50 protein-coding genes (2 of these 50 cut by a window edge) are annotated in these 57671 nt (G+C 63.0%); 22 read left to right on the top strand and 28 right to left on the bottom strand.

The features are described 5' to 3' along the window. The 6 genes from FNZ07_RS19355 to purT form a co-directional block, all read right to left on the bottom strand. On the bottom strand, positions 1-42 hold the 5' end (the start) of the coding sequence (locus tag FNZ07_RS19355; RefSeq protein ID WP_091018480.1) for a DEAD/DEAH box helicase. Its footprint begins 1431 nt before the window's first position; the window shows 42 of its 1473 coding nt (coding positions 1-42); its start codon is at positions 40-42; the stop codon falls past the left edge of the window. A gap of 463 nt (positions 43-505) precedes the next feature. After that, entirely contained in the window at positions 506-1942 is a 1437-nt protein-coding gene (locus FNZ07_RS19345; RefSeq protein WP_091018486.1) for an aldehyde dehydrogenase family protein, read from the bottom strand. Between the two features lie 166 nt (positions 1943-2108). Beyond that, positions 2109-3761 (bottom strand): acetolactate synthase large subunit, encoded by a 1653-nt coding sequence (locus tag FNZ07_RS19340; RefSeq protein WP_091018488.1) that lies wholly within the window; start codon positions 3759-3761, stop codon positions 2109-2111. A gap of 258 nt (positions 3762-4019) precedes the next feature. After that, positions 4020-4388 carry an MliC family protein gene (locus FNZ07_RS19335; protein ID WP_091018490.1) on the bottom strand — a complete coding sequence of 123 codons (369 nt, stop codon included), beginning with the start codon at positions 4386-4388 and terminating at the stop codon, positions 4020-4022. 80 nt (positions 4389-4468) lie between these two features. Next, complete coding sequence (locus tag FNZ07_RS19330) at positions 4469-4651, bottom strand: DUF6726 family protein (RefSeq protein WP_091018704.1); 183 nt, start codon at positions 4649-4651, stop codon at positions 4469-4471. Positions 4652-4747: 96 nt separating this feature from the next. Beyond that, positions 4748-5971, bottom strand: coding sequence for a formate-dependent phosphoribosylglycinamide formyltransferase (gene purT, locus FNZ07_RS19325; protein WP_091018492.1), 1224 nt, complete (start codon positions 5969-5971; stop codon positions 4748-4750). 259 nt (positions 5972-6230) lie between these two features. On the opposite strand from purT, the gene FNZ07_RS19320 reads away from it, so the two are divergent. After that, positions 6231-6758, top strand: a complete 528-nt coding sequence (locus tag FNZ07_RS19320) for an META domain-containing protein (protein ID WP_091018495.1) — start codon at positions 6231-6233, stop codon at positions 6756-6758. A 143-nt stretch (positions 6759-6901) separates the two neighbouring features. Continuing rightward, a complete protein-coding gene (locus FNZ07_RS19315; protein ID WP_407670706.1) occupies positions 6902-10537 on the top strand; it encodes a DNA translocase FtsK in 3636 nt (1211 codons plus the stop codon). A 59-nt stretch (positions 10538-10596) separates the two neighbouring features. Here the strand turns inward: FNZ07_RS19315 and FNZ07_RS19310 are convergent, their stop codons facing one another. Continuing rightward, positions 10597-11760: a lactonase family protein gene (locus FNZ07_RS19310; RefSeq protein ID WP_091018500.1), complete on the bottom strand. Its 1164-nt coding sequence runs from the start codon at positions 11758-11760 to the stop codon at positions 10597-10599. A 333-nt stretch (positions 11761-12093) separates the two neighbouring features. Between FNZ07_RS19310 and FNZ07_RS19305 the strand changes: the two genes are divergently transcribed. Continuing rightward, on the top strand, positions 12094-12252 hold the full coding sequence (locus FNZ07_RS19305) for a DUF3096 domain-containing protein (protein WP_091018502.1): 159 nt from the start codon (positions 12094-12096) through the stop codon (positions 12250-12252). 101 nt (positions 12253-12353) lie between these two features. Here FNZ07_RS19305 and FNZ07_RS19300 read toward each other — a convergent pair whose 3' ends face one another. After that, positions 12354-12599, bottom strand: coding sequence for a hypothetical protein (locus tag FNZ07_RS19300; protein ID WP_091018706.1), 246 nt, complete (start codon positions 12597-12599; stop codon positions 12354-12356). A 157-nt stretch (positions 12600-12756) separates the two neighbouring features. On the opposite strand from FNZ07_RS19300, the gene FNZ07_RS19295 reads away from it, so the two are divergent. Next, positions 12757-14634, top strand: a complete 1878-nt coding sequence (locus FNZ07_RS19295) for a glycoside hydrolase family 15 protein (RefSeq protein ID WP_091018504.1) — start codon at positions 12757-12759, stop codon at positions 14632-14634. A gap of 192 nt (positions 14635-14826) precedes the next feature. Further along, on the top strand, positions 14827-16113 hold the full coding sequence (locus FNZ07_RS19290; protein ID WP_091018506.1) for a polyhydroxyalkanoate depolymerase: 1287 nt from the start codon (positions 14827-14829) through the stop codon (positions 16111-16113). Positions 16114-16183: 70 nt separating this feature from the next. Here the strand turns inward: FNZ07_RS19290 and FNZ07_RS19285 are convergent, their stop codons facing one another. After that, entirely contained in the window at positions 16184-16816 is a 633-nt protein-coding gene (locus FNZ07_RS19285; RefSeq protein ID WP_091018508.1) for a TetR family transcriptional regulator, read from the bottom strand. Between the two features lie 293 nt (positions 16817-17109). On the opposite strand from FNZ07_RS19285, the gene rsxB reads away from it, so the two are divergent. From rsxB to FNZ07_RS19270, 3 genes are all read left to right on the top strand, one after another. Beyond that, positions 17110-18000, top strand: a complete 891-nt coding sequence (gene rsxB, locus FNZ07_RS19280; protein ID WP_091018709.1) for an electron transport complex subunit RsxB — start codon at positions 17110-17112, stop codon at positions 17998-18000. A 9-nt stretch (positions 18001-18009) separates the two neighbouring features. Then, positions 18010-18654, top strand: a complete 645-nt coding sequence (gene nth / locus FNZ07_RS19275; protein ID WP_091018511.1) for an endonuclease III — start codon at positions 18010-18012, stop codon at positions 18652-18654. Between the two features lie 107 nt (positions 18655-18761). Next, positions 18762-19196: a DUF1841 family protein gene (locus FNZ07_RS19270; protein ID WP_091018514.1), complete on the top strand. Its 435-nt coding sequence runs from the start codon at positions 18762-18764 to the stop codon at positions 19194-19196. A gap of 212 nt (positions 19197-19408) precedes the next feature. On the opposite strand, the gene FNZ07_RS19265 is transcribed toward FNZ07_RS19270, so the two are convergent. Then, positions 19409-19789, bottom strand: a complete 381-nt coding sequence (locus tag FNZ07_RS19265; protein WP_091018516.1) for a c-type cytochrome — start codon at positions 19787-19789, stop codon at positions 19409-19411. A 60-nt stretch (positions 19790-19849) separates the two neighbouring features. After that, on the bottom strand, positions 19850-20218 hold the full coding sequence (locus tag FNZ07_RS19260) for a c-type cytochrome (protein ID WP_091018518.1): 369 nt from the start codon (positions 20216-20218) through the stop codon (positions 19850-19852). A 319-nt stretch (positions 20219-20537) separates the two neighbouring features. Here FNZ07_RS19260 and FNZ07_RS19255 point away from each other — a divergent pair, with 319 nt between their 5' ends. The 5 genes from FNZ07_RS19255 (at position 20538) to FNZ07_RS19235 (ending at position 25743) form a co-directional block, all read left to right on the top strand. Next, positions 20538-21380: an AAA family ATPase gene (locus FNZ07_RS19255; protein ID WP_091018519.1), complete on the top strand. Its 843-nt coding sequence runs from the start codon at positions 20538-20540 to the stop codon at positions 21378-21380. 21 nt (positions 21381-21401) lie between these two features. Next, positions 21402-22577: a vWA domain-containing protein gene (locus tag FNZ07_RS19250; RefSeq protein WP_091018521.1), complete on the top strand. Its 1176-nt coding sequence runs from the start codon at positions 21402-21404 to the stop codon at positions 22575-22577. An 83-nt stretch (positions 22578-22660) separates the two neighbouring features. Further along, on the top strand, positions 22661-23881 hold the full coding sequence (locus tag FNZ07_RS19245) for a benzoate/H(+) symporter BenE family transporter (protein WP_091018523.1): 1221 nt from the start codon (positions 22661-22663) through the stop codon (positions 23879-23881). 255 nt (positions 23882-24136) lie between these two features. After that, entirely contained in the window at positions 24137-25087 is a 951-nt protein-coding gene (gene tal, locus FNZ07_RS19240) for a transaldolase (RefSeq protein WP_091018525.1), read from the top strand. A 236-nt stretch (positions 25088-25323) separates the two neighbouring features. Then, positions 25324-25743, top strand: coding sequence for a VOC family protein (locus FNZ07_RS19235; protein ID WP_091018711.1), 420 nt, complete (start codon positions 25324-25326; stop codon positions 25741-25743). A gap of 12 nt (positions 25744-25755) precedes the next feature. On the opposite strand, the gene FNZ07_RS19230 is transcribed toward FNZ07_RS19235, so the two are convergent. The 5 genes from FNZ07_RS19230 to FNZ07_RS19210 all read right to left on the bottom strand — a co-directional run bounded on the left by FNZ07_RS19230 (position 25756) and on the right by FNZ07_RS19210 (position 31281). Next, positions 25756-26982: an FUSC family protein gene (locus FNZ07_RS19230; RefSeq protein WP_091018527.1), complete on the bottom strand. Its 1227-nt coding sequence runs from the start codon at positions 26980-26982 to the stop codon at positions 25756-25758. Positions 26983-27107: 125 nt separating this feature from the next. Continuing rightward, complete coding sequence (mctP, locus tag FNZ07_RS19225; RefSeq protein ID WP_091018713.1) at positions 27108-28658, bottom strand: monocarboxylate uptake permease MctP; 1551 nt, start codon at positions 28656-28658, stop codon at positions 27108-27110. Then, positions 28658-28897: a DUF3311 domain-containing protein gene (locus tag FNZ07_RS19220; protein ID WP_091018530.1), complete on the bottom strand. Its 240-nt coding sequence runs from the start codon at positions 28895-28897 to the stop codon at positions 28658-28660. Before FNZ07_RS19220 ends, mctP begins: the two co-directional genes overlap by 1 nt. 243 nt (positions 28898-29140) lie before the next feature. Then, positions 29141-30064: a class I SAM-dependent methyltransferase gene (locus FNZ07_RS19215; RefSeq protein ID WP_091018532.1), complete on the bottom strand. Its 924-nt coding sequence runs from the start codon at positions 30062-30064 to the stop codon at positions 29141-29143. 122 nt (positions 30065-30186) lie between these two features. Further along, the gene (locus FNZ07_RS19210; RefSeq protein ID WP_091018534.1) at positions 30187-31281 is read right to left on the bottom strand and encodes a porin; all 1095 of its coding nucleotides are present in this window, start codon (positions 31279-31281) and stop codon (positions 30187-30189) included. A 300-nt stretch (positions 31282-31581) separates the two neighbouring features. Between FNZ07_RS19210 and FNZ07_RS19205 the strand changes: the two genes are divergently transcribed. Both FNZ07_RS19205 and FNZ07_RS19200 read left to right on the top strand, forming a co-directional pair. Next, complete coding sequence (locus FNZ07_RS19205; protein WP_091018536.1) at positions 31582-31872, top strand: DUF1330 domain-containing protein; 291 nt, start codon at positions 31582-31584, stop codon at positions 31870-31872. A gap of 31 nt (positions 31873-31903) precedes the next feature. Further along, positions 31904-32599 (top strand): P-loop NTPase family protein, encoded by a 696-nt coding sequence (locus FNZ07_RS19200; RefSeq protein ID WP_091018538.1) that lies wholly within the window; start codon positions 31904-31906, stop codon positions 32597-32599. 187 nt (positions 32600-32786) lie between these two features. Here the strand turns inward: FNZ07_RS19200 and FNZ07_RS19195 are convergent, their stop codons facing one another. From FNZ07_RS19195 to FNZ07_RS19175, 5 genes are all read right to left on the bottom strand, one after another. After that, positions 32787-33578: a toll/interleukin-1 receptor domain-containing protein gene (locus tag FNZ07_RS19195; protein WP_091018540.1), complete on the bottom strand. Its 792-nt coding sequence runs from the start codon at positions 33576-33578 to the stop codon at positions 32787-32789. After that, positions 33575-34066 carry a DNA-deoxyinosine glycosylase gene (locus FNZ07_RS19190; RefSeq protein ID WP_091018542.1) on the bottom strand — a complete coding sequence of 164 codons (492 nt, stop codon included), beginning with the start codon at positions 34064-34066 and terminating at the stop codon, positions 33575-33577. The genes FNZ07_RS19195 and FNZ07_RS19190 overlap by 4 nt, the downstream gene beginning before the upstream one ends. Further along, the gene (locus tag FNZ07_RS19185) at positions 34066-34749 is read right to left on the bottom strand and encodes a chorismate--pyruvate lyase family protein (protein ID WP_091018715.1); all 684 of its coding nucleotides are present in this window, start codon (positions 34747-34749) and stop codon (positions 34066-34068) included. The genes FNZ07_RS19190 and FNZ07_RS19185 overlap by 1 nt, the downstream gene beginning before the upstream one ends. A gap of 182 nt (positions 34750-34931) precedes the next feature. Continuing rightward, complete coding sequence (htpG, locus tag FNZ07_RS19180; protein WP_091018544.1) at positions 34932-36830, bottom strand: molecular chaperone HtpG; 1899 nt, start codon at positions 36828-36830, stop codon at positions 34932-34934. 88 nt (positions 36831-36918) lie between these two features. Further along, positions 36919-38385 carry an aminotransferase-like domain-containing protein gene (locus FNZ07_RS19175; protein WP_091018546.1) on the bottom strand — a complete coding sequence of 489 codons (1467 nt, stop codon included), beginning with the start codon at positions 38383-38385 and terminating at the stop codon, positions 36919-36921. Between the two features lie 292 nt (positions 38386-38677). Between FNZ07_RS19175 and FNZ07_RS19170 the strand changes: the two genes are divergently transcribed. The 6 genes from FNZ07_RS19170 to FNZ07_RS19145 all read left to right on the top strand — a co-directional run bounded on the left by FNZ07_RS19170 (position 38678) and on the right by FNZ07_RS19145 (position 46240). Continuing rightward, a complete protein-coding gene (locus tag FNZ07_RS19170; protein ID WP_091018550.1) occupies positions 38678-39367 on the top strand; it encodes a VOC family protein in 690 nt (229 codons plus the stop codon). Between the two features lie 85 nt (positions 39368-39452). After that, a complete protein-coding gene (locus FNZ07_RS19165) occupies positions 39453-40649 on the top strand; it encodes an aminotransferase-like domain-containing protein (RefSeq protein WP_091018553.1) in 1197 nt (398 codons plus the stop codon). Between the two features lie 38 nt (positions 40650-40687). Then, entirely contained in the window at positions 40688-41161 is a 474-nt protein-coding gene (locus FNZ07_RS19160; RefSeq protein WP_091018555.1) for a RidA family protein, read from the top strand. A gap of 23 nt (positions 41162-41184) precedes the next feature. Then, positions 41185-42084, top strand: a complete 900-nt coding sequence (locus tag FNZ07_RS19155) for a PhzF family phenazine biosynthesis protein (RefSeq protein WP_091018717.1) — start codon at positions 41185-41187, stop codon at positions 42082-42084. 408 nt (positions 42085-42492) lie between these two features. After that, positions 42493-44862 (top strand): bifunctional diguanylate cyclase/phosphodiesterase, encoded by a 2370-nt coding sequence (locus FNZ07_RS19150; RefSeq protein ID WP_091018557.1) that lies wholly within the window; start codon positions 42493-42495, stop codon positions 44860-44862. 166 nt (positions 44863-45028) lie between these two features. After that, complete coding sequence (locus FNZ07_RS19145; RefSeq protein WP_091018559.1) at positions 45029-46240, top strand: chromate transporter; 1212 nt, start codon at positions 45029-45031, stop codon at positions 46238-46240. Positions 46241-46303: 63 nt separating this feature from the next. On the opposite strand, the gene FNZ07_RS19140 is transcribed toward FNZ07_RS19145, so the two are convergent. The 3 genes from FNZ07_RS19140 to FNZ07_RS19130 form a co-directional block, all read right to left on the bottom strand. Then, positions 46304-47332 carry a histone deacetylase family protein gene (locus FNZ07_RS19140; RefSeq protein ID WP_091018563.1) on the bottom strand — a complete coding sequence of 343 codons (1029 nt, stop codon included), beginning with the start codon at positions 47330-47332 and terminating at the stop codon, positions 46304-46306. A 68-nt stretch (positions 47333-47400) separates the two neighbouring features. After that, positions 47401-48660 (bottom strand): Zn-dependent hydrolase, encoded by a 1260-nt coding sequence (locus FNZ07_RS19135; RefSeq protein ID WP_091018565.1) that lies wholly within the window; start codon positions 48658-48660, stop codon positions 47401-47403. Between the two features lie 29 nt (positions 48661-48689). Next, entirely contained in the window at positions 48690-50012 is a 1323-nt protein-coding gene (locus tag FNZ07_RS19130; protein WP_091018568.1) for an MFS transporter, read from the bottom strand. 168 nt (positions 50013-50180) lie between these two features. On the opposite strand from FNZ07_RS19130, the gene FNZ07_RS19125 reads away from it, so the two are divergent. Further along, positions 50181-51143, top strand: coding sequence for a LysR family transcriptional regulator (locus FNZ07_RS19125; RefSeq protein ID WP_091018570.1), 963 nt, complete (start codon positions 50181-50183; stop codon positions 51141-51143). 31 nt (positions 51144-51174) lie between these two features. Here the strand turns inward: FNZ07_RS19125 and FNZ07_RS19120 are convergent, their stop codons facing one another. The 4 genes from FNZ07_RS19120 to FNZ07_RS19105 form a co-directional block, all read right to left on the bottom strand. Then, positions 51175-51633: a CopD family protein gene (locus tag FNZ07_RS19120; RefSeq protein ID WP_091018572.1), complete on the bottom strand. Its 459-nt coding sequence runs from the start codon at positions 51631-51633 to the stop codon at positions 51175-51177. A 518-nt stretch (positions 51634-52151) separates the two neighbouring features. Further along, positions 52152-54473, bottom strand: a complete 2322-nt coding sequence (gene parC, locus FNZ07_RS19115; protein WP_091018574.1) for a DNA topoisomerase IV subunit A — start codon at positions 54471-54473, stop codon at positions 52152-52154. A gap of 76 nt (positions 54474-54549) precedes the next feature. Next, entirely contained in the window at positions 54550-56535 is a 1986-nt protein-coding gene (locus FNZ07_RS19110; protein ID WP_091018719.1) for a DNA topoisomerase IV subunit B, read from the bottom strand. A gap of 186 nt (positions 56536-56721) precedes the next feature. After that, on the bottom strand, positions 56722-57671 hold the 3' end of the coding sequence (locus FNZ07_RS19105; RefSeq protein WP_091018576.1) for an ATP-binding cassette domain-containing protein. It continues 985 nt past the right edge of the window; only the last 950 of its 1935 coding nucleotides appear in the window; its start codon lies off the right edge, out of view — the gene reads right to left on this strand; it ends in the stop codon at positions 56722-56724.

The following is a 57671-nucleotide window of genomic DNA, read 5'->3' as shown; positions in this document are numbered from 1 at the left end:
GTCGAAAGTCGCGTTGCTGGGCGTGACTGCTGTGTCGGACATGGTGGCTTTCGCTAAAAATGCGCGCGGCGCGTGGCGTGCGGCTGCGGCCGGAAGACCGCGGAGGGCAATGATGAAGGCGGAGCCCGGTGTGCAAAAAGAACCCTGCACGCGCCATACGCGCCGCCTGGGCCGGGTCGAGACTGCTGCGCGAGTCGCGCGGACAAGTACGAATACTGCGGGCAAAACGATCGACCGACCCCGGCCGGCGGAAACACCCGCCGGAAAGGCCGGTATTGTAGCACCCCAGCGTAAACACTCATGACATGGGCTGCGGGCCGCCCCGGGCGGTAGCCTCGGCCGGATGGCCCCAGGCGGGTAGGCCCGGACAGGTACTCCCGCATGCCCCCGGGAGGGCGCAGCCCCGGGGCTGCAGCCACCCGCAGCCAGTTGGCCCACCCAGCCACCAGTCCTCCAGCACGGCACGAGGTCCCGCCGTACCGGACGGGGCTACCCTACACAAGCCCTACCAGGTTTCCCGCATCACCATCAGACGCAGCTCCGTCATGTCCTCGATTGCATAACGTATGCCCTCGCGGCCCAGGCCCGAATCCTTCACGCCGCCATACGGCATGTTGTCGACACGGAACGACGGCACATCGTTGATCACGACGCCGCCCACTTCGAGCTCGTCCCATGCCTGGTGCGCATGTGCCAGCGAATCGGTGAACACGCCGGCCTGCAGGCCGAAGTCGCTGTTGTTGACGGTGGCGAGCGCAGCGGCAAAGTCGTCGAAGCGCTCGAGGATCGCAACCGGTCCGAACGCTTCCTTGCGATACAGGTCGGTATCGCGCCCCACGCCTTCGAGCAGCGTCGCCTCGAACATCGCACCATCCACAGTGCCGCCCGCGACGATCTTCGCACCCGCCTGCACCGCGCTGTCCATCCAGCCGGCCAGACGCTTCGACTCCGATTCGGAGATCATCGGCCCGACGAAAGTCTTTTCGTCCTTCGGATCGCCCATCTTCAGCGATTTCGTTTTGGCGATCAGCTTCTCGCGCAGCGCGTCGTAGATCGACGCATGCACGAGGATGCGTTGCACGCCGATACAGCTCTGGCCCGACTGGTAGAACGCACCGAACGCAAGCCGGTCGACCACGTAATCGAGCTTGCCGCCCTGATCGCCGTCGACGATCGCCGCCGCGTTACCGCCCAGTTCGAGGATCACCTTCTTCTTGCCGGCCTTCTTCTTCAGATCCCAGCCCACCGCCGGCGAGCCTGTGAACGACAGCAGCTTGAAGCGTTCGTCGGTGGTGAACAGATCGGCGCCGTCGCGATGCGCGGGCAGCACCGAAAATGCGCCCTTCGGCAGATCGGTCTCGGCCAGAATCTCGCCGATGATCAACGCGCCGACCGGCGTGCGACTCGCCGGCTTCAGCACGAACGGCACACCGGCCGCCAGCGCGGGCGCGACCTTGTGCGCAGCAAGATTGAGCGGAAAGTTGAACGGCGAGATGAACGAGCACGGCCCGATCGGCACGCGCTTCACATACGCGTGGTAGCCCTTCGCGCGCGGCGAGATTTCGAGGTTGACGATTTCGCCATTGATACGCACCGACTCTTCCGCCGCGATCTTGAACGTATCGATCAACCGAGTGACTTCGCCACGCGAATCGTTGATCGGCTTGCCGGCTTCGATGCACAGCGCCATCGCCAGTTCATCGTAACGCTCGCGAAAGCGCTTCACACAATGTTCGAGCACGGCCTGCCGTTTGAACGGCGGGTAAGCACGCAGCGCAGGCATGGCGTCGACCGCGGCGGCGATCGCCTTGTCGATCGTGGCCGCATCGGCGAGCGCGACGCGCGTGGCCACTTCGCCGCTGAACTTGTCGGTGACTTCGAGATCGGTGTTCGCCGCGACCGGCTCGTTCGCGAGGTAGTACGGGTAAGTCTTCTGCAACATGACACGTTCTCCTTGGGGCGATCCATCCAGTCCGGCGAGGCTACGCAACTACGCACGCATACGCGCTCGCCTTCTCTTAGCGTGGCTTTAACACGGCCGGGTGACGTTCGGATGACGGGCGCCGCGCAAGCGGCGCGTCAACAGACCGCGCAACCGGCCGGCCCGCTTATAGCTGCGCGCTCAGCCGCTTGATCTCGCGGTTCAGCACACGCTCGTTGTCCGAGTAGTCGATCGGCAGGTCGATCACATGCACGCCCGGCGTCGCGAAGCAGTCGCGCAACAGCGGCGCGAATTCGTCCGCCGATGCAATGCGATGACCGTGCGCCCCGTAACTCTCCGCGTAGGCCACGAAATCGGGGTTCTGCAAGGTCATGCCGTAGTCGGGGAAATTCATGTTCTCCTGCTTCCAGCGAATCATCCCGAACGCGTCGTCGCGCAAAATCAGCACGACCAGATCGAGCTTGAGCCGCACCGCCGTTTCCACTTCCTGCGAATTCATCATGAAGCCGCCGTCGCCGCACACGGCCATCACCTTGCGATCCGGATGGACGATCTTCGTCGCGATCGCCGACGGTAAACCGGCGCCCATCGAAGCGAGCGCGTTGTCGAGCAGCAGCGAGTTCGGTTCATGTGCGCGGTAGTAGCGCGCAAACCAGATCTTGTACATGCCGTTGTCGAGACAAACGATGCCGTCCACCGGTGTCGTGTCGTACACATCCTTGACGATGCGCACCGGGTACATCGGAAACCGTGCGTCGTGCTGGCCCTTCGCGAGATGCTCTTCGAAGTGCTGCTTGATCTCGGTGAAGCGCGTGAAATCCCAGTGTCGCTCCTGATCTTTCAGACTTTCCTTCAGTTGCCAGACCGCATTCGCAATATCGCCGACCACTTCGATCTGCGGGAAATACACGGGGTCGACTTCGGCGCCGAGAAAGTTCACGTGGATCACGGTCTTGTCGCCCGTGTCGGCGCTGCGCATGAAGAACGGCGGTTTTTCGATCACGTCGTGGCCGACGTTGATGATGCAGTCCGCGTGATCGATCGCGCGATGCACGAAGTCGCCGTCCGACAGCGTCGCATTGCCGAGCCACAGCGGATGCGATTCGTCGATTACACCCTTGCCCATCTGCGTCGTGAAGAACGGAATACCGATCTGGTCGACGAATTCGCGCAGCATCTTGGTCGTGGTCTTGCGATTGCCGCCTGCGCCGATCATCAAGAGCGGATGCTTCGCGCCGGCGATCGCCGCGACCGCATTCGCGACCGCCTTTTCTTCGGCGACCGGGCGACGGCTATAGCTCTTCGGGATCGGCTTGCCGTCGCCTTCTTCGTCAGCCACGTCTTCGGGCAGTTCGAGGTGAGCCGCGCCCGGTCGCTCTTCTTCGGCCTGGCGGAACGCTTCGCGCACGAGCGCCGGGATATTGCCGATCGAGACGATCTGCCGCGTGTATTTGGTAAGCGGCTCCATCATCCGCACCACATCGACGATCTGGAAGTGGCCTTGCTTGCTGGTCTTGATCGGCTTCTGGCCGGTGACCATCAGCATCGGCATCGCGCCTAGCTGCGCATAGGCAGCTGCCGTAACGAAGTTCGTCGCGCCCGGGCCGAGGGTCGACAGGCACACGCCGGTGCGGCCAGTCAAACGCCCGTAGGTCGCAGCCATGAAACCAGCGGCCTGTTCGTGACGCGTGAGGATCAGCTTGATTTTCGAGCGCCGCAGCGACTCGAGGAGGTCGAGATTTTCTTCGCCGGGGATGCCGAAAATATACTCGACACCTTCAGCTTCCAGCGATTTGACGAATAGATCCGATGCTTTCATGGAGAATCTCGCTTGACGGACAGACGCAGGCAGGTTGCCTGCGCGAGGGGTTCCGGGAAAGAACGTGCGATGACGATGAAGACCCTGGCGCCGCATCCTGCGTAGCCGGCGGCGGACGCGCCAGACAGCTTACTACCTGGCGAGAAAAGATGCGCGTAACTATGCACGCGCAACAGCGCGTGCGGCATGGCTATGGGATGACGACGAGATGATGGCGGTGCTTCAGGCAGCGTCTCTGGCAGCGCTGCCCGAGGCGGCCTAGCGGATCATGGTGACGCAGTCGGACATCACAGGCGGTGCATCGGCGCCGCCCATCGCATCGTATAGATCGGCGCGCGGCCCCTTGGTCCACCACGTATAGCTGCCGGCCTGATATTTCACGCCCGATGCAGCGATGGTGCTGACGAACAGCAGCGTCTGACCTTTGACCGGCACAAGCGCGAAGCTTTGTCCGTTGGCGGCGTTCAGGTAGGTGACCTGCAGGATCTTGCCGGTTGCACAGGTGTACTTCTGGGTCTGGCGTTGTTTCGGCTGAATATCCGCGAGCGGCTGCGGCGCGGCCCACGCCGCACTACCCGCCGACAGCAGAACCAGCACGCCCGTTGCTGCGACCAGCCATGTCCTCATCGTCTTCCCCGCGAACTCATGCGCAATTTCATATGCAACTGGTTGTTGATGTATCGAGCGGCAACGCATGTGACGAACGCTCAAGGATCGATCACGCCCGCACACGCATCGGTCGGCGCGGCAGCGACGTGGCCGACCACCGGCACGATCTTCAGCCCCGCCGATGCAATGCGGCACGGTGCAGCAGCCAGCCCGCACCCGCTTAGCGCAACGCACAACGTGCCGAGCGCGGCCCGTCTGCCCCATCGCACACGTCGTGTCATTGCGACGATGTCCAACCCAACCTGCTGATTCATGGTGTGCCTCTCTACACCCGCACGCCGGCCTGATTGTCGTCGCGCGGTGATGCCTGGTGATACTCAGCCGGCGGAACCCGTGGAAACCGGACGCACTGCCGCAGCCGCCTGCTTCGCGCGGGACCGCGCTTCGTCGGTGCTCGCGCCCGTAGCAAGCGCCACGCCCATGCGGCGCTTCGCGAAACTTTCCGGTTTGCCGAACAGCCGCAAGTCCGTATCGGGCAACGCCAGCGCCTGCGCGACGCCTTCGAATGCGATAGCGGTTTCGTCGAGGCCGCCGTAAATCACCGCCGATGCCCCCGGTGTCCGTAACGACGTATCGACCGGCAAGCCCAGAATCGCCCGCGCGTGCAGTTCAAATTCCGACAGACGCTGCGTGCACAGTGTGACGAGCCCCGTATCGTGCGGACGCGGACTCACTTCCGAAAACCATACGTCATCGCCACGCACGAAAAGTTCCACGCCGAAGAGTCCACGGCCGCCGAGTGCAGCGGTTACCTTGTGCGCAACTTCGCGCGAACGTTCGAGTGCGAGCGCGCTCATCGGTTGCGGTTGCCACGACTCGACGTAATCTCCGGCTACCTGCACATGACCGATCGGATCGCAGAAATACGTGCGTGTCTCGCCATTCGCGGGATCGATCGCGCGCACGGTGAGTTGCGTGATTTCGTAGTCGAAATCGATAAACCCTTCCACAATCACGCGGCCGCGATTCACCCGTCCGCCCGCCAGCGCGTACTGCCAGGCGGGTTCGACGTCGGCATCGCTCTTCAATACCGATTGCCCCTTGCCCGATGACGACATCACCGGTTTCACGACACACGGATAACCGACCTTCGCGATGCCGGCGCGCAATTCGTCGAGCGAATCGGCAAAGGCGTAAGGAGAAGTAGGCAGGCCGAGTTCTTCGGCGGCGAGGCGGCGGATGCCTTCGCGGTTCATCGTCAGTTGAGTGGCGCGCGCGGTCGGAATCACCTCCGCGAGACCGTCGGCTTCGATGCCGGCAAGCGCATCGGTGGCGATCGCTTCGATCTCGGGAACGATCAGGTGTGGGCGCTCTGCCTCGACCAGCGCGCGCAGTGCGGCAGCATCGGTCATGTCGATCACGTGCGCGCGATGCGCGACCTGGTGACCCGGCGCATCGGCATAACGGTCGACGGCGATCACTTCGATGCCGAGCCGCTGCAACGCGATGATCACTTCCTTACCGAGTTCGCCGGCACCGAGCAGCATGACGCGCGTCGCCGATGCCGAGAGCGGGGTGCCGATCCGTTGGCCGATCTGCATGAGGTCTCCAGAAAATTCAAGTCGGATGAGAATGGACAGGCAATGTTAACACGCTGACCTTGCCCGCGATTTCGCCGTTTTTGCCGGCGTCGGTGGGTTGTATCGGGCTCGCGTCGAGTGCCACGCGTAGCGAACGTCCGTGCTGAGCCGTGCGGCGTCTGAAACACTGCATCGCGCATCGCAAGCACGACGGCGCTCGCGTGCGGCACACGGAGTGCGTTACCCTTACGCCTTCGCCAGTTTGAAGAGGAACGACGCCATGCCTTCAACGTCTTCTGCACGACGCGTTGTGCGTTTCGTTGCACCGCTCGCCGCGCTGACCGTTGCCGTGCTGCTCGCCGCGTGCTCGATGCCGGTTCACACCGATGCCTCCGCCGCGCCGCCCGATCCGTTCAACCCGGCGGCCACCCAGTTGCTCGACGACACCGCGTGGCACCTCAGTAGCTGGACCGATGCGGGCGGTACCGCCCGCAACGTCCCGCAAGCGGGCGGCGATGCGCCGATCACACTGACGCTTTCGACGGCAACCGGTCAACGACGCGCCAGCGGCTTCTCGGGTTGCAACCGCTACATGGGCACCTATGGGTTGAAGGACGGCAAGCTGTCGTTCGGGATGCTGGCCGGTACGCGCAAGGCGTGTCAAACGGCGGGCGGGCAACTGGAACCTGCCTATCTCGACGCGCTGGAACATATCGCGCGAACCGGCGTGCAGATGCGCACGCCGCAGGAACTCCAGTTGACGCTCGAGAACGGCGACAAACTGGTGTTTGCGCGCAGCAATCCGTGATCGCGCCAGTGCGGAGCGCGTCCAGCGCGCGGCCCGCTCGCGCCGCGTAACACCTGTGACATCTTTAACACTCGTCTTCGAAGCATCTTGCTTTGCCGGTTTAAACTCGACGGGTTGCGCGTCCGCGCGTCTGTCTTTCATCGATGTCTAGCATGCACACGGTAGTTTTCGGCTGGTTCGGCGCGTCGGCCGTCTGGTTCATTCCTCTGTTCTGGCGTCTCATTAAAGCCGCGTTGCCCGGCGGCGCCGGCCTGCGCGGCCCCGGCACGATCCGGCTATGGCTCGGCTTCGTCTGCGTACTGGTGGCAAGTTGCGCGCTGGAGGCGTCGGTTATCGATATCGACGGTGTCGACCGGTTCGGCCACGCGCTGGCGGGTCGCTTCGCGCGGCTGCTCGGACACATCGGTACGCCGCTTGTCATGCTGGCGCTGTTCCTCGTGAGCCTGCCGTGGCTGATCGGCTTTCGCTGGAGCCAGGTCGCGCACTGGGCCGATGCGGCGTTCGGGCTCGGTCTGTCGCGCGGGGGCAAACGCGATAGCGACGACGCGCGCGGACGGCGCGGTACCGACGAGGGTATGGCTGCTTCGTACGAGGTCGGTTCCGGCAGTGCGGGCGTGAATCCGATGGCGCCGAAAACGCAGGGGCGTTATGCACGACCGACTGTCTGGCGGCCGCCTGTCACGCGCCTCGCGAAGAAAACCGCGGCAAGCGATGGCGTGAGCCAGGCGGCGCCGGCTACCGTCATCTCGCCGGTACTGCGCAGTACCGCGGCCGGCACCGGTCGACGTACCTCCATGCCATCCGCGCCGGGTCGCCCCACGCCGTGGGCACCCGCGGAACCCGTCGCCCCCGCCGGCTGGCTCGGCAGTGAGACGGGCACGGGCGGTGGCGTAACGCGCGGATTGCAGTCGGCGGCCGGCAGCGGTAGCGCCAGTGCCGCGGGTACCGTGGCTGCGGCCGGTGCGATATCGCGCGTCGCCAAAGCGTCAGGCAGTGCGCCGTCGGCCGTGAATAATGCGGCAGGCCCCCCGGTTGTACGGCCCCGTGTGCCGTTCGCCGAAGCAGGATCGCAGGCGGGACGCAGTGGCCTCTCCCCTGCTCCTGCCGCGCCGCGCACTACACCGGCACCGCGCCCGATCACGCCGCCGCGCTCCGTCATGCGATCCACTGCGCCGGCCGCGCAACCGGCGGTTGCGAATCGCACACCGCAATATCCCAGCGAGAACCAGCGCAGGTCGCAAGCACCCACGCTTTCACGCCCCGTGACGCCGGCGCCCACCGCGCCGCGCGTCACCCCTCCGCCGAGCGTGCAGGACACACTGCGTAGTATCGAAGAGAACACTGCGAGCTGGGCTACGCTCGCGGGTACGGCTCATCAGCACTCCGGCGAATCGCAGGTGCCGAATGAACACAGTGGCGCGGGTGGATCGGTGAATGGTGCGTCTGCCATTGCGCCTGAGACGACGGCTACTGTGACGGCTGCGGCAGCGCCTGTCGTCACACCTGTTGCATCACCTGTCGCAACACCTGCTGCTACGCCTGTTACGACACCTACTACTACACCTACTACTACACCTACTACTACACCTGCGACATCCAGCGGAGTATTACCTGCCGCAATACCCACTGTTACGCCTGCGACAGCAGCCACCGTTACGTCTGCTGCAACACTCAGCGTCACACCGGCGACGACAACTGCGGCCACAGCAACGCCCGTACCTTCGCTGGACATTCCTTCCGCAGCATCGCCGGTGCTCGACCGCCCGCACACCTCCGCCGATGTCTCTGCCGTGTTGCCAACGCCGCCTGCCGCAAGCGTTGCAGCGGACCACCCGGTGGAACCGGCCGCAACTCGCAGCCCCTTCGAAGTCGTACCAACCACGTTTGTCTCATCGCATACCGCGGACGCTTCAATACCGCCGTGGGAAATCGTCGCAACAACGGAAGACACATCGCCCGCCGCATCGGCTACACATGCATCGCCTGTCGTATCTGGCGACGCGACGTTTGCACCTGACGCAACCCCGATCAAGGACGACACCCCACCGCCATCGAACGTAGTCCGCTTCCCGGGCCTCGCTGCCACACGCCAGCTCGCAGCCGATGCATTCGATCCACCGGCCGCCGCCGCATCGCCCGACGAGCCGGCCGAAGAATCAATCGACGATCCGATCGACGAACCCCCGCGTCTCGCATCGGGCGCATCAAACGCATCGAACGCACCACAAGACGAACCCACCGCACGCGCACCGCTCGGCCACGCACCGACCAGTTTCGAATTCCACGCACCGGCCGCATCGGCGGTCGAACTGCCGACGCTCGATCTGCTCGCGCGCGCCTCAACCGACGTCGAGCCCGTCTCCGAAGAGCGCCTCGCCGAAACCGGTGCGCTGATCGAGCAGCGTCTGCAGGAATTCAAGGTGCCGGTGACCGTAGTCGGCGCATCGGCGGGGCCGGTCATCACGCGCTTCGAAGTCGAACCGGCACTCGGTGTGCGCGGTAGCCAGATCGTCGGGTTGATGAAGGACCTGTCGCGCGGCCTCGGCCTCACGTCGATCCGCGTCGTCGAGACGATCCCCGGCAAGACCTGTATGGGCCTCGAACTGCCGAATGCGAAACGCCAGACCATCCGGCTCTCCGAAATTCTCGAAGCCGATGTCTATCAGCACTCGCACTCGATGCTCACGCTCGCGATGGGCAAGGACATCACCGGTCACCCGGTCGTTGCCGACCTCGCCAAAGCGCCGCACATGCTGGTGGCCGGCACCACCGGTTCGGGCAAATCCGTCGCGATCAACGCGATGATCGTCTCGTTGCTCTACAAGGCCGCGCCAGAAGACGTGCGCCTGATCATGATCGACCCGAAGATGCTCGAGCTCTCGGTGTACGAGGGCATCCCGCACCTGCTCGCGCCGGTCGTGACCGACATGAAGCTCGCCGCGAACGCGTTGAACTGGTGCGTCGGCGAAATGGAGAAGCGCTATCGGTTGATGTCGGCGGTTGGCGTGCGAAACCTCGCGGGGTTCAACCAGAAGGTGCGCGACGCCGACGCAGCGGGCAAGAAACTCGGCAACCCGTTTTCGCTCACGCCCGATGCGCCCGAACCGCTCGCAAAGCTACCGCTGATCGTCGTCGTGATCGACGAACTCGCCGACCTGATGATGGTCGCCGGCAAGAAGATTGAAGAATTGATCGCGCGGCTCGCGCAGAAAGCGCGCGCAGCCGGCATCCACCTGATACTCGCAACACAGCGTCCGTCGGTGGACGTGATCACCGGGTTGATTAAGGCGAATATCCCGACGCGCGTCGCGTTTCAGGTGTCGTCGAAGATCGACTCGCGCACGATTCTCGACCAGATGGGCGCGGAGTCGCTGCTCGGCCAGGGCGACATGCTGTTCCTGCCGCCAGGCACCGGTTATCCGCAGCGCGTGCACGGCGCGTTCGTCGCCGACGAAGAAGTGCACCGGATCGTCGAATATCTGAAGCAGTTCGGCGAGCCGCAATACGAAGAGGGCATTCTCGATGGCCCTGCGTCCGAAGGCGCGGCGCAGGATCTGTTCGGCGATGCCCCCGATGCCGAAGCCGATCCGCTCTACGACGAAGCGGTCGCGTTCGTCGTGCGCACGCGGCGTGCATCGATCTCGTCGGTGCAGCGGCAGTTGCGGATCGGTTATAACCGCGCGGCGCGGCTCGTCGAGCAGATGGAAGCGGCGGGGCTGGTGTCGTCGATGGGAATCAACGGTAGTCGCGAAGTGCTCGCGCCTGGCCCCGCAGAATAAATCGCGCAATCTCACGCGGCGCGGCGCGCACACTCCGCGCGCCGCGTTCCCTCAGAACATCACGACGGCGAAACCAGCTTGAAGTCCACCGGCGAGCCGATATCGACACGCTTCGGATTCGCTTCGAGCAACCCGGTCTGCTGATCGCGCCGGAACACATACATCGTATCGCTGCCCTGATTGCCGACGATCAGCCATTGTCCGGTCGGATCGATCGCAAATTCGCGCGGCGACTTGCCGAGACTCGACTGACGCCCGACCAGTTTCAGATGGCCGTTGGCGGCGTCGACCGCGAAGATGACGATCTCGTTCGCGTCGCCGCGATTGCTCGCGTAGACAAAGCGTCCGTCCGGCGACAGATGGATCGCCGCCGCCCCCACCTGCCCCTTGAAGCCTGGCTCTGTCAACGGCACGACCTGCGCGAGCTTGAGCTTGCCGTCGTTGTAATCGAACACGCTGACGGTGGCGGCAAGTTCGCTCGTCAGATAGGCGTGGCGTCCGTCGGCGCCGAACACCAGATGACGCGGACCGCTACCGGCCTTCACATCGGTGTAGCGCACCTCGGTCGGACCGAACAGGCCGCGGCTGCCATCGGGCGTATAGCGATACGAATACAGCTTGTCCGCACCGAGATCCTGGGTGAACAGATAATGGCCATCCGGCGAGAACACTGTGGAGTGCACATGCGAATTGTCCTGGCGCCCCTTCACCGGCCCGCCGCCTTCGTGATGCACGGTCAGCACCGACGTACCGACCTGGCCGTCCGCCTGCAGCGGGAACACAGCGAAGCTGCCGCCCGGATCGGCCGCCACCGAGTAGTTCGCGGTGAGCAGATACTTGCCGTCCGGCGACAGGCTCAGATAGCACGGATCGTTACCCTCGGACGAAACCGTGTTGAGAAAAGTGAGTTGTCCGCTCGGCGCATCGAAGCGAAATGCGCTGATGCCGCCGCGTTGCGTTGCCGGGCCGTTATCGCCGGGCCCTTCGTTCACCGCGTACACATAGCGACGATCGCCGCTCACGACGAGGTACGACGGATTCACCGTTTTCGCGACGGACACGGGCGTCGCATCGCCGGTTTTCGCGTCGAAGCGATAGACGTAAAGTCCTTCGCTCTTGCCGCCGGTGTAGGTGCCGATCAGCAGGTCATAGACGCCGTTGGCAGGTGCCGGCGTAGCGGCCGGTGTTTGAGCAAACGCATGAGTAGCAACGATCGAAGCCATGAGGGCAAAACCTTTGATTATCGAGCGGACGGATCGGGCAGGTACGGTCTTATGACCAGGCACTTCGTCAGACTGTGGCGCGGCGTTTGCTACAGCTTGGTTGCTGCGATGCATGAATGCCTCCTCAACAGCGGTTTTTGGGGTTGTGATGTGTGTCGCTGGTCTGCCGCGCGGTTGTTATGGTTCGACCTGACCGCGTCGAACGGTGCGAACAGTATAAAAGCGTTGCACGGGGCTCGTTGTGGATTTAGGCACAGTCATACTGTCGATCGCCTCGTATCCTGTGCGAATCGAATCGATTTGCCTCACCGCGGTTCAACCTACGGAGTCGCCATGAACGTCACACTCAGTCTGGGTCCACTCGTCTCGCTGATCGCCGGCATCCTGATCCTCGTGATGCCGCGTCTGCTCAACTTCATCGTCGCGCTGTACCTGATCATCATCGGCCTGATTGGTCTGTTCGGGGTCGGCAGTTCGCACATGCATTTCTGACCTATCGCGGATGCCGCAGACAGGCGTGCACCGACGCCTGAGCGCGTCGCTCGTTTCCACAGTAGAAACGCGTCCGGACCGGACGCGGAGCCCGGTCGTGCTCAGCCGTTGGACAACTGGTCGAGCCGCAGCCGTCCCTGCAGCGACAGACCGCCGACGGCATAATGACCGTCGCCGTCCTGATGACGCTTGAAGCACGCACGCTCGATCAGGAACGCGGCCGCGGTCTCCATCCCGTTGCGGGACAGGCCGAGCCGGTGTGAGTCGAGCGGCAGCAGGGAGTCGTCGGTGAGCTGGCTTGCAGCGGAGAGTATCGTGACGCAATCGGATTTCGACGGGTTCAGCATGGCGTGATCCTCGAAACGGCAACTGGCGGTGCGGCGGCTGACGGACACCGCGCAAACGGTGCGCAGCATCTGTCGGCAATCCCCGGAATTCCGATTGTAGGTAGCGCGCGCGCAGAATGCCAATGACCTTTTTCCTAACGGAACAGACCGCAGAACCATGCCCTCACCCATCGAAGATTACGCACTCGTCGGCGACGGCCACACGGCCGCGCTGATTTCCCGCACCGGTTCCGTCGACTGGCTTTGCTGGCCGCGTTTCGACTCCGGTGCGTGCTTCGCCGCGCTGCTCGGCAACGAAGACAACGGCCGCTGGTTGCTCTCTCCCATCAGCGACGAGCCCCCCGTCATCACGCGGCGCTATCGCGGCGAGACGCTGATCCTTGAAACCGATTTCGAAACGGCCGAAGGCGAGGTCACTGTGATCGACTTCATGCCGCCCGGCAACGGCTGGTCGGAACTCGTGCGTATCGTTGTCGGCCGGCGCGGTACCGTGCGCATGCAGATGGAACTCGTGCTGCGCTTCGATTACGGCTTCTCGATACCGTGGGTCAGCCGCCTCCCGAACGACAGCGGCGTGCAGGCGATCGTCGGGCCCGATACCGCGGTGCTGCGCACACCGGTCGAACTGCGCGGCGAGAATATGCGCACGATGGCCGAGTTCACCGTCACGGCCGGCGAGCGCGTGCCGTTCTCGCTCGCCTACGCGGCGTCGCATCTGCGCGTGCCGCCCGCGCGCGACCCGCACACTTCGCTCGCGCGCACCGAAAACCACTGGCTCGAATGGTCGGCGCGCAGCACGATCGAAGGCCGCTGGGCCGAGCCGATCCGCCGCTCGTTGATTACGCTGAAAGCACTTGCGTACGAACCGACCGGCGGCATCGTCGCCGCGCCGACCACCTCGCTGCCCGAACAGCTCGGCGGCACACGTAACTGGGACTATCGCTACTGCTGGCTGCGCGACGCGACGATCACGCTACTCGCGATGATGCGCGGCGGCTACTACGACGAAGCGCGTGCCTGGCGCACGTGGCTCGGCCGCGTGATGGCCGGCTCGCCCGAGCAGTTGCAGATCATGTATGGCATTGGCGGTGAGCGCCGCTTGCCGGAGGTCGAGCTCGACTGGCTGGCGGGTTATGAAGGCGCGAAGCCGGTGCGCATCGGCAACAACGCGGTCGGCCAGTTGCAACTCGACGTTTATGGCGAAGTGATGAATGCCCTGCACCTCGCGCGCGTGGGCGGCCTGCAAGCCGACGAAACTGCCTGGACCGTGCAGTGCACGATGCTCAAGCATCTCGAGACGATCTGGACGGAGCCCGACGAAGGCATCTGGGAAACGCGCGGCGGACGCCAGCACTTCACGTTCTCGAAAGTCATGGCGTGGGTCGCCTTTGATCGCGCGATCCAGTCGGCCGAAACTTTCAATCTGCCTGCGCCGCTCGAACACTGGCACGAGATGCGCGAGCGGATTCACGCCGAGGTGTGCGAGAAAAGCTGGAATCCGAAGCTGAATGCATTCACCCAGGTGTACGGCGGCGACGATCTCGACGCGAGCACGCTGCTGATCCCGCTTCTCGGCTTCCTGCCGCCATCCGATCCGCGCATCGCGGGCACGGTCGCGGCCATCGAGAAAACCTTGATGCACGACGGCTTCGTGATGCGCTACCGCACCACCGAGTTCGACGACGGCTTGCCGCCCGGCGAAGGCACGTTCCTCGCGTGCAGTTTCTGGATGGTCGACAACCTCGCGCTGCAAGGCCGCGTTGCCGAGGCTCACGAGATGTACGAGCGGCTGCTCGCCCTCGCGAACGACGTCGGACTTCTGGCGGAGGAATACGACCCGGCGGCGCGGCGGCTCGTCGGTAATTTCCCTCAGGCGTTTTCGCACGTTGCGCTCGTGCACACCGGTTTAAACCTGATGAAACACGAGCAGGAAATGGCTAAAGCAACCGGCCAGCCGGCCCACGACGGCCAGCCGGCGGGCCTCACGCCCTCCGCGAGCGCGCCGGGCCAGGATCAGAGCCAGACCTCCGTCTGAAATTACGGCGGCCTGTAGTCCCCCAAAGTGACGACAGGCTTGACAATTGTTGCATTGCACAAACAGACGACGTCCGATATCATCTCCAGCCAATAACGGCCGATACCCTGTTGTCGTCAACCAATACGGCCCGCTCCAACGCTACGCGCGCAACGCGCAGCCTGTGCGAACCGTTCCAAAGCCGGAGCCCCCATGCTCTATCAGTTGCATGAATTCCAGCGCGCGATGCTGAGCCCGCTTACCGCCTGGGCCCAGGCTGCGTCGAAATCGTTCGCGAATCCCGCCAGCCCGCTTGCCTATGTGCCCGGCGCCACGCGCCTGTCCGCCGGCTACGAACTGCTGTACCGGCTCGGCAAGGACTACGAGAAGCCCGAATTCAATCTGCACCAGATCGTCAAGGACGGCCACAACATTCCGATCGTCGAACAGACGATCATCGAAAAGCCGTTCTGCCGGCTGCTGCGCTTCAAGCGCTACGCCGACGACAGCGATGCCGTCACGCAGCTGAAAGACGAGCCGGTCGTACTGGTCTGTGCGCCGCTGTCCGGACACCATTCCACGCTGCTGCGCGACACCGTGCGCACGCTGCTGCAGGACCACAAGGTCTACATCACCGACTGGATCGATGCACGGATGGTACCGGTCGAAAACGGCGCGTTCGGTCTCGACGACTACATCGCGTACATTCAGGAATTCATCCGCCATATCGGCGCGAAAGAGCTGCATGTCATCTCGGTCTGTCAGCCTACCGTTCCGGTGCTCGCAGCGATCTCGCTGATGGCGAGCCGCGGCGAAGACACGCCGCGCACGATGACGATGATGGGTGGCCCGATCGACGCCCGCAAGAGCCCGACTGCGGTGAATTCGCTGGCCACGCAGCGTTCGTTCGAATGGTTCGACAACAACGTGATCTACACGGTGCCGCCTAACTATCCGGGCGTCGGCCGCAAGGTGTATCCGGGCTTCCTGCAGCACACCGGCTTCGTCGCGATGAATCCTGAGCGCCATGCGGCCTCGCACTGGGACTACTACCAGAGCCTGATGCGCGGCGACGAAGAAGATGCCGATGCGCATCGCCGCTTCTACGACGAGTACAACGCCGTACTCGACATGGCCGCCGAATATTATCTGGAGACGATTCGCATCGTGTTCCAGGAATTCCAGCTCGCCGAGGGCACGTGGGTCGTGGACGGTGAGCCGGTGCGTCCGCAGGACATCAAGAAGACCGCGCTCTTCACGATTGAAGGCGAGCTCGACGACATCTCCGGCAGCGGTCAGACGCATGCCGCGCTCGAGTTGTGCAGCGGTATCGCGGCAAAGAACAAGCAGCAGTTCACCGCGGAAAAATGCGGCCACTACGGCATCTTCTCGGGCCGCCGCTGGCGCACGATTATTTATCCGCAGCTGCGCGACTTCATCCTCGCGCATAACAAGAGCACGAAGCCTTCGAAGAGCGAGAAAGAGAAGATCGAAGCGTAACTTCTTTAGCTTCGTCGCTGCAAACAGACGGCGCCCCGAGGGGCGCCGTTGTCATATCCAATGTTGAGCGTCAACGACGCAACAGATACGCAAGCAGGATGTCGGTATTCATCTGCATGATCTCGCTGCGCTCGGCAGGCGCGCTGAAGTCGCGGCCGAGTGTCGCCTCGAGCGTAAAGCGGTTCGATACGCTGTAGTAGCCCATGCCCGATAACGTCATGTACAGCCGCAGCGAATCGACGTTCGTGCGAAACAGTCCGGCACGTTGCCCGCGTTCGAGAATACCGCCGAGCGTGGCAACGATCGGCGAGATCATTTCGCGAATGCGCGTCGACTTCTTCATGTAGCGCGCTTCGTGCAGGTTCTCGTTGTTGATGAGACGCAGCAGTTCGGGATGGTCGCGATAGTAGTCCCAGACGAAATGCGCGAGCCGCGTGATGGCTTCGACGGGCGCAACGCCACCGAGATCGAGCGTGCGCTCGGCTTCGGTCAGTGCGGTGAATGCGTGTTCGAGTACTGCGGTGAAAAGCTGCTCCTTGCTACCGAAGTAGTAGTAGAGCATGCGTTCGTTTGTCTCCGCACGACGGGCAATCTGGTCGACACGTGCGCCGAACAGACCTCCGTTTGCAAACTCTTCGGCCGCCGCGAGCAGGATGCGGCGCCGGGTGCCTTCAGGATCTCTTTTGATTTTCGGCTGATTCATGGTGGCATGTGCTTCGTGAGCCGCGTTTCCGGATCGCGCCGCCGGCCTCCTCGGACCGTGCACCGACAGCACTGTACGGGCGCGCCATGGTTGGGGGACACCCTCCTGCGGTCTTTCAAAAAAGCGCCTCGATTATGGCACATGGTTTGACGATGGCAATTGGGGAAATCGGCGATAATCGCGGTTTGGCCGAAGCGCCGCCTGGCCTGCCCGGGGCGAGCCCCAAGCAGGCTTGCCGAACCCCTGCCATGCCTGCAATGGCCCAGCCAGCGGCCCGCCCCGACGTTGTCACCGTGACCGATTCCAGAACACTCGCAGACCGCATCGAAGATCTGCTGCCCCAGACGCAATGCACGAAGTGCGGCTACGACGGCTGCCGTCCGTACGCCGAAGCAATCGCGCAAGGCACCGCGAACTACAATCAGTGCCCACCTGGCGGCGCCGAGGGCGTCGCGCGTCTCGCCACATTGCTCGGCAAGCGCGTTATTCCGATCAATCCCGTCAACGGTGTCGAACGTCCGCGGCCGGTTGCGGTGATCGAAGAAAGCCTGTGCATCGGTTGTACGCTGTGCGCGCAGGCTTGTCCCGTCGATGCGATCGTGGGTGCGGCCAAGCAGATGCATACGGTCGTCGCTTCGCTGTGCACGGGCTGCGACCTGTGTGTGCCGCCCTGCCCGGTCGACTGTATCGACATGCTCCCGGTCACCGGCGAACGTACCGGCTGGGACGCCTGGACCCAGCAGCAGGCCGACGATGCGCGCGCGCATCACGACCAGCATATGGCGCGCCTCGCACGCGAGCGCGAAGCAGCCGAGGCGCGTGCGGCCGCACGGCGCAACGCGAGCAGCGCGGCGGCACATGCAGCGGCAGACGCAAGTGGAACGGCAACAACCGCACCGGCAGGTACGACATCCCCTGCAACGCCCAGCCCCGACGACGCCGAAGCCAGAAAACGTGCGACGATCCAAGCCGCGCTCGACCGTGCGCGCAAGAAGAAAGAAGAACTGGCCGCCCAGGGCCAGGCGCCGAAGAACATCGCGAGCGTCAGCCCCGAAGTGCAGGCACAGATCGACGCGGCGGAAGCGCGCCGCCGTCGGCTTGGCATTGCATCAGACGGCGATGCGCCATCAACGGATGGCGACGCAGCCGGCAACCCGTCCGACCTCCCTCCTACGAAGCGCTGACCGCCCCGCATGAACGCGAACAAACGCCGCGCCATCTATGAAGCGCTCCAGAGCCTCAATCCGCATCCGACCACCGAGCTCGAATACACCACACCGTTCGAACTGCTGATCGCCGTGATGTTGTCGGCGCAAGCCACCGATGTGTCCGTGAACAAGGCGATGCGCAAGATGTTTCCGGTGGCGAACACGCCGCAGCAGATCGTCGCACTCGGCGAGGAAGGCGTGACCGGCTACATCAAGACGATCGGCCTGTTCCGGACCAAGGCAAAGAACGTCGTCGCGACCTGCCGCATCCTGATCGAGCGCTACGACGGCGCGGTGCCGGCCGATCGCGAGGCGCTCGAGAGCTTGCCGGGGGTGGGCCGCAAGACCGCGAACGTGATTCTGAACACGGCGTTCGGCCAGCCGACCATTGCCGTCGATACGCACATCTTCCGCGTCGCCAATCGCACCGGGCTCGCGCCAGGCAAGGACGTACGCGCGGTCGAAACGGCGCTCGAGAAATTCACACCCGAGGAATTTCGCCACGACGCACATCACTGGTTGATCCTGCACGGTCGCTACGTATGCAAGGCGCGCCGTCCCGAATGCTGGCATTGCGTGATCGAGCCGCTCTGCGAATTCAGGCCAAAAACACCGCCACCGGACCTCTGAGCCCGACCCCGCACCCGTCTGCGCCGTGTGGCGCGGCGGCGTAAAATACGCGCTTGCCGCTGCATCTTGCATCGATAGCCGCCCCACTCCGCCTTCAACAGTCCACGATGTTCAATCCCAGCCGCGACGAAGTCCGACGCTTCTTCACCGATACCTGGCGCAAGCAGCGCGCAGGCGAAATCCTGACACCACTCGAGGCGATCGCCGCCGACTGGATCGTCGAGCATCCCGAATACCATGCGGAACTCGCGGATGCCGATACCGCGGCGAGCCAGGACTATTCGCCCGAAGGCGGCAAGACCAACCCGTTCCTGCATCTGTCGATGCACCTCGCGATCAGCGAGCAACTGTCGATCGATCAACCGCTAGGCATTCGCGCCGCACACGAACGCCTGGCGGCGCGCCTAGGCTCGACCCACGACGCGCAGCACGCGATCATGGAATGCCTCGGCGAAACGATCTGGGAAGCGCAGCGCACCGGCACGCCACCGGATACGGATGCGTATCTGGCACGCATCGAACGGCGCGCGTCGCGGGACTAAGCCCGGGCGCGTATCCGCTACTGAAGAACACCCGATGACGAAGGCCCTCGGCCCCGGTGCGGCAAAACGTCGCGCCTGCGCGGCCGACCCGGTCGCAACGCGTCCCGCATCGACTGCACAACAACAGGCTCCGAAAAGCAAACACCCCGCCGCAGCGGGGTGTTTGCTTTCACACAGAGCAACTCAAAGCCAGCGGTAACCAGCGTCGTGGCTTACTTCTTCTGCACGAGGTCGCCGTTCAGCGACTCGATATAGGCCCCAAGGTCCTTCATATCGCTCGGCGACAGGCTCTGCACCTGAGCCTGCATGATCGGATTGCTACGGCCGAGATGCGGATTGCTGGTGCCCATCTGATACTGCCTGAGCGCCCAATAAATGTAGTCGGAATGCTGACCCGCGAGCTTCGGATATTCCGGGCTCACCGGATTGTTCAGGCCCGGACCATGGCAAGACGCGCAGTTATGCGCATCGGCGATCACCTTGCCGTTGGCCGCATCGGCCGCGTAGGCTGCCGGCGCCGCGGCAAGACCGAGCAGCGTGGCCACGCATGCAGCCTTGAACACTGTGTGGAGTGCCTGTTGGGGCTTCTTCATGAATTCTCCTATCCCGCGAATGTGGGTAAACCGGATGACTGGACAGAAAGGCTCAGCCGGTCACTTGTCGGGATTGTTCTTCGAAGAGGATGTTTGCGCCGCGTAGTACGCCGCGATGTCGGCAATGTCCTGATCCGACAGCGAGGTCGCGATGGCGCGCATGGTTTCGAAATGACGGTCGCCCTTCTTGTAGGCACGCAACGCGTTTTCAATGTACTGCCGGTTCTGCCCGCCAAGCTCGGGTACCCGGTAGACCTCCGGGTACGCGGTGCGGTAGCCGGGGATGCCGTGGCAGCCGATACACATCGCGACCTTGCCCTGGCCCGCTTTCGCGTTGCCCACGACGTCCGCTGCCTGCGCGGTGGCCGCGAAGCCCGCAAGCGCGAACAACGCTGCGATCACGACATGTTTGCCGACGAATTTATTCATAGCATGTAACCTGGCATGAGGGGAAACGGGCGCCCAAAAAAGGCAACGGCCTGCGCCGTTATTCTTGTTGAGATGCCACGCAGGCCAAAAAAATCGGGCTAATTGTACCGCGACGCTACGCCGGGCGTCCACAGCGCGGGCGGGGCCAGCGGTCGGCGTATTCCCGGAGTCGCACGGGCGAGCCTGCCGTACGCGTAGCCACCCGCGACCGGACACGCAACGCCATGCGCACCGCCGTTCGACACCCTACACGAGCCGCTTTCAGCACGAAAGGGCTTCTGACTTATACTGGGCTTTTCCTCCCACAGAGCCTGTCGCCATGCGTTTCGAAGGTTCCTCGCAGTACGTCGCCACCGACGACCTCAAGCTCGCCGTCAACGCCGCCATGACATTGCGGCGTCCGCTGCTCATCAAGGGCGAGCCCGGCACCGGCAAGACGATGCTGGCCGAAGAAGTCGCCGGCGCGCTCGGCATGCCGCTCATGCAGTGGCACATCAAGTCCACCACCAAGGCACAGCAGGGCCTCTACGAATACGACGCGGTCTCGCGGTTGCGCGATTCGCAGCTCGGCGACGAGCGCGTGCAGGACATCCGCAACTACATCGTCAAGGGCGTGCTCTGGCAGGCGTTCGAGTCGGACCAGCAGACCGTACTGCTGATCGACGAGATCGACAAGGCCGACATCGAGTTTCCGAATGATCTGCTGCGCGAACTCGACCGCATGGAATTCTATGTGTACGAGACGCGCGAACTGGTCAAGGCCAAGGAGCGCCCGCTCGTCATCATCACGTCGAATAACGAAAAGGAGCTGCCCGACGCATTCCTGCGCCGGTGTTTCTTTCACTACATCAAGTTTCCCGAACCGTCGACGATGCAGCAGATCGTCGAGGTGCACTACCCCGGCATCAAGCAGGAACTGCTGCGCGCAGCGCTCGAGAGCTTCTTCGCGCTGCGCAACGTGTCGGGCCTGAAGAAGAAGCCGTCCACGTCGGAACTGCTCGACTGGCTGAAGCTGCTGCTCGCGGAAGACATTCCGCCCGAAGCGCTGCGCTCGACGGATCACAAGCAGATCATTCCGCCGCTGCACGGTGCGCTGCTGAAAAACGAACAGGACGTGAGCCTGTTCGAGCGGCTGATCTTCATGAACCGCAACAACCGTTGATCATCCGCTGAGAGCCCCCGCATGCTGATCGACTTCTTCTACACGCTGCGCTCCGCCAAACTGCCGGTGTCGGTGAAGGAATACCTGACGCTGCTCGAAGCGTTGAAGGCCGGCGTAATCGCGCCGTCGCTCGACGAGTTCTATTACCTCGCGCGCATGACGCTCGTGAAGGACGAGCAGTACTTCGACAAGTTCGACCAGGCATTCGGCGCGTATTTCAACGGTATCGAGCAGAAGTCGGAGCTCGCCTTCGACGTGCCGCTCGACTGGCTGAAGAAGAAGCTGGAACGCGACCTGTCACCGGAAGAAAAAGCGCAGATCGAAGCGATGGGCGGTCTCGACAAGCTGATGGAACGCCTGAAGCAGCTCTTCGAAGAACAGAAGGAGCGTCACGAAGGCGGCAACAAGTGGATCGGCACCGGCGGTACCTCGCCGTTCGGTAACGGCGGCTATAACCCCGAGGGCATTCGCATCGGCGGCGAAGCGTCGGGTAATCGCTCGGCTGTGAAGGTGTGGGAAGCGCGCGCGTATCGCGACTACGACGATCAGGTCGAGATCGGCACGCGCAACATCAAGGTCGCGCTGCGGCGCCTGCGCCGATTCGCGCGCGAAGGCGCCGCCGAAGAACTCGATTTGCCGGACACGATCCGCAGCACCGCCGCGAATGCCGGCTGGCTCGACATCAAGATGGTCCCCGAGCGGCACAACAACGTGAAGGTGCTGATGCTGCTCGATGTGGGTGGATCAATGGACGATCACATCAAGCGCACCGAAGAACTGTTCTCCGCCGCCAAGGCCGAATTCAAGCATCTCGAGTTCTACTACTTCCACAACTGCGTGTACGACTTCCTGTGGAAGAACAATCGCCGCCGCCACGCCGAGCGCACCGCGACGTGGGACGTGCTGCACAAGTTCACGCCCGACTACAAGCTGATCTTCGTCGGCGATGCGACCATGAGCCCTTACGAAGTCCTGCAGGCCGGCGGCTCCGTCGAATACAACAACGCCGAAGCCGGCGCCGTCTGGCTGCGCCGGCTCGCCGACCAGTTCCCGCATCACGCATGGCTGAATCCGGAACCGGAAGGGCTGTGGGAGTATCGGCAATCGGTGGCGGTGATCCGCGAAGTGCTCGGCTACCGGATGTACCCGCTTACCCTCGCCGGGCTCGAAGCGTCGATGCGCGCGCTCAGCAAATAGGCACGCTGTACCGCACGGCAGCAGCCCGGTCGCAGTACCACGCCGCAAACGCATAACAACAACATCAGACCCGATCTTCACGCATGAACCCGCCGTCAACTCCCAACCTGTCTCCTTCCGCCGCCGCACCGGCACGCATCCGGCCATGGGCCGATACCTCTCTGTCGTCGCTGGTTGCGGGTTTCGTCGCGATGATGACCGGCTACACCAGTGCGCTCGTGCTGATGTTTCAGGCGGGCCAGGCCGCGCATCTGTCGGATGCGCAGATTTCATCGTGGATCTGGGCGCTGTCGATCGGCATGGCGGTGACCACCATCGGCCTGTCGCTGCGCTTTCGCGCGCCGATCGTGACTGCCTGGTCGACGCCCGGCGCGGCGCTCCTCGTCACATCGCTGCCTCATGTTCCGTATCCGCAGGCGATCGGCGCATTCATCGTGTGCGCGCTGCTGATTACGGCGGTCGGCCTGACCGGCTGGTTCGATACGCTGATGAAGAAGATCCCGGCCGGTATCGCATCGGCATTGCTCGCGGGCATCCTGTTCGAGATCGGCATCGGCATCTTTCACGCCGCGCAGTCGCGCACCGCACTCGTGCTGACGATGTTTTTCACGTACCTGATCGTCAAGCGGTTCGCGCCGCGCTATGCGATAGTCACGACGCTGATTGTCGGGACCGCGGTCGCGGGCGGCCTTGGGTTGCTCGACTTCAGCCGCTTCCATGTCGCGTTCGCGCACCCCGTATTGACGCTGCCGTCGTTCTCGATTGCGGCAATCGTCAGCATCGGCATCCCGCTCTTTGTCGTCGCGATGGCCTCGCAGAACGTGCCGGGGATTGCCGTACTGCGCGCCGACGGCTACCAGACACCCTCGGCACCGTTGATCGCGACGACCGGTCTCGCTTCGCTCGTGTTCGCTCCGTTCGGCTCACACGGCATCAATCTCGCCGCCATTACCGCCGCCCTCTGCACCGGTCCGCAAGCGCACGAGGACCGGTCAAAACGCTACACCGCGGCGCTCTGGTGCGGCATGTTCTACCTGCTCGCGGGGATTTTCGGCGCGACGATCGCCGCGCTCTTCGCAGCGCTGCCGCAAGCGCTCGTCGTATCGGTTGCGGCGCTGGCGCTGTTCGGCTCGATCTCGAGCGGTCTCGCCAACGCGATGCAGGCCCCGAATCAGCGTGAAGCGGCGCTCGTCACGTTCATGGTGACCGCGTCGGGGCTGACGCTGCTATCGATCGGCTCGGCGTTCTGGGGGCTGGTCGCGGGTGTGGTCACACAGGTCGTGCTGAGCGCGCGGCGCGCCTGAACGGCGTCGCCGCATGCCGCGCAGTGGGCGATGAAATGAACCCTCAGGCGAATGCGGAACGGGCCAGCCGCCGCACAAGTCAAAAACACATCACCCGATCCGCCATAGAATAGAGGCCGGGAGCCGCGCTTCGCGGTAACATCGAACGCGATGCTACGTGAGCGCTTCGGGACGACCGGCAGGCACGCCTGCCGGTCGTCGGTTCGGCAACATCACCCTTTTTGACCACGCGCCCACGCGCCTGGAAGGCCCGCTATGACTACCGCACTCGATCAACTCAAGCAGTACACCGTCGTCGTCGCCGATACCGGCGACTTCCAGCAGCTTGCCCAGTACAAGCCCCGCGACGCGACCACCAACCCGTCGCTGATCCTCAAGGCCGTACAGAAAGACGACTACAAGCCGCTGCTCGAAAAAACCGTGCGCGACCACGCGTCGAAGCCGGTTGGCGCGATCATCGACCGCTTGCTGATCGCGTTCGGTACCGAAATCCTGAAGATCATCCCGGGTCGCGTGTCGACCGAAGTCGACGCGCGGTTGTCGTTCGACACCCAGGCCTCGATCGATAAAGGTCGCGAAATCATCAAGCTGTATCAGGACGCAGGCATCGGCCGCGAACGCATCCTGATCAAGCTCGCGTCGACGTGGGAAGGCATCCGTGCCGCCGAGGTACTGCAAAAAGAAGGCATCCACTGCAACATGACGCTGCTGTTCTCGCTTGCCCAGGCCGCTGCCTGCGCGGAAGCGGGCGCACAGCTGATCTCGCCGTTCGTCGGCCGCATCTATGACTGGTACAAGAAGTCGGCGGGCAGCGCATGGGATGAAGTGAAAGACGGTGGCGCAAACGATCCGGGCGTGAAGTCGGTGCGTCGCATCTATGGTTACTACAAGACGTTCGGCTACAAGACCGAAGTGATGGGCGCAAGCTTCCGCACGGTTTCGCAGATCACGGAACTCGCCGGTTGCGACCTGCTGACCATCAGCCCCGATCTGCTGCAAAAGCTGCAGGACAGCAACGACACGCTTGAGCGCAAGCTGTTGCCGGACGCGAAGGACACCAACGCAACGCGCGTCGCGGTCGACGAATCGTCGTTCCGCTTCCAGCTCAACGACGACGCGATGGCCACCGAAAAGCTTGCGGAAGGCATTCGCACCTTCGCCGCCGACGCAGTCAAGCTGGAAAAGCTGATCGAAGCGCTGCGTTAAACGCGACAGCCGCACCTCTCCTGCACCGCGCACGGTCCCACAGGCCGTGCGCGGTTTTTCTTTGTAGCTGGCTCATAGTCGCCTCGTAGCGGCGCGCCTGCGTTTCGTTCGAATCCCCACGTTGCCCCCGAAGTTTCGTCACAGGATGCACTGCGGCGAAGCCTACAATCGTGAGCTCGGATGCACGGCGCATCGACGCCGCGCGTACCGTCACGTCAACGATCCAGGAGACGATCATGTACGTCCAGCCTTATCTGTTCTTCAACGGCCGCTGCGAAGAAGCGCTCGAGTACTACCGCGACAAGCTCGGTGCGCAGATCCTGCTCAAGATGCACTTTCGCGATGCGCCGCCGAACCCCGATCAGCCGATCAACCCCGATCTGGCTGACAAGGTCATGCATACGTCGTTTCAGATCGGTACGACCGTGCTGATGGGTTCGGACGGCGACTGCAACGCCGCAGCACCCCAGCCGGCCGGCTTCTCGCTGTCCCTGACCGCCGACGACGAAGCATCCGCAAAACGCTACTACGATGCGCTGGCGCAAGACGGCAAGGTCACGATGCCGTTCCAGAAAACGTTCTGGGCCAAAGGCTTCGGGATGCTGGTGGATCGCTTCGGCATTGCGTGGATGGTTTCCGTGCCCGAACCGGAATAACCGACAACGAGCTTACTGCGGTGACGCGGGCGGCTTCGTGTGCGCATCGATGTTCCAGTGCCTCTCGGTCTGCGCGAGCAGCGCGCGCAACTGCTCGACCTGCTCCGCGAGCCGCAACCCGAGCCAGTAGGGCCCCTGCAGGTCGGCGGGTAGGTCGGGCTGCGGATCGGCCGGCAGATTCGTCGCGGGATCGATCGGCGTACCGGCGACTGTGACCGGGGCCGGCGGCGCTTCCGGCATCCTGAACCGCGTCGCGCCCGCGAAGCGCAGCGCGCGCGCCGAGCCGAGCAGCACACCGCGCACCCGATGCCACTGCGGGCCGCACTGCTGCGCGAAAGCAGCACGCGCCGCCGCATCGACGTGCGTGAGCGTGCCGGTCGTCATCATCTCGAGCGCGCTCAGCATCGAACGATGCAGCCGCTGAATGTCGTCCAGCATCGATTGCGGCACATCGATTTCCTTCGCCACCGACGGTATCAGCGCGCGCAGCTGCACGAGCCGCGTGCCGAGTCGCAGGAACGTGCGCGTCTGCTCCTCCGCGGACAACGCCGCGCCAACCGCGCCGCCGCCCACCATCCGCGTGTAGATACGCGCGCATTCGCGCAGGTTGTCGGCGAGCAGATAGCGCCACGAATACGTCGCGTAGAGCGGCAACGCGAACGAAAACGCCAACGCGATAACAATGCCGATCAACACGTTTGCCGTGCGCCACAGACCGACATCGATCGCGTTGTGGCCATGGCCCGCGACGATCACCATCGTGATCGCGGTCAGCAGCGCGAGATAGCCTGCCTTGCCGATCGCGTACCAGCTGCACACGCCAGCGATCAGCGACATCAGCACATAAGTGAGCGGTAACGAGCCGATCAGGTGCTGCTGGATAATCAGCCCGAGCCCGATCGTTGCGCCGAGCAGCGTACCCGCCGCGCGCTCGGCCGCTTTCTTGCGGATATTGCCCTGATGCTGCAAACCGCCGATCACCACCAGCAGCGTCACCGATGCCCACACGCCGTTCGGAATGTCGATACCGGTCGTGGCGAGAATCGACACGAGCATGGCGAGACCAACGCGCACGCCGTGAATCAGCTTGGCGTGCCGGTAGCGATAGAACGGCGACGTTGCGATGCGCCAGAGCCGCGCAAAGCGCGAGCGCGGCGAACGCGGTGCGGGCGACACCGGAGCGGCAGCGGAACCTGAACGGTCAGGATCGGGATCGCGATCGGAATCGGACAAAGCCATGAGACGAACCGGGTGACGCGTGGACGATAAGGCCAATTATCGCGCCCGGCAAAAGAAAAGCCCGCAACTTTCGTTGCGGGCCCGTGTGTCTTGCGCACAGCGACGTGTCGCCGCTGCGCGAATGCTCAGCTTTCTACTACGTCCAGATAGTCCTCGGGCCGCGTGCGGTCTTCCGCGCGCTTCATGCCGACCACGCGCACCAGCGCGCTCACGACAACCGAGACCACGAGGTTCACCATCAGCGACCACACCGCCGCATAACCCGGAATCGCGAGATCGCCGATATGGATCGTATAGATCGAGCTCTTCAGGCTCAGCGAGACCGCCATCCACGTGCCCACGCCGATACCGACCGCCCAGCCGATCAGCAGGCCGCGGTGATCGAGCTTGCGCGTATAGAGACCGAGCACGATGGCAGGCAGCGTCTGGATGATCCAGATGCCGCCCAGCAACTGCAACTGGATCGCGTACGTAAGCGGCAAACCAAGGATGAACGCAACCGCGCCGACCTTGACGATCAGCGACACCAGCTTGGCGACACCGGTTTCCTGATCGTGGGTCATGTTGCGGTTGATGAACTCCTTGTGGATGTTGCGCGTGTACAGGTTGGCCGCCGCAATCGACATGATCGCCGCGGGCACCAGCGCACCGATGCCGATCGCTGCGAACGCGACGCCGACGAACCACGAGGGGAAGAAGTGCAGGAACAGCGCGGGCACCGCGAAGTTGGGACCGAACGCCTTGAAGTACGGCGCGAACTCCGGCATGTCCTTCACGCCGGACGCCAGCGCCATGAAGCCGAGCAGCGCGAGCAGACCGAGTACCAGCGAATACGCCGGCAGCATCGCCATGTTGCGGCGGATCGTATTGCCCGATTTCGACGACAGCACCGCGGTGATCGAATGCGGATACAGGAACAGCGCAAGCGCCGAACCGACCGCGAGCGTCGCATACGCGCTATAGCCGTTCAGACTCGATGCATCGGGAGCCTTCAGCAGCAGCTTGGCTGGCGGCACCATGCTGAAGATATGGCCGAAGCCGCCCATCTGCGCGGGAATCACGATGATCGCGACCGCGATCGTGATGTAGATCAGCAGATCCTTGACGACCGCGATCATCGCCGGTGCGCGCAGACCCGACGTGTAGGTGTAGGCCGCAAGAATCGCGAACGCGATGATCAGCGGCAGATCGCCCACGAAGCCCGTCGTATCGAAACCGAGTGCGCCGATCACCACTTCGATACCGACCAGTTGCAACGCGATGTACGGCATCGTCGCGACGATGCCGGTGACGGCGATCGCCAGTGCGAGCATCCGGCTGCCATAGCGTGCGCTCACGAAGTCCGCGGAAGTCACATAGCCCTGGCGCTTCGCAATGCTCCACAGTTTCGGAAACACGACGAACGCGAACGGATAGATCAGGATCGTGTACGGCAGCGCGAAGAAGCCGGTTGCGCCCGCGCCGAACACGAGCGCCGGCACCGCGACGAAGGTGTAGGCGGTGTACAGGTCGCCACCCAGCAGGAACCAAGTGACGATCGTGCCGAAGCGCCGGCCGCCCAGGCCCCACTCCTCGAGATGGGTGAGATCGCCGCGCCGCCAGTGTGCCGCGATAAAGCCGAGAATCGTCACGCCGATAAAGAACAGGACGAAAACGAAGGTTGCGGTGGTATTCATCATGCGCCGTCCCTCGTATTAGCGTTGCCGGAACGGGTCTTGGTCTTGAAGTACACGACTGCGGTAATCACGGCGCTGATCAGCACCCACAGCAGCTGGTACCAGTAGAAAAACGGAAAGTCGAAAAGTTGCGGTTCGACCTTGTTGTAGGACGGCACCCAGATCATCGCGATCCATGGAAGCAACAACAGCCAGAGCCAATGCCGGCCCGGCTTCTTCGCGTCGGCGTCGTGAGCCATGACGTCTCCTCTTACCTTTTATTGAATTGTGGCCCGTGTCCGACGGGCACACGACCCGAAAATGAATCGCCCACGGGCGCCCCGAAAGCTTCGAAAGAGTATAGGAGTCGCGAACGCGCGGTCAAGCGGGGCCGACCCGGACAAAAGCCCCGCCGGACAAGGGTGAGCACCTCGCGCGGTCATGGCGAGCGGGGCACGCAGATCTGGCCCGGCGCCCGCTTCGTCTGACGCTGCGTTTGCCGATCAGATCGAAAACGTACCGTCCTGACCCGACGATTCCTGCAGCCCCTTCACCCACTTGCGGGCCGGCAGGTCGAGCTTCTTCTCGATCAGCTTCGCGCGTTGTTGCAGTTGCGCGAACGGTACTTCGAGCGCCGGGCCCGAGAACGCGAGCGCAATGCGGTTGCCTTCGTGCACCTCGGGCAGCGCGATCACGCGGCCTTCGAAGGCTTCGTTCAGACGCTTCATGTTGCGCTCGAAGCTCGGGTGATCGCCGAACAGGTTGATGGTCGCAATGCCCGCATCGGCAAGGCATGCCCGTACCGCGCGATAGAACGCCACACTGTCGAGCACCGGGCCGCGCGCAGTCGCATCGTAGACGTCGATCTGCATGGCGCCGATCGTGCCGTGATTCGCGCGGTCGTTCACGAAGTCCCACGCGTCGGTTTCGTGCACCGAGAGGCGCGCATCGTCGGACGGCAACTCGAACATCGTGCGCGCGGCGACGACGACGGCCGGATTCAGTTCGACCGCTTCGACGTGCGCACGCTTCAGGAAGCGATGCGCAAACTTCGTCAGCGCAGCGGCGCCGAGGCCCAGTTGCACGATGCGGCGCGGTGTTTCGAGAAACAGCAGCCAGGCCATCATCTGCTGCGCGTATTCGAGTTCGAGATGCTGCGGCTTTTTCAGGCGCATCGCGCCTTGCACCCATTCGGTACCGAAGTGCAGATAGCGCACACCGCCCTCTTCCGAGAACGTCACTGGAGCGAAACGCGGCTTACGCGGCACGTCGATTTTCGGTGCGCGGCTCAGTGCTTCGTCGAAGGCGTCGTCGCGCGACGCCCGCGGTTTGGTACGCGCGATTTTCTGTCTGGTTTGCGCGGATTCGTTCTGGTTGCGGCGGAAGGCGCGCGCTTCGGCGGAAGCGCGCTTGATCAGGTTGGTCATGAACGGGGTTGTGCCGGAGGCGTAATTTTTAGTCGAACGAGAGCATAGCATCCCGCGTCTCGCCTACCGCATCCGACCCACCCCGTACCGCCCGGCTTGCGCCGGGCTGCCCAGACGCGATGTCAGAACCGGTGGCGAATACCCACGGTCGCAGTGGCCTGCCGGTTAGAACTGGAGTCCCCCGTGGCCGAGCCGATGACGGCAACCGCCGGCGTGCCCGCCGGGTCCTGCTTGCCTGATGCGGCCGTGTAAGCCACCCATGCGTAAAGATCGGTACGCTTGCTCAGCGAATAATCCGCTGCAACGGCGAACTGGTTGTACTTCGCAGACGAGTTGCCGCTCGACTTCAGGTACACGTAGCCGACCTGGGTCTGCAGCGCGGGCGTCGCCTGCCACACGGCATAGACCGAACCCGTGTTGTACTTTTGCGTCTGCTTGAACGTCGAGCTTCCGTCCACCGTGTATTCCGCGTAGCTGTAGTAGCCGCCCAGGGTCACCGAACCGAAGATGTAGTTGCCCGCGATACGCGCATCGTTGATCGAAGCAGCGGTGGAATACGCACCGTTGACCGACGTGTTGAACAGCGAATCCCAGGTCGTGGTGCCGCGGTTCGCGCCGCTGCCGTTGCTGATGTGGAAGTAACCCGCGGCCACGTTGACGGGACCCGATGTATACGCGGCGGCGGCAGCGTAGCTCTGACCCGAGCCGGTTGAGCCAGCCACGCCACCCAGCGAGTACATGAGTTCGAACTGGAGACCGGACAGGGACGGCGACGTGTACTTGAGCGAGTTATTGACGCGCGCGCTGTTGTCGGAGTTATCGATATCGCCCGGCGAGATGAAGATGCCACCGAGGAAGCCATCGCCCTGGAACGGCTGAATCAGGTCGACCAGCGGATCGTATTGACGACCGGCCGTGAGCGTCCCCCACTTGTCGCTGCTCAAACCAACGAACGCCTGGCGACCGAACATCCGGCCACCTTGACCGAGCCTGCCGTTCGTCGAGTTAAAGCCGTTCTCCAACTGGAAGACGGTTTTCAGACCACCGCCGAGATCTTCGGAGCCTTTCAGGCCCCAGCGGCTACCGGACTCGTTGCCCGACGTCATGCCGACGAACCGGCCGCCGCCCTGGTTGGAAACGTAGGTCAGGCCGGTATCGATGATGCCGTACAGCGTTACGGTATTTTGTGCGTGAGCAATGCCGCTGATGCCAAGCATTGCCAGAGTCAGGGTAGTCAGTGTGGTCTTCACGAGCGCGTCCTTGGTTTTTTAGTGAAAGGGCGGAGCGCAGAATAACCGTGAACGAACCTTCGACAATAAAATTGTTGGGTAAACGCAACCTGATTTTTATTTAAATGAAAGTATGTTTGAAAGCTTTTTGTCACCGTGACAAAGAGAGAACCGAGGGTATGCCCTGGCAATCGGACATTGCTATTGCGCCGCCCTGCACGCCCTGAACGTGCCACCGTTTCGTGGCATCATCACACGCACCCTCACACCGTTGCAGGAGCGTACGACATGGCGACTTACATGGTTTTCACACGGGAAAGCACGCAGGATCAGGCAGAACTCGACACTTACATGCGCAAGGTCGGCGCGACCTTCAAGGGGCACCCGGTCAAGACGCTCGCGGCCTACGGCCCGCAACAGGTCCTGGAAGGGGATGCGCCTGAAGGCGTGGTGATCGTCGAATTCCCGTCGACCGCAGAAGCGCGCGCCTGGTACGACAGCCCTGCATACCAGGAAGTCGTGCAGCATCGTTTCAAAGGGGCGCGTTATCGCGCGGTGCTCGTCGAAGGCGTGCGATGACGACTGACTCCACGACAAAGGGCCTGTAGAAATGAGCTATATCCACTTCATTGGTGGTGAAAAAGGCGGTGTCGGGAAATCGCTTGTCGCCCGCGTGCTGGCACAGCATTTCATCGATCGGAACGTGCCGTTTCTGGGTTTCGATACCGACAAGTCGCATGGTGCGCTGTTGCGGTTTTATTCCGACTATGCGGCGCCGGTCGCGACTGACCGGCATGACAGTCTCGACCCGATCATCGAGCACGCGCTCGACGATCCGCAGCGGCGCATTCTGGTCGACCTCGCGGCGCAGACGCAGCACTCGCTTGCAACATGGTTCGACGATTCCGATGTGATCGCGCTTGCAGAAGAGCACGGGCTCACGCTGAAGTGGTGGCATGTGATGGATACCGGGCGCGATTCGGTGGATCTGCTGCGGCAGTGGCTCGACCGGTTCGGCGGGCGGGTGAAGCTCGTGCTCGTCCTCAATGAACTGCGCGGCGATCGCTTCGAGATTCTGGAAGCGTCCGGTGAGCGCCAACGCGCTGAAGCGCTTGGCGCGAGTGTGATTTCGCTGCGTCGGTTGCCTGATACGACGATGCAGAAAATCGATCGGCACAGTGCGAGTTTTTGGGCTGCGGTCAATCACCCGGATCGTGACAGCATCGGGTTCGGTGTGCTGGAGCGGCAGCGCGTCAAGGTGTGGCTGCAGCGCGCGCATAGTGAGATGGGTAGGCTTGCTTTGTAGGTGGTGGGGCTTGGTGAAGAAAGTCTGCCGAAGCGGCTCGCGCGACAGGCGCACCGCTTCGGTGTAACCCGCAAGACCATGTACGAGGCTACCGGGCCCGATCCGATCGTTGCGATATGACTACGTATGTTGCTATCCAGGACGCCACCCGCCCAGCAATTGCGCCGGTATGAGCGATTGTATTCACCTAGGACTCACGCGCCCCCTTATGACTTGAATGTCCCTTGAGGGTCCTTGCGAGATCTTGAAGCGCAATGGAATAGTCACCGCGAAAATCTATGTAGCGTTTCACCCTCAATAAAGTGGGGATTTCGCAACTCTCCAACAAGATAGGTATAACCGCAACACGCCGGGTACTAATCTCGTCCCAATGTTTTACCTGCCACTCATTCTCGACCCATTTCGATGAAATCGAATTTGTTGATAACACGACAAGTATCACGTCCGATGACTCGATGCCTTCCGATATTCTAGTGGGAATCGATTCACCACCTAAAATTTCCCATTCATCCAACCAAGGCGTGTGCCCCAGCGCCGCCAAGTCGACAGCAAGCCCTCTAACAAAAGTCTTATCGCTGGACGAATGCGAAAGAAAAACTGAAAGTCCTTTGTGAAGTGTCATAAATTGCGCATCAAACATACGATTGCTAAGGATATTAGATACGTACGCCATTTCCTGTAACGCATCGATTCTGGCGTCACCCTGCAAAGAATTCTCTAAATATGCAGTGAGACTACGCCATAAGGCTTCATATCTTTGTAGCAAATCCCGTGTATTAGGCGATCGCAAATATGACATGGGCAATAATGCATACTTGGAGGATATACCAAATCCTGCGAAATAAACGCAACCACGCCTTTTCTCAGTATCGTCTAGCTCGCCAATTCTTCCCTTAAAGCTCCCCCGAACCACAATAACTGGTCCGTATTCGTAATCGTCAAAACTGTAATTCCCTGTCTCAGACAAATTCCTGTTCATATCCACTGTCCCAACTGTCGCCACACATCTAGCTTTTGAGCGTATGAAACCGAAGCATGGGCGGGACTGCTTGATGGCAGGCGGAGAAGTCGATATTGACCACCATACTCTCCGAGTACCTTCAGTCCAATTCTTTCTGCGGTCCCACCATTGAACGCGATGGTCACCAGCTTCGGCAACGTATCGATCAGCGCGATCAGATCGTTACTGGCATGGTCACGTATCCGACTATCAAGACTTCCAACTCGCTGCGCTTCAGCAACGACATCCCATAGCCCAATGCGATGTTCGAGCAATGCATCGAGCCGGGCCGGATAGTCCATACCAACCAGATCTCGTTCGATCACATCGCCGACAAGCAGCCAGAACTTGTTCTGCTTGTGCGCGTAGTACTGCGACTGCGCCAGCGACACTTCCCCCGGCAGGCTACCCAGCACCAGCACGCGGGTGTTCGCATCGACGACCGGCGGAAAGCAGCGCTTCTGCATCAGGAAGCCTCGCCCTGGCGAGCATCCCGCGGCGGCACTGCGTGGTGAGCACGCGATGCCGTATGCCCAAGCGCGCGTCCATGATCACGCGGATGCGTCTGCGCACGCTCAACATCCAGTTGCGAGGTAACAGCCAGATTCCGCCACAGCGCGGGCAACATACACTCGGTCACCATCAGCGGTGCGCCGTACCGCTCGAACACCGAGCGACGCGCAACGAGCGCATGCGGCAACACCTCATCGCTTGCGTGTGCAGCCAGCCGATACAGCGGATGCCGCGCAACGAGCCTGCGGCTCACGAGCGACGAACGCGCAACCGTGCTGTCGCTATACAGCAGTTCGGCGAGCGGTCGCGTGCGCAACCGGCGGATCGATAGCCACACGCCGACGCTCGCTGCAAGCGGCACGATGCTGTGGGCGGCGACGAACGGCACACCGTCCACTGAGAGCACCACTTCACGCACCCACACCGGCGCACGCGGCACGACCGCGAGCGCTGCATATTCATCGGCCCACGGCTGCGCGACGGCCTCACGCGTGACGCGCACGGCGACCTCGCCGAGCGTGCGCAGATGCGCAGTCAGCGAGCCGCCGCGCGTGAGCCAGTCTTTCTGATCGGTACTGAAACAGGGCAGCGGCGTGACGCGCCAGTGGGCATCGGCTGCATCGAAACGAAGGATCATGGCCGCCATTATAGGGTGACCGCCTGAGCGCGCGCAGCGAACGCGACTTAGTCACACGCACGCGATCGATACAAAAAACGCTGCCCTAGGGCAGCGTTTTTGAAGTGCAACATATCTACAAAGTTCATGTCGTGGACAACGCATCGCTGTCCGCCTCACTCGCTCCGCTCAAAGCGCGAAACTCAACCCGCCCGCGCCAGCAGCAACGCATTGGTCCGCTTCACGAAGCTCGCCGGATCGTCGAGCGAGCCGCCTTCAGCGAGCAGCGCCTGATCGAACAACAGATGACACCAGTCGGCGAAATCGGCGTTCTCCGCATGCAAGCCCTTCACAAGCGCGTGTTCCGGATTGACTTCGAGAATCGGTTGCGCGGCCGGTGCATTCTGCCCCGCGGCCTTCAGCATGCGCTGCAGGTAACCGCTCATGTCGCCATCGTCGGCAACGAGGCACGACGGCGAATCGGTCAGACGGAACGTGAGCCGCACGTCCTTCGCCTTATCCTTCAGCGCTTCCTTCATCCGTTCCACGAGCGGCTTCAGTTCCTCGCCGACCTTCTCCTGCGCTTCCTTCTCTTCGTCGTTCAGCGCGCCGAGATCCAGATCGCCACGCGCGACGCTGGCGAGCGGTTTGCCGTCGAACTCGTTCAGGTACGACAGCATCCACTCGTCGACGCGATCGGTGAGCAGCAGCACTTCGACGCCCTTCTTGCGGAACACTTCGAGATGCGGGCTGTTCTTCGCGGCCTGCAGCGTATCGGCGGTGACATAGTAGATCTTCGTCTGTTCGGGCTTCATCCGCGCGACGTAATCGGCGAGCGCCACGTTCTGTTCGGCGGTATCGGTATGCGTCGATGCGAAGCGCACCAGTTTCGCGACACGTTCGCGGTTCGCGGAGTCTTCGCCGACGCCTTCCTTCAGCACCTGACCAAACTCATTCCAGAACGTCTTGTACTTGTCCTTGCCGGCATCGTCTTCGGCGTTCGCGAGTTCTTCGAGCATCGACAGCGTGCGCTTCGTCACGCCTTCGCGGATCGCCTTCACATCGCGGCTTTCCTGCAGGATTTCGCGTGACACGTTAAGCGGCAGATCGCTCGAATCGACTACGCCCTTCACAAAGCGCAGATACGACGGCAGCAGTTGCTCCGCTTCGTCCATGATGAAAACGCGCTTCACGTAGAGCTTCAGCCCGCTGCGATGATCGCGGTTCAACATATCGAACGGCGCGCGCGCGGGCACATACAGCAACTGCGTGTACTCGCTGCGGCCTTCGACGCGGTTGTGCGTCCACGCAAGCGGATTCTCGTGATCGTGCGCGAGATGTTGATAGAACTGCTGGTACTGCTCGTCGGTGATGTCGTTCTTCGCGCGCGTCCACAAGGCGCTTGCCTGGTTGACGGTCTCGTCTTCGTCCTTCGCGACCATCTCGCTCTTTTCCGCGTCCCACTCTTCCTTCTGCATCAGGATGGGCAGCGCGACGTGATCCGAATACTTCTGGATGATCGATTTCAGTCGATACGACGACAGCAGTTCGTCTTCTTCAGGGCGCAGATGCAGCGTGATCGTCGTACCGCGTGCGGCACGCTCGATCGTCTCTACCGCGAAATCGCCTTCGCCTGCGCTTTCCCAGCGCACACCTTCGCTGGCTGGCAGGCCCGCGCGACGCGTTTCGACTGTGATGCGATCGGCGACGATGAAGCCCGAATAGAAACCGACACCGAACTGGCCGATCAGCGCCGCATCTTTCTGCTGGTCGCCGGACAGCTTGCCGAAGAACTCCTTGGTGCCCGAGCGCGCGATCGTGCCGAGGTTCGAGACCGCTTCGTCGCGGCTCATGCCGATGCCGTTGTCGTCGAGCGTGATGGTGCGCGCGGCCTTGTCGAACGACACGCGGATACGCAAGGTCGGATCGTTCTCGTACAGCGCGGCGTTTTCGATCGCTTCGAAGCGCAGCTTGTCGGCCGCATCGGATGCGTTCGAAATCAGCTCGCGCAGGAAAATTTCCTTGTTGCTGTACAGCGAATGAATCATCAGGTGTAGAAGCTGTTTCACTTCTGCCTGAAAGCTCATGGTTTCCTGGGCCATGTCGGACTTCCTCTGTGTATTGCTGGTTTATTCGGTGGAAACTATTCGGTGCAGACCGTCCGCGCAGATAGGGACGATCTGCGCAGTTTCAAGAGGCGCGCCTGGCGGCCCCGTCGAGATAGCGGCACAGAAACGCCGACAGCGCCGGGTCGCCGCAGTTCGCGATGTTAAAACGCATCCAGGTGGTCGGCGCCTGGTGCGGCGAGAACAGGCTGCCGGGCGTCAGCAGAAAACCGGCCTCATGCCCCGCGGCAGCCAGTCCATCCGAGTCGACGCCGGTGTCGGCCCACATGAACATACCCGCCCCCGGCGACTGGAACAGGCGCAGTCCGGTTTTCTCGAGCATCCGCGCGGTCTTGTCGCGCACGCCGTCGAGCCGCGCGCGCAGCCGCTCCACGTGACGCCGGTAGTGGCCTTCCGTCAGGATCTTGTAAAGCACGCGTTCGTTCAGTTCCGGCGACGTCATGCCGACCAGCATCTTCTGGTCGGTAATCGCGTTCGCCACCGCCGGCGCGCACGCGACAAAACCTACGCGCAAATTGGCCGCGAGCGTCTTCGAGAAACTGCCGAGGTAAATGACCCGTTTGAGCTGATCGAGACTCGCGAGCCGCGTCGCCGGATAGCCGGGTGGACAGAGATCGCCGTACACATCGTCTTCGACGACGATGAAGTCGTATTCTTCCGCGAGACGCAGGATGCGGAACGCCTGCGCAGCCGTTAGCGAGGTGCCGGTCGGGTTCTGCAGTACGGAGTTGATCACCAGCATTTTCGGCCGCCAGGTCTGCACGAGCGTTTCCAGCGCATCGAGATCGGGGCCTTCCGGCGTGTAGGGCATGCCGAGCAGCCGCGCGCCCTGCGAGGCGAAGCGGCCGAACATCTGGAACCACGCCGGATCGCCGACGATGACCGCATCGCCGGGCTGCACGTAGATGCGCGCGATCAGATCGATGGCCTGGGTGATGCCGGAGACAAGCACGATCTGCTCGGGCGATACGCCGACTTCGCGTTCTTCGAGCTTTGTTTGCAGTTGTTGCCGCAGCGGCAAAAAGCCGAGCGGCGTACCGATGCCGAGCATTTGCGCCCCGCTCTGCCGCCCCAGGGTGCGCAGGGCGCCGGTGATCAGTTCGCCGTCGAGCCAGCGGTTGGGCAGAAAGCCGTGGCCGGGGCTCTTTTCGGGCCGCATCGACGTTTGCAGCATGTTGCGCAGCAGCCAGACAACATCGAGCGTACTGGACGCGGGCGCCGTCGTTTCGGCTGCAACGGCGGCGAGGCGGCGCTCGCCCGGCATCGGCGCCGCGAGCCGTTCGCGGACATAAAAGCCCGAGCCGCGACGCGAATCCAGATAACCCTGCGCGACCAGCCGCTCATAGGCTTCGACCACGGTGAAGCGCGATACACCCTTGTCGAGCGCGAGTTTGCGGATGGACGGCATGCGCATGCCGGGGCGGAACACACGCTCCTCGATACGGCGGCGGCCCCATTGCACGAGCTGATCGACGAGCGTCGTCGACGATGCGTCGTGGGGAGCGGGGATCTGGTCGAGCGGAACGGACATATGAACTCTCCGACTGTACCGAACATTATCTGGGCAATTGTACCGTTACTGTGCCGGTGCCACGCGCTACATTGGCGTGGACGATGCGGATGGTGCGCGGTGGCGCGGCGCCTCTCGCGGGCACGCATGGCCTGGGGTGGGGCGAACGGTTATGCTAGCGGCCCCGGTACTGCTGTCATGCTGGTTTTGCATGCTGAGCTTGCCTCGCCGACCGCCGCCAGCACCCGGAAGCAACCCGAAACACCCGCGAACGCGCCGCCCCCGTCATCAGAAACCGTCTTACCGATCCGCCATGACCGCTCACTCGCTCTACCTCGACCATCTCGTGATCTCCGCCCGCACGCTCGACGAAGGCACGCAGTACGTCGCCGATGCGCTCGGCGTGGCACCGGCCGGCGGCGGCGCGCATCCGCTGATGCGCACGCACAACCGGCTGCTGAATCTGTGGGGTGGCGTGTATCTCGAGGTAATCGCGATCGACCCGGACGCGCCGGCAGCGTCGTCCGACACGCCGCCACGGCCACGTGTCTTCGCACTCGACGACCCGGCCACGCAGGCCCGCCTCGCGAACGGCCCGTATCTGTCGCACTGGGTCGTGCGTGTGGAACGCCCGAAGCAGCTCGCCGCATGGCAGACGCAGTATCCGCAGCGCATCGCACCGATCGTTCCGATGACGCGCGGCGACTTCACCTGGGGGCTTGCCGTCCCCGACGACGGCGCGTTTCCCGCATGGCAAGGCGCCGGCGACGGCATCGTACCGACGCTGATCCAGTGGGATACGCCGCATCATCCGTCCGCGGTGCTGCCGGAAACGGGCCTGGCGCTGAAAAAGCTGAAAGCCGTGCACCCGCAGGCGGAAGCCGTGCGCGAGCACTTGCAGTGGCTCGGCGCCGCACACCTGCTGCACGTAGAACCGACGGAAGGCGCCGCCGCGCTCGTCGCCGAATTCGACACACCGGATGGCCCGCGCACGCTCAGCTAGCGGTCGGCCATCCACGTCAAACGCAAGTCACGCGATAATTGCATTCTTTTACCAAACCGTTCCAGCGAAACAGATCGAGGAGACTGTGGATCAAAGCGACCTTCATGCCCCGAAGTGGCAACTTTCAGAGCGCGCGCTCAAGCTCACCAGTTCGGCGATCCGCGAGATCCTGAAGGTCACGGAACGGCCCGAAGTCATCTCGTTCGCGGGCGGCCTGCCCTCGCCGGTCACGTTCCCGGCCGAACGGATGCGCGAAGCATCCGACCGTATCCTGCGCGACACGCCGGGCGCCGCGCTGCAATACAGCGCGACCGAAGGCTATCTGCCGCTGCGCGAATGGGTCGCCACGCGCTACTCGGTGAACGGTGCCCAGATCCGGCCGAGCCAGGTGCTCATCACGACCGGCTCGCAGCAGGCACTCGATCTGCTCGGCAAGGTCCTGATCTGTCCGGAAAGCCCGGTGCTCGTCGAAACGCCGACGTATCTCGGCGCACTGCAATCGTTCTCGATGTACGAGCCGCGCTACGTGCAGGTGCCGACCGACGACAACGGCCTGATCCCCGAAGCCCTCACGCCCGAACTCACAGCCGGCGCGCGCGTGCTGTACGCGCAGCCCAATTTCCAGAATCCGACCGGCCGCCGTCTGCCGATCGAACGGCGCCGCGCGTTGGCCACATTCGCGCAAGGCGCACCGTTCCCGGTTATCGAAGACGATCCGTACGGCGCACTCGACTACGCGGGCGAGCCGCTGCCGACCATGCTGTCGATGGCGCCCGATCATATCGTGCATCTCGGTTCGTTCTCGAAGGTGCTCGCGCCGGGCCTGCGGGTCGGCTACATCATTGCGCCCGAAGAACTGCACTTCAAGCTCGTGCAGGCCAAACAGGCCACCGATCTACACACGCCGAGCTTCACGCAGCGCATCGTGCACGAGGTGGTAAAGGACGGCTTCCTCGACACGCACGTGCCGACCATTCGCGCGCTGTATCGCGATCAGTGCGCGGCCATGCTCGCCGCGCTCGAGCGCTATATGCCCGAAGGCGTAAGCTGGAACAAGCCGGAAGGCGGCATGTTCATCTGGGTGACGCTGCCGGCGCACATCGACAGCATGAAGCTGCTCGACGAAGCGGTCGCGCAGAACGTTGCGTTCGTGCCGGGCGCGCCGTTCTTCGCCAGCGATGCGCAGCATCACACGCTGCGGCTGTCGTTCGTGACAGTGCCGCCCGCTAAAATCGACGAAGGCGTTGCGCGTCTTGGCGCGCTGCTGCGCGCCAGGGTGTAAGCAGCCTGCCCACTCTTTTCACTGCATAGGGATCTCTCATGACTCAAGCCAACGTATACGACAAGCTGAAGGAACTCGGCATCGAACTGCCCGTCGCGGGTGCGCCTGCTGCCGCCTATGTAATGAGCGCGCAGACCGGGAACACGGTGTTCCTGTCGGGGCACATCGCGAAGAAGGACGGCAAGGTGTGGGCCGGCAAACTCGGCGCGTCGATCGCGACTGAGGAAGGCAAGACCGCGGCGCGTTCGATTGCAATCGATCTGCTCGCCACGCTGCATGCGCATGTCGGCGATCTGAACCGCGTAACGCGTATCGTCAAGCTGATGAGCCTCGTCAACTCGACCCTCGAGTTCACCGAACAGCACATCGTGACCAACGGTGCTTCCGAGCTGATCGCCGACGTGTTTGGCGAGCGCGGCAAGCACGCGCGCTCGGCGTTCGGCGTAGCGCAGATTCCGCTTGGCGCATGTGTGGAGATCGAGATGATCGCCGAAGTGGGCGACGCGAAGTAAACCTGTTCAACGGATCGCCGATGATGACCACGCACACCGTTCCCTTCAAGCAGGTCGACGTCTTCACCGCCGTTCCGTTCAAGGGCAATCCGCTTGCGGTCGTGTTCGATGCCGAGGGGCTCGACACGGCCCAGATGCAGGCGATTGCCCACTGGACCAACCTGTCGGAAACGACTTTCCTCGTCACCCCGACCGACCCCAGCGCCGATTACCACGTACGCATCTTCACGACGCACTTCGAGCTGCCGTTCGCCGGTCACCCGACGCTCGGCACCGCGCATGCTTTGCTCGAAAGCGGCTACCGGCCGAAGCAGCCCGGCAAGCTCATCCAGCAGTGCGGCGTCGGGCTCGTGGAACTCGTCGAACAGACCGACGGCAACTGGGCGTTCGCTGCCCCGCCGGCCCCCATCGTGCCGCTGCCGCAAAGCGAGTACGACACACTACATGCCGCACTGCGCGGCGCCACGATCGATTTCAGTGCGCCGCCGTGTGCGGTAAACAACGGCGTGCCGTGGCTCGTGGTCCGTGTGAACTCGGCGCAGGAGTGCCTTGCGATCAAGGCGGATACTGCCGCGCTCGCGCGCGTCGCCGAGTCCGTCAAGACGCTCGGCATCGCGGTGTACGGTCCTCACGAAACCGGCGACCCCGCCACCTTCGAATTACGTTGTCTGATGTCGGGCGCGAGCTTCAGCGTCGGCGAAGACCCCGTGACCGGCAGTGCCAATGCGGCGCTGGCCACTTTGCTGCTTAAGCAGCAGAAGCGGCCCGGTGTCCGCTATACGGTACGCCAGGGTACGGCGCTCGGTCGCGCGGGCGATGTCGTCGTCCGCTACGACGACGCGGCTGACAAGATATGGATCGGCGGGCCGGCTGTGACGATCGTCGACGGCACGATCGATCTGCCGCACGCGACAGCACGCTAACGCGAGCATCTGCCCACTGACGGCGCGTTCCTGCGCGCCCAATCATGCGCCGCGCATCAATGCGTCACCGGCCATGCGCCAAACGCAATTCTTTTTATTTCCGCGATAAAACCGGCCAGTATTCGAGGAACCGCGCCAGAAGCGCGCCGTTACCCGCATGCGGGCTCAATTGGCCTTTACGTGCCTGCTCGCGGCAGCGTATACCCGTGGCTCCGGCCCTTCCTTAATCTACCGTCATTCAGTAATATCAAGACAAAATCCGGCGCTTTACGGATGTTTTCGCGCGACCCATTCTCATCTTCCGCGCGACCACGCACAGTTCATCATGCAGCCAACTTCGAAACCATCGCAGTCGATGTCGATGTACCCGGGGCCGCAGCCGGACGGCGCAGGGACTCGACCTGTCCGATGAATCCGTTCCGGCATTCTTCCGCTCGCGACGCAAGACACCGCTCCGACCAGGCCGTATCGCGCCGTCGCGCGCTGCTGGCTATTCCGTCGCTCGGCGTGCTCGTGCTGATCCTGCTGTGGGCAGTCATCTTTGCGCGGCTGTCGGTTGAAAAGGAAGCCACGTATCGCGAGGCGATGGCGTCGGCGGCGATCCTTTCGGCCGCGCTCGAACAGCACACGGTGAAGGCGATTCACCAGGTCGACCAGATCACGCGTTTCGTGAAGTACGAGTATGAAAAATCGCCCGGGCGTTTCGATCTGGCGAGCACGGTCGAGAAAGGTGTCGTGCAGAGCGAGACCCTGGTGCAGGTTTCGCTGATCGACGAGCACGGCAGACTGATCGCGAATACGGCGGAACTCAATCCAGCGCACATCGATCTGTCCGACCGCGAGCACTTCAAGGTTCACGAGCACGAGAACGACGACCAGCTGTACATCAGCAAGCCGGTGCTCGGCCGCGTATCGGGCCACTGGACATTGCAGATGACACGGCGCCTGAACCACCCCGACGGCTCCTTTGCCGGTGTGGTCGTCGTGTCCGAAGATCCGAGCTACTTCACGAGCGACTTCTACAACAACGCCGCGATCGGCCGCGACGGCGTGATCGCGGTGATCTCCGACAACGGCACCGTGCTCGCACGCCGCACCGGCAGCGCCGAAAGCGCGAACGGCTCGTTCACCGCAAGCGGCACGTATCCAACTTCGTCGCATGTGTCGGGCACCTACATCGACTCGATCGATCGCGTGCCGCGCATCGTGTCGTACCGGCATATCGACGGTTATCCGCTCGGCGTGCTCGTCGGTCTGTCGCAGGCCGAGGAATTCGCCGACTACAACCACACGCGCAACGTCTACCTGCTGATGGCGAGTTTCATCTCGCTCGCCATGCTCAGCTTCTTCGCCGTCGCCACGGGCTTGATCGGCAAGCTGCTCGGCCGCGAGCGCGAAATGACGCACCTCGTCGAGTACGACCTGCTGACCGGTCTGCGCAATCGCTACGCCACGCTGCAAAGCCTGCGTTACGACGTCAGCCAGCAATCGAACCTCGGGCGCCTCGCGATTCTCTTCATCGACCTCGATAACTTCAAGGCCGTCAACGACACGCTCGGCCACAACGCCGGCGACATCGTGCTACAGATGACCTCCGCACGACTCGCCGATGCGGTCGGCGAAGGAGGCGCGCTGTCGCGCATCGGCGGCGATGAGTTCGTTGTGGTCGTGAAAGGCGACAACGTCGAGAAGCGCGCGGTCGATCTCGCCGAAGCAGCCGCCGATGTCTTTTCACGGCCGTTCGAAGTGCGCGGCAGCTCGTTCGTGCTGCATGCGAGCATCGGCATCGCGCTCTATTCGGTCGTCAACGAAAGCGAGATCGATCTGCTGAAAAAAGCCGACCTCGCGATGTACAGCGCCAAGGACGCGGGCAAGAACTGCTACCAGTTCTATTCGCCGCAGTTGTCGCACCGCGCGGATCACCTGATGAAATGGGAGCAGCAACTGCGCGTCGCGCTGGCCGAAGGTCAGCTGTTCCTCGCCTTCCAGCCGAAGATCGATCTGACGCGTCGCTGTATCACCGGTTTCGAAGCGCTCGCGCGCTGGAACCATCCGCAGCACGGCTTGATTCCGGCCAGCGAATTCATCCCGGTTGCGGAATCGACCGGATTGATCGTGCCGATCGGCGACTTCGTGATCCAGACCGCCTGCCGGCAACTTGCGCTATGGCAGCAGCAGGGCTACGACACGTTGTCGCTGGCGGTGAATATTTCGGCGGTACAGTTCTGGCGCGGCGATCTGTTCGAAACGATCTCGCGCGCGATTGAAGAGACGGGTATCTCCGCGCGCCGCCTCGAACTCGAGATCACCGAAACCGCGATGATGGAATACCCCGAACTCGTGTCGGAGAAAATCTTCGCGTTGAAGCGCCTCGGTGTGCGCATCGCGCTCGACGACTTCGGCACCGGCTATTCGTCGCTGTCGTATCTGAACCGGTTCTCGGTGGACACGCTGAAAGTAGATCGCTCGTTTGTCCAGGCGATTCCCGGCGACCGCAGCGTCTGCGTGATGGTGACGGCGATCGTCAATCTCGCGCGTTCGCTTGGACTGACGGTCGTGGTCGAAGGCACCGAGACCGAAGAGCAGATTGCGTGGCTCGCGGCGCTCGGCCACATCGAAGCACAAGGCTTCCTGTTTTCGCGGCCGGTGCCGGCCGAAGCGATTGCCGCGCTACTCGATCGCTTCGGTGTGTGCGGCATGCCAGAGAAACGCGGCGGACCCGAGCGCGATACGGACAGCACGAGTGCGGCGTCGAGCGAGAGCGGACTGTCCGCATGAGCAGCAACCATACATAAGCCGGAATCGCCGCAGCCGACCGTTCACACGGCCAGCCGCGACATCACCGACAACGGGGCACGCAGCGTCTAAGGCCATGCGGCGCGCGCCCGCGACTACACGGCCAAAGAGAGGCGCGGAGGCGGGCTTGTTCCGACGCGCATGAGCAATGCAAATAACCGGCAGCAGGGAAGCAACACGCCGTGGCGAACGGGAACCGCTATGGGCGCTGTTTCGGGTGGTATTGGGTTTATCGGCGCTATCTTGGGGCGGTCTCGCACTGATGGCCCAACTGGAGAATCACTATGTGGAGCGCGAGGGCCGGCTGTCGCGGATCGCCTTCGCCGACCTGATCGCGCTGGCGTGGATGGTACCGGGGCCAGTGGGCTGCAATGTCGCCGTGCAACTCGGGCATGCGCTGCGCGGACGCGCAGGCGCATGGATCGCGGGTGTCGCGAGCGTGCTGCCGTTCTTCACGCTGATGACGCTGTTCGCGATCTTCTACCGCACGCCAATCGTGCGCGCCGTTGCGTCGCAAACCCTGCTCAATCATTTCAGCGTCGTACTGGCGATGCTGATCGCCGTCACGTGGTATCGGCAGACGCGTACGCTCGTGCGCGGCAAACTCGAATGGCTCGCGGCCATACTCGGCTGTGTCGGGCTCGCATGGGCGCATAGTCCGGCCGTGTATGTGGCGATCCTCGGCAGCGCCTTCGCGACTGGCTGGATAGCCAGTCCGGTCCGCCGACAGCCGCTCGTGCTGAAGATCGCCACACGCGACTGGCAAATGCTTGTCGGTCTCGGCATCCTGCTCGCCCTGTTCGCCGTGCCGTTGCCGCACCGGTACGATCTTGCGCTGCTCTGGCCGCGCCTCGCCGGGGCGGGGATGACGCTGTTCGGCGGTGGCTTCTCTGCCTTGCCGGTGCTGAAGACGCTGTTCGTCACGCCGGCGATCGGCGTGTCGGATAACGATTTCACGCTGGCGTTCTCGCTGTCGCCGCTTTCCCCGGGACCGTTGTTGAACGTGGTGCCGTTCTTCGGCTACCTGGTGGACGGCTGGCTCGGTGCACTGGTCGCAACCCTCGCGCTGTTCGTGCCGTCCGGATTTCTGGTCGTGTTCGCACAGCGCTACCTGCATCAGTTGCAGACCCATGCGCGCTTCGAACACGGCATGCGGATGTTGCGCGCCGTCACGACCGCGTTTCTCGCGGTCGCGGTGCTGCGCATCGCCGGACACGTACCGTACGAACCCGTGTACCTGCTGACCGCGGTGTTCTCGGCGATATGCTTCACGAGGCTGAAGGTGCCCGTGTATGCGGTGTACGGCACGGTCGCGATTGCCTGTGGGTTGTGGCTCGTGTACGGCCACGGGGCGTCGTAGCGACGGTGACAACGTGCCCCGACGGCGACGTCAGGGCACGCCGGCCTGCGCAGCCGGAGCGCACTAGCCGCCCCGCGCGCCCGCGAAGCCACCGAAGAACGCGCGCGCGTTCGCTTCGAGGCTTTCCAGGTGATAGCCGCCCTCCTGCACGATCACCGACGGCAAACCGAGCGCACCGATCGCCTCGCCGAGTCGGCCGAACCCTTCGGTCGTCACCGCCACCTGCGACTGCGGGTCCTCCCGATAGATATCGAAGCCGAGTGCGAGCACCAGCGCATCGGGCTTGAAGCGCTTCAACGCCTGCAACGCCGCGTCGACATGCGTAAAGAACGTCGCTTCCGACGAACCATGCGGCATCGGTAGATTGACGTTGAAACCGGCGCCCGCCCCTTCGCCGTGCTCGTCCTCGAAACCCGCGACCACCGGATAGAAGTTGGTCGGATCGCCGTGGACCGACACGTACAGCACGTCGTCGCGTCCGTAGAAGATTTCCTGCACGCCCTGACCGTGATGCATGTCGGTGTCGAGGATCGCGACACGTGCGTAGCGGCTGCGCAGCGACTGCGCCGCAATTGCCGCGTTGTTCAGGTAGCAGAAGCCGCCGGCTGCATCGGTGCGCGCGTGATGACCGGGCGGGCGACACAACGCCCATGTTTCGCGCACGCCGTCATTGACGGCAGCGGCCGCAGCCACCGCCGATTGCGCCGACCAGTACGCGGAGCGCCAGGTCTGTGCGCCGACCGGACAACTGCCGTCGGCGAGATAGCGCGCCGCCTGGGCCAGCACACCGCGCAACGGGTTGGGCTCGCGCACATAGACGTTCGACATCACTTCGTCGCCCCAGTCGGCGGGAATCTTTTTCCATTCGCGATGCGCTTCTTCGAGAAAACGCAGGTAGTTCGTGTCGTGTACGGCTGCGAGCGGTGCGGTGCCGGCATCGGCGGGTTCGCGTACCTCGAAACCGAGTGCATGCGCGGCGGCGACGAGACGCATCGCGCGTTCGGGTACTTCCTGCGGCGAGCGCATCTGCCCGCGCGACAGGTAGCTGCGCGGATGATGCAGTAACTGGTCGGGGTGGAAGAAAGTCAGCATGTCGGTGTCTTGCCTCGAGTGTTGGGGGCGATGCGCGCAGTGTGGTGTGGCGCAATCACGCAATATCTTCAGTCGTGCGCTGCCACTTTCTGTGCGACGCCGGCGCGCGCAAGCACCGCGTTGAGCAGCACGTCGGCACCGCGCGTCACGTCGTCGGGTAACGCATCTTCGGCTTCGTTGTGCGACAGACCATCGACGCACGGAATGAACACCATCGCCGTCGGGCAATAACGCGCGAGATGAATCGCGTCGTGGCCGGCGCCGCTGACGATGTGCTCATGCGTATAGCCTAGCGCACTGGCCGCATCGGCGACGAGCGCGACGCAGTGCTCGTCGAACGGTGTCGCCGGACTGACCCAGCGTGTCGCGATGTCGAGCTGCACGCCGCGCGCCTCGGCAAGTCGCGCGAACGCGTCGCGCAAATCGCGTTCCATTGCATCGATCTGCGCGTCGTCGGGATGGCGCAGATCGACGGTGAACATCAGGCGGCCTGCAATCGTGTTGCGCGATGCGTTTGGAATCTCGACCTGACCGATCGTGACGAGCCCGCGCGGCGCATAGCGCTCGACGATACGCTCCAGTTCGACCGCCATCTGCGCGCTTGCAAACAATGCGTCGCGACGATACGGCATCGGCGTCGTGCCGGCGTGCGCTGACGTGCCGGTCACCGTCACGTCGAGCCAGCGGATCGCCTGGCCACCCGTCACGATGCCGATCGTCGTGCCATTCGCTTCGAGCACGGGGCCTTGTTCGATATGGGCTTCGAAGTAGGCGTCGACGGCGACACCGTTTACCGGGCGCTTGCCGCGATAGCCTGTTGCGTCGAGTGCGTCGGCAAGCGTAACGCCTTGCGCATCGCGTTTTTCAAGTGCTTCTTGCAGAGGGATCGCCCCCGTGAATACCGCCGAACCGAGCATCGCCGGTGTGAAGCGCGCGCCTTCTTCGTTGGTCCACGAAACGATCTCGATGGGCTTTTTAGTTGTGAGGCCCGCATCGTTCAGCGCGCGTACGACTTCGAGTGCTGCCAGCACGCCGTAGACGCCGTCGAAGCGCCCACCCTCCGGCTGCGTGTCGAGATGACTGCCGATCAATACCGGCGCAGCCTCCGCATCGGTACCCGCGCGAGTCGCAAACAGGTTGCCGATTTCATCGACGCTCACACGCAGGCCTGCGTCGCGGCACCACTGCGCGAACAGATCGCGGCCGCGCCGGTCCTCGTCGGTGAGTGCGAGACGGCGCACGCCGCCGCGCGGTGTCGCGCCTACTTGCGCCATCTCCATCAGGCTCGCCCACAGCCGGGCGCCGTCGACGTGCAACAGGTCTTTCATCGTGTCCTCAAGTTGGCTGAATGAATCGATCAGTTCGCGGCTAGCGGATCGCGGGCTTCTTCGTGCATATCGGCGCGCTGTTCGCGCCGCGCATCGAGCGCGACGATACAGAGCAGCGAGATGCCCGCAAGACACGTGTAAAACACCGCGAGCGGCCACCATGCGCCGGTGTAGCGATGAGCGAGCCACGTGCCCACGAGCGGCGTGAGGCCGCCGGCAATCGCGCCGCACACCTGGTAGGACAACGAGATCGCGGAGTAGCGCACGCGCGTATCGAACACACCGCTGACAAAACCCGCGATCACCGAATAGAAACTCGCCATGCACACGACGGCGATCGCGATGCCGATCACCATCGGCACGACGCTGCCGCGCTGCACGAGCAGGAACATCGGATACGGCGAGACCATCGCGCACAATGCGGCGAGCTTCAGAAAGCGCGCGCCGCCGATACGTTCGGCGAGCCACGCCGCGAGCGGCTGCACACAGAACTGGATGATCGCGACCGCGAACAGACAGTCGAGAATCAGCGAACGCGCAACCCCGACGTACTGCGTCGTGTACGCGATCATGAACGTGTTGGTGAAGTACACGCCGGCAATGCCGATCGTGTTCGCGCCGATGCACAGCAGCACCAGGCCCCTCGCGGAACGGAACACCTCGGCAACCGGCAGCTTGAGCGTCTTGCTGGTGTCCTTCACGCGCTGGAACTCGGGCGACTCGTTGACGCCGAGTCGAATCAGAATCCCGACGACGAGCAGCACCGAGCTCGCAAGGAACGGCAGACGCCAACCCCACGACAGGAAGTCGGCCTTGTCCATCGAGGTCACCGCGCGAAACGCGATCAGCGACAGGATGAGCCCCGCAGGACTGCCGAGCTGCGCGAACGAGGCGAAGAACGTGCGGCGTCCCTGCGGTGCGTGTTCGCCCGCCATCAGCACCGCCCCACCCCATTCGCCACCGACGGCGATGCCCTGAACCACGCGCAACAGCACGAGCAACACCGGCGCAAGCAAACCGACCTTCGAGAAATCGGGCAACAGCCCGACGCAGACCGTCGCGACGCCCATCATCATCAGCGTGGTCATCAGCGCTTTCTTGCGGCCGATGCGGTCGCCAAGGTGCCCGAAGATCAAACCACCGAGCGGCCGCGCGAAAAACCCGACCGCGAAGGTCGCGAACGAAGCCATCGTGCTGACGAACGGATCGTGCGACGGGAAATACAGCTCGCCGAACACCAGCGCGGCGGCGGTGGCGTAGATATAGAAGTCGTACCACTCGATCATCGTGCCGATGAAGGCCGCAGTCGCGGCGCGCGCCGGCTGACGGGCTGGAATGGCGGGCTGGCTCATGGGGTGGGCTCCTCTGGCGGGCGGTCGAGTGCGTGGTGGCGGCGTGGTGGTCGCGCCACGGCATTCGGCGCACAGGCTGTTTATCGCCAGCCACAATACATTAGTCAAATTTCCAGTTATTATTCACGGCATAAATTTCACTAATATAACTATCCCGGAGCCCCGCTCATGCGCGCCGACATCGCCCGCTTCCTAAACGACCGCCTCGACTGGAACCTGCTGCGCACCTACCTCGTGATCATTCAGGAACGCAGCGTGAGCCGGGCCGCCGCACGGCTCTATGTCACGCAACCGGCGGTCAGCCAGGCGCTGAAGCGACTCGAGGAAGCACTGGGGCGCAAGCTGATCGAGCGACGCGGGACGACCTTCACGCCGACTAACGCTGGCGAAGAGGTGTACCGGATTGCCAGCGACATCTACGGCAACATCTCGCGGCTCGAAACCGAACTCGACGACCGCACCGACGACATCACCGGCTCGATCCGGTTGCTGAGCGTGAGCCGGATCGATTCGCCGGTGTACGACGAGTTTCTCGCGGAGTTTCATCGTGCATACCCGCGGATCGATCTGCAGATTGAAGTGATGCGCTCGTCGGACATCATCTCGTCGCTGCTGCAGAAGACCGCGACCGCGGGTCTGAGCCTGTGCCGCAGCCCGATCGAGAAGCTCGAGATGCGCTGCTTCCTGCGGCAGCGTTATGCGATTTTCTGCGGCCGGTATCACCGGTTGTTCGGCCAGTCGCAACTGACGATGCAGGACCTGCTCGCGGAGAATTTCGTGTCGTTCACGAGCGACCAGATCGGCGACAGCCTGTCGCCGCTGACGGTATTTCGCGATCAGAAGGGCTTTACCGGACGGATCGTTGCGTCGTCACCGAGTCTGGATGAAGTGCGCCGGCTGATTTTCGCGGGCTATGGGATCGGTTGTCTGCCGGAGCACATCGTGCGCGACGACATCGCTCAGCAACGGTTATGGCGTTTGCCGCCCGACGAAGGGCTGGCCGATGTCGATGTGCATTTGCTGTGGCACCGCGACCGCAAGATGAGTGCGGCCGACAATGCGTTTCTCGACAGTATGGAGCGGTGTATGCAGCGGTATTCGCTGGCGGAGCGGTTGGGGACTGTGCGTTAGCGAAATGCTATGTGGTGGCGGCGTGCCACTATCAGAATCCGCGCGAGAGCACTGCAAAACCGATCGTCACGACACCGAGCACGAGATTGATCACCACGAGGCGACGCACGGTGCCGACTGCGCGAGCACCGTCGGGCCAGTTCTGCGCCTGCACGGCGCGACGGATGCGCGGAAAAACGGCAAAACGTATATGACCGAAGATCAGCATCATGAGAACGCCGAGGCCGGCCATTGCATGAAGTTGCCATGCGGCGTGACCGCCGCCGAACTGGGTGAGCAGGAACCCGCCGGTCAGCAGAATGACCAGCACGGACGCCGCGACCCAATTGAAGAAGCGCGCGAAGACAGACTCCCACAGTGGCAGCCGCAGTTGCGGCGAGAGATCGGCGAGTGCTGGGCGCAGACAGAAGTGCGCGAAGACCATGCCGCCGATCCAGACGGCGACGCCGAGCAGGTGTAGAAAGAGTGCGACTTCGATCGCTTTGTTCATGATGGGTGATCCCTTTTTGTTTTGACTGCAGCGCGGTTCATTGTTGTAGGCATTCGACCGCAGTGTATGTATTCGGTTCGGACTTTACCAGGTAATCGCTGATTTGCCAGGGCCCACGGCCGCGATTTGCGCCGCGCGAACGGACACCCCCATGTAGACCAACACCCCGCTTTCCCATGTGGTCACCCGACCGCGAGCACGTAGTGCGAGTGGGATGAATGACGGCCTTGTCACCACCATTAAAAACGCGAGGCCCGATCTCGTCTCGGACCACTAACGTTTCGATGCGAGGACGACACTTAGGTGCGGGCCACGAAGGCTGCACACGGAAAGGACCCGGTAACGTCTCGAGCGGCTTTCTTTGCTTACTTTCTTTGCCGCGCAAAGAAAGTAAGTGCCGCCCCGCACAGGGGCAACGCCCGCGCCGCGAGGCGCCAAATCGCAGCCCCGCACGGGGCAACAGCGAGAACCAGCCGCGAGGCGCTAACAAGAAGCCGCCTGCACAGGCAAACAAACCCCTACTCCACTGCAACAGGCCGCAAACTCAACAACTTAAGCTTCGTATCCGGCAGACGCCCTTTGCGTGCCCGCTTCCCAACGTGCGGCGTCAAGGCAGCGCCAGCAAACACCTCTTCGTATGCTTTGCCGCCACGCCCAGTCCCCGACAACACAAGCCCCGCCTTCCCAATAGCAAGCGCCTGCACCAACGACTCATTCTCGTCGAGACCCATCAGAATCACACCGCGCCCACCACCCGACAGCGTCTTCATCTCATCGAGCCCGAACACCAGCAACCGCCCGCCGCTCGACAGACACGCAACCCGCGTCGCATCAGGCAACATCGGCATCGGCACGAGCGGCGTAGCACCCGCATCGATCGTCATAAAGGACTTACCCGCCTTCACGCGGCTCACCATATCGCCGACTTTGGCAACAAACCCGAACCCGTTGCTCGATGCAAGCAGCAATTGCTGATCGGCGGGAGCCGCGTAGTAGTGCATCAAGTGCGAACCCGATTCGAGTTCGATCAGCGAAGTGACCGGCACACCATCGCCGCGACCACCAGGCAACAACGCCACAGCCACCGAATACACGCGCCCGTTGCTGCCCCACGCAACAAGCGTATCGGGCGTGCGGCACTGGAACGCCGCATACAACCCATCGCCGGCCTTGAACGTGAAGCTTGCAGCATCGAGGCCATGGCCCTTCAATGCACGAACCCAACCACGCTGCGACACGACGACCGTAACCGGCTCATCGACGACGCGTACTTCGAAGACCGCACGCTTCTCCTGCTGGATCAGCGTGCGTCGCTCGTCGCCGTACTGCTTCGCATCGCCTTCGATCTCATGGATGATCAACCGCTTCATCGCCGAGTCGCTACCCAGCAGTTCTTCGAGCTTCGCTTTCTCGTCGCGCAGCTCGCTCAGTTCCTTCTCGATCTTGATCTTCTCGAGACGCGCGAGCTGGCGCAGCCGGATTTCGAGGATGTCTTCCGCTTGCCGGTCGCTCAGGCCAAACGCGGCCATCAACGCAGGTTTCGGCTCGTCCGACTCGCGGATGATACGAATCACCTCATCGATATTGAGGAAAACGATCATCCGGCCTTCGAGGATGTGAATCCGGTCGTCGACCTTCGTCAGCCGATACTGCGTGCGCCGCGTAACCGTCGCGAAGCGGAAGCCGATCCATTCGCGCAGGATTTCCGCGAGCCCCTTCTGCCGCGGCCGGCCGTCCGCGCCGACCATCACCAGGTTCAGCGACGTGTTCGATTCGAGACTCGTATGCGCGAGCAACGTGTTGACGAACTCGGTCTGATCGACGCGACTGGTCTTCGGTTCGAACACGATACGCACCGGCGCGTCCTTGCCCGATTCGTCGCGCACTGCATCGAGCAGCGCGAGCAACGTCTGTTTCGTTTGAAGTTGCTCGGGTGTGAGCGTCTTCTTGCCGAGCTTGATCTTCGGGTTGGTCTGCTCTTCGATTTCTTCGAGCACCCGCTGGGCCGACGTGCCCGGCGGCAACTCGTTGAAAACGAGCTGCCACTGGCCGCGCGCAAGTTCTTCGATCTTCCAGCGCGCACGCACCTTCAGGCTGCCGCGGCCGGTTTCGTAAGCGGCAGCGATTTCGGCTTCGCTAGAAATGATCTGGCCACCGCCCGGGAAGTCCGGGCCCGGTACCAGTTGCATCAGTTCCGCGTGCTGCAACGCCGGCTGACGGATCATCGCCACCGCCGCTGCGGCGACTTCGCGCAGGTTGTGCGACGGGATCTCGGTAGCAAGGCCGACCGCGATGCCCGATGCCCCGTTCAGCAGCAGGAACGGCAGGCGCGCGGGCAGCAGCTTCGGCTCCTGGAACGAGCCGTCGTAGTTGGGCATGAAGTCGACGGTGCCCTGATTGATTTCGTCGAGCAGCAGCTTCGAGATCGGCGTGAGGCGCGCTTCGGTGTAGCGCATCGCCGCCGCGCCGTCGCCGTCGCGCGAGCCGAAGTTGCCCTGGCCGTCGATCAGCGGATAGCGCATCGAGAAGTCCTGCGCGAGACGCACGAGTGCGTCGTAGGCAGACTGGTCGCCGTGCGGATGGTACTTGCCGAGCACGTCGCCGACGACGCGTGCCGACTTCACCGGCTTCGCGTTATCGGCCAGTCCCATCTCGTTCATGGCGAACAGGATGCGGCGCTGCACGGGCTTCTGCCCGTCGCTGACATCCGGCAGTGCACGGCCCTTGACGACGCTCACCGCGTAGTCGAGATACGCGCGCTCCGCGTAGTTGCCGAGCGTGAGAAATTCGCCGTCGGGCGGCGCAGGCTCGGTGAAAAGATCAGGCGTGTTGTCGTCCATCTAGATTCCGTATCCGTATTTGCTGTGAGTACAGGGCATGCGGCGCGCAAGTGTTCGCGCGGCCGGCGTGCCGCACTCAGATATCCGCTTCGACGTCGTTACCTTTTTCTTCGAGCCAGGTACGCCGCGACGCCGCTTCGCCCTTGCCCATCAGCATCGTCATCCGCGCGACGGTCGCATCGAAGTCGAGCTCGCCGAGCGCAACCGGCGACAGACGCCGCGTGTCCGGATTCATCGTCGTGTCCCACAACTGCTCGGCGCTCATTTCGCCAAGACCCTTGAAGCGGCTAATGGTCCATTGCGATTCGCGCACGCCGTCCTTGCGCAACTTGTCGAGAATCGCCTCGAGCTCGCCTTCGTCGAGCGCGTAGAGCTTCTGCGCGGGCTTCTTGCCGCGCGCGGGCGCGTCGACGCGAAAGAGCGGCGGTCGCGCGACATGCACATGACCGCGCTCGATCAGCAGCGGAAAGTGTTTGAAGAACAACGTGAGCAGCAACACCTGGATGTGCGCGCCGTCCACGTCCGCGTCCGACAGGATGCAGATCTTGCCGTAGCGCAGATTGGACAGGTCGACCACATCATCGGGGTTGTGCGGATCGACACCGATCGCCACGGAGATGTCGTGCACTTCATTGTTCGCGAACAACCGGTCGCGCTCGGTTTCCCACGTGTTCAACACCTTGCCGCGCAACGGCAGGATCGCCTGATACTCCTTGTCGCGCCCCATCTTCGCGGAGCCGCCCGCCGAATCGCCTTCGACGAGAAAGAGTTCGTTACGCGCGATATCAGTCGTTTCGCAATCGACGAGCTTGCCAGGCAGTACCGCAATACCCGAGCTCTTGCGCTTCTCGACTTTCTGACCTGCGCGGGTACGTGCCTGCGCCTGCTTGATGACGAGATCGGCGAGCTTCTTGCCGTGCTCGACGTGCTGGTTCAGCCACAGTTCGAGCGCCGGACGCGTAAACGACGACACGAGCTTCACCGCATCGCGACTGTTCAGGCGCTCCTTGATCTGACCTTGGAACTGCGGGTCCAGCACCTTCGCCGACAGCACGAACGACACGCGCGCGAACACATCTTCGGCGAGCAGTTTCACGCCTTTCGGCTGCAGGTTGTGCAGCTCGACAAAGCTCTTCACCGCCTGAAAGAGACCGTCGCGCAGACCGGACTCGTGCGTACCGCCGGCCGGCGTCGGAATCAGGTTCACGTACGATTCGCGCGTAAGCGGCCCTTCTTCGCTCCACGCAACGACCCACGCGGCGCCTTCGCCCTCGGCGAACGTCTCTTCGTTCGAACGCGAGTTTTCCGCATAGCGCTCGCCTTCGAAGACCGGAATCAGCAGATCGCTACCATCCAGTCCTTCCAGCAGATAGCCGCGCAGACCGTCTTCGTATTTCCATGTTTGCCGCTCACCGGTCTTTTCGATGACGAGCGTCACCTCGACGCCGGGCAGCAGCACCGCCTTCGAGCGCAGCAGCCGCTGCAACTCGCCGACAGGCAGATTCGGCGAGTCGAAGTATTTCGGGTTCGCCCAGGCGGTGACGCGCGTGCCCGATTTCTTGTCGCTCCTGGTAGCGTTGCGCACTTCGAGCGGACGCACCACATCGCCGTTCGCGAAACCAAGTTCGGCGACTTTGCCTTCGCGCCAGACGGTGACATCGAGACGCGTGGAGAGCGCATTCGTCACCGATACACCGACGCCGTGCAGACCGCCCGAGAACGTGTACGCACCGCCCGCGGCCTTATCGAACTTGCCGCCCGCGTGCAGCCGCGTGTACACGATCTCGACGACCGGCACGCCTTCTTCGGGATGAAGACCGAACGGAATGCCGCGGCCGTCGTCGTCGACGGATACCGACTGATCCGCATGCAGCGTGACCGTGATCTCCTTGCCGAAACCGCCGAGCGCTTCATCCGATGCGTTGTCGATGACTTCCTGGATGATGTGCAGCGGATTTTCGGTGCGCGTGTACATGCCGGGCCGCTGCTTGACCGGCTCCAGGCCCTTCAGCACCTTGATCGACGCTTCGCTATAAGTAGCGTTTGGCTTTTTCGTAGGCATGGCTTGCTTGGGTTCTGTCCGCGTCGTTCCGAACGAAACAACGCGGTAAATTGGGGTGCCCGCGGCGCGGGCAAACTGTTGCATGGCCGGCTGCCGGTACACGAGGCAGCCTGTTCGCGGGGTATTTTACTGATTTCGATGCGACGGGCAATTCGACTATTAAAGACGGTTAAACCCGGTTGCCCCTCACTTGCGCCGGCTCTCCAGCTCGTCCCAGCGCTCCATCGCCGTCAGCAGCTCGCCGTCGATTGCGCCGTAGCGTTCGGTCAGTCGCGTGCCTTCCGACGCATCCTTCGCAAAAATCGAACCGTCTTCGAGCTGCGCGCCGATGGTTTTCTGTTCGGCCTCCAGCGCCGCGATCTGCACGGGCAACGCCTCCAGCTCGCGCTGCTCCTTGAACGAGAGCTTCGCCGCGCGCTGCGCGTTGCGGCCCGTCGCACTGTCTTTCTGCGCCGACTCCTGTGCGGCCTCCTTCGCCGGCTGCTTCAGCGCGTCGCGCGCGATCTGCGCAGACCGGTCGCGCTGCACTTGCCAGTCGGTAAAGCCGCCAACGTATTCGCGCCACTTACCCTCGCCCTCCGAGGCAATCACCGAGGTGACCACGTTGTCGAGAAACGCGCGATCGTGGCTGACGAGCAGCACCGTGCCGTCGTAGTCCGTCAGCAGTTCTTCGAGCAACTCGAGGGTGGGAATGTCGAGATCGTTGGTCGGTTCGTCGAGCACCAGCACGTTCGCGGGGCGCGCAAAGAGACGCGCGAGCAGCAGTCGGTTACGCTCGCCGCCCGACAACGACTGCACCGGAGAGCGCGCACGCTCGGGTGCGAACAGGAAGTCGCCGAGATAGCTCATCACGTGCTTGCGCGTACCGTTGACTTCGACCCAGTCGCTACCGGGGCTGATGGTATCGGCGACGCTCTTGTCCAGATCGAGCTGCGCGCGCATCTGGTCGAAGTAGGCAACCTGCAGGTTGGTACCGATACGCACCGTCCCGTCGTCCGGCGTGAGTTCACCGAGGATCAGTTTCAGCAGCGTCGTTTTGCCCGCGCCGTTTGGCCCGACAAAACCGATCTTGTCGCCGCGCATCACCGTCGCGGTGAATTCATCGATCACCGTGCGCGCGCCGTAGCGCTTCGTCA

Origin of the sequence: Paraburkholderia megapolitana (genome assembly GCF_007556815.1) — a bacterium.
Taxonomy (GTDB): domain Bacteria; phylum Pseudomonadota; class Gammaproteobacteria; order Burkholderiales; family Burkholderiaceae; genus Paraburkholderia; species Paraburkholderia megapolitana.
This window is presented reverse-complemented; position numbering and strand designations above follow the sequence as displayed.

Bases quoted from the DNA above. Each gene is read 5' to 3' on its own strand.
- FNZ07_RS19185 (WP_091018715.1), bottom strand. From the start codon at position 34,749: ATGATCCTTCGTTTCGATGCAGCCGATGCCCACTGGCGCGTCACGCCG.
- FNZ07_RS19335 (WP_091018490.1), bottom strand. From the start codon at position 4,388: ATGAGGACATGGCTGGTCGCAGCAACGGGCGTGCTGGTTCTGCTGTCG.
- htpG (WP_091018544.1), bottom strand. From the start codon at position 36,830: ATGGCCCAGGAAACCATGAGCTTTCAGGCAGAAGTGAAACAGCTTCTA.
- FNZ07_RS19160 (WP_091018555.1), top strand. From the start codon at position 40,688: ATGACTCAAGCCAACGTATACGACAAGCTGAAGGAACTCGGCATCGAA.
- FNZ07_RS19150 (WP_091018557.1), top strand. From the start codon at position 42,493: ATGAATCCGTTCCGGCATTCTTCCGCTCGCGACGCAAGACACCGCTCC.
- mctP (WP_091018713.1), bottom strand. From the start codon at position 28,658: ATGAATACCACCGCAACCTTCGTTTTCGTCCTGTTCTTTATCGGCGTG.
- FNZ07_RS19300 (WP_091018706.1), bottom strand. From the start codon at position 12,599: ATGCTGAACCCGTCGAAATCCGATTGCGTCACGATACTCTCCGCTGCA.
- FNZ07_RS19170 (WP_091018550.1), top strand. From the start codon at position 38,678: ATGACCGCTCACTCGCTCTACCTCGACCATCTCGTGATCTCCGCCCGC.
- tal (WP_091018525.1), top strand. From the start codon at position 24,137: ATGACTACCGCACTCGATCAACTCAAGCAGTACACCGTCGTCGTCGCC.
- FNZ07_RS19210 (WP_091018534.1), bottom strand. From the start codon at position 31,281: ATGCTTGGCATCAGCGGCATTGCTCACGCACAAAATACCGTAACGCTG.
- FNZ07_RS19145 (WP_091018559.1), top strand. From the start codon at position 45,029: ATGCAAATAACCGGCAGCAGGGAAGCAACACGCCGTGGCGAACGGGAA.
- FNZ07_RS19135 (WP_091018565.1), bottom strand. From the start codon at position 48,660: ATGAAAGACCTGTTGCACGTCGACGGCGCCCGGCTGTGGGCGAGCCTG.
- FNZ07_RS19320 (WP_091018495.1), top strand. From the start codon at position 6,231: ATGCCTTCAACGTCTTCTGCACGACGCGTTGTGCGTTTCGTTGCACCG.
- parC (WP_091018574.1), bottom strand. From the start codon at position 54,473: ATGGACGACAACACGCCTGATCTTTTCACCGAGCCTGCGCCGCCCGAC.
- FNZ07_RS19195 (WP_091018540.1), bottom strand. From the start codon at position 33,578: ATGAACAGGAATTTGTCTGAGACAGGGAATTACAGTTTTGACGATTAC.
- FNZ07_RS19310 (WP_091018500.1), bottom strand. From the start codon at position 11,760: ATGGCTTCGATCGTTGCTACTCATGCGTTTGCTCAAACACCGGCCGCT.
- nth (WP_091018511.1), top strand. From the start codon at position 18,010: ATGAACGCGAACAAACGCCGCGCCATCTATGAAGCGCTCCAGAGCCTC.
- FNZ07_RS19125 (WP_091018570.1), top strand. From the start codon at position 50,181: ATGCGCGCCGACATCGCCCGCTTCCTAAACGACCGCCTCGACTGGAAC.
- FNZ07_RS19235 (WP_091018711.1), top strand. From the start codon at position 25,324: ATGTACGTCCAGCCTTATCTGTTCTTCAACGGCCGCTGCGAAGAAGCG.
- FNZ07_RS19315 (WP_407670706.1), top strand. From the start codon at position 6,902: ATGTCTAGCATGCACACGGTAGTTTTCGGCTGGTTCGGCGCGTCGGCC.
- purT (WP_091018492.1), bottom strand. From the start codon at position 5,971: ATGCAGATCGGCCAACGGATCGGCACCCCGCTCTCGGCATCGGCGACG.
- FNZ07_RS19255 (WP_091018519.1), top strand. From the start codon at position 20,538: ATGCGTTTCGAAGGTTCCTCGCAGTACGTCGCCACCGACGACCTCAAG.
- FNZ07_RS19250 (WP_091018521.1), top strand. From the start codon at position 21,402: ATGCTGATCGACTTCTTCTACACGCTGCGCTCCGCCAAACTGCCGGTG.
- FNZ07_RS19215 (WP_091018532.1), bottom strand. From the start codon at position 30,064: ATGACCAACCTGATCAAGCGCGCTTCCGCCGAAGCGCGCGCCTTCCGC.
- FNZ07_RS19220 (WP_091018530.1), bottom strand. From the start codon at position 28,897: ATGGCTCACGACGCCGACGCGAAGAAGCCGGGCCGGCATTGGCTCTGG.
- FNZ07_RS19330 (WP_091018704.1), bottom strand. From the start codon at position 4,651: ATGACACGACGTGTGCGATGGGGCAGACGGGCCGCGCTCGGCACGTTG.
- FNZ07_RS19155 (WP_091018717.1), top strand. From the start codon at position 41,185: ATGACCACGCACACCGTTCCCTTCAAGCAGGTCGACGTCTTCACCGCC.
- FNZ07_RS19140 (WP_091018563.1), bottom strand. From the start codon at position 47,332: ATGCTGACTTTCTTCCACCCCGACCAGTTACTGCATCATCCGCGCAGC.
- FNZ07_RS19230 (WP_091018527.1), bottom strand. From the start codon at position 26,982: ATGGCTTTGTCCGATTCCGATCGCGATCCCGATCCTGACCGTTCAGGT.
- FNZ07_RS19340 (WP_091018488.1), bottom strand. From the start codon at position 3,761: ATGAAAGCATCGGATCTATTCGTCAAATCGCTGGAAGCTGAAGGTGTC.
- FNZ07_RS19190 (WP_091018542.1), bottom strand. From the start codon at position 34,066: ATGCAGAAGCGCTGCTTTCCGCCGGTCGTCGATGCGAACACCCGCGTG.
- FNZ07_RS19130 (WP_091018568.1), bottom strand. From the start codon at position 50,012: ATGAGCCAGCCCGCCATTCCAGCCCGTCAGCCGGCGCGCGCCGCGACT.
- FNZ07_RS19295 (WP_091018504.1), top strand. From the start codon at position 12,757: ATGCCCTCACCCATCGAAGATTACGCACTCGTCGGCGACGGCCACACG.
- FNZ07_RS19305 (WP_091018502.1), top strand. From the start codon at position 12,094: ATGAACGTCACACTCAGTCTGGGTCCACTCGTCTCGCTGATCGCCGGC.
- FNZ07_RS19110 (WP_091018719.1), bottom strand. From the start codon at position 56,535: ATGCCTACGAAAAAGCCAAACGCTACTTATAGCGAAGCGTCGATCAAG.
- FNZ07_RS19260 (WP_091018518.1), bottom strand. From the start codon at position 20,218: ATGAATAAATTCGTCGGCAAACATGTCGTGATCGCAGCGTTGTTCGCG.
- FNZ07_RS19345 (WP_091018486.1), bottom strand. From the start codon at position 1,942: ATGTTGCAGAAGACTTACCCGTACTACCTCGCGAACGAGCCGGTCGCG.
- FNZ07_RS19205 (WP_091018536.1), top strand. From the start codon at position 31,582: ATGGCGACTTACATGGTTTTCACACGGGAAAGCACGCAGGATCAGGCA.
- FNZ07_RS19200 (WP_091018538.1), top strand. From the start codon at position 31,904: ATGAGCTATATCCACTTCATTGGTGGTGAAAAAGGCGGTGTCGGGAAA.
- FNZ07_RS19290 (WP_091018506.1), top strand. From the start codon at position 14,827: ATGCTCTATCAGTTGCATGAATTCCAGCGCGCGATGCTGAGCCCGCTT.
- FNZ07_RS19120 (WP_091018572.1), bottom strand. From the start codon at position 51,633: ATGAACAAAGCGATCGAAGTCGCACTCTTTCTACACCTGCTCGGCGTC.
- FNZ07_RS19245 (WP_091018523.1), top strand. From the start codon at position 22,661: ATGAACCCGCCGTCAACTCCCAACCTGTCTCCTTCCGCCGCCGCACCG.
- FNZ07_RS19175 (WP_091018546.1), bottom strand. From the start codon at position 38,385: ATGTCCGTTCCGCTCGACCAGATCCCCGCTCCCCACGACGCATCGTCG.
- FNZ07_RS19265 (WP_091018516.1), bottom strand. From the start codon at position 19,789: ATGAAGAAGCCCCAACAGGCACTCCACACAGTGTTCAAGGCTGCATGC.
- FNZ07_RS19285 (WP_091018508.1), bottom strand. From the start codon at position 16,816: ATGAATCAGCCGAAAATCAAAAGAGATCCTGAAGGCACCCGGCGCCGC.
- FNZ07_RS19270 (WP_091018514.1), top strand. From the start codon at position 18,762: ATGTTCAATCCCAGCCGCGACGAAGTCCGACGCTTCTTCACCGATACC.